Origin of the sequence: Idiomarina tyrosinivorans, from assembly GCF_003987475.1 — a bacterium.
Lineage (GTDB): Bacteria > Pseudomonadota > Gammaproteobacteria > Enterobacterales > Alteromonadaceae > Idiomarina > Idiomarina tyrosinivorans.
In genome coordinates this window covers 1-57671 of record NZ_PIQH01000004.1, presented here as the reverse complement: position 1 = coordinate 57671, position 57671 = coordinate 1, and the positions used below count along the sequence as shown (strand labels likewise).

The following is a 57671-nucleotide window of genomic DNA, read 5'->3' as shown; positions in this document are numbered from 1 at the left end:
ATGCAGACCATTGTTCGCGAAACTCAAGCAGAGGAAGTTCAAGTGATCGGTAAAGTACAAATTTTGTATCGCCCAGCACAAGAACCTAGCCTTAAACTTCCTCGCGGTTAAACTACTCCAGCGCTAAAGCCTGCGCCACTGCGCGCAGTGCTACGCTTAGCGACACCCAGTCATTATTGGCCGAGAAGAACACCTCTAACATTAAATCACGATGTTTTTCGTTACGCTCAGCACCGAGTTCCTCCAGCACTGGGTCGATGACTTGCAACGCCCCCAATAAACGCATGCGACGTTCCCGGTCACCAATTCGAGGTTGCTCACCGAGCTCCTCAAATTCGTCCGGGCGAGGATAATAAAGCCGCTCCCCTGCAGCGAAAAACCAATCTAAGGAAATTCCGTGAATCAGTAGCGCGTGAATAATAATTTGGTATGGAACGGTGCCGCGCCGACGCCAGTTTGCGTAGCGTGTTTCCTTTACTCCCATCCATTGGGTCACATCTTTAATGCGCTTTTTACCAGAAATCAGCTTTAACCGAAAAATACTCTGTTGCAAATTGATGGGTTGAATTGAACGCGTCGGCGCGCGCCGAACATAGGCATGTGTATGGTATACCGTATTGACTTTTTCCATTTTTAATACTCGTCAAATCCGTGACGAAGCAACTATAACACGGTACAAAGGAAACAAAATCGACGATAGAGCAAAAGCGACCGAAACATTTTGAAATATAAAAAAAAGCGGACAAATGTCCGCTTTTATTAAGGAGCTGGGTCAAGCCAAGTGTGTTAAATGTACTCAACATTCACCACTTCATACTCAACTTCACCATTAGGCGTAGTGACGACTGCTACATCGTCAACTTCTTTGCCGATCAACGCTCGGGCAATCGGAGAATTCACCGAAATTAAATTAGACTTAATATCAGCCTCGTCGTCACCGACAATGCGGTATTTTACTTCAGCGTCGTTGCTGGTGTTATACAGCGTCACTGTTGCGCCAAAAATCACTCGGCCGTTATTTGGCATTTTGGTCACATCAATGATTTGCGCATTCGATAATTTCGCTTCAATTTCCTGAATGCGGCCCTCACAGAACCCCTGCTGCTCACGCGCAGCATGATATTCAGCGTTCTCTTTTAAGTCGCCATGTTCACGCGCTTCTGCTATGGCCTGAATAATTCTAGGACGATCTTCTGATTTTAATTTTTTTAACTCGCTGCGGAGCATTTCTGCACCGCGTTCCGTCATCGGAATCTGGTTCATACTAATTTAACCCTTTTATGAAGTTCTTGGACCGAACTCACCCGCGCCCGGTCATCGGCCGTGTTGGCTTTAACCGTCGCAAAAGCGGCATTGAGGGTGGTCGTATAAATCACTTTGTTTAACAACGCTTCGCGGCGAATGTAAACAGAGTCTTCAATAGACTGACGACCCTCAACAGTATTGATGATATAGCTATACTCACCATTTTTGATAGCATCAACAATATTCGGTCGACCTTCTTGTAACTTATTAACCACGGTGCAATCGATATTCTCTTCACGTAGCATTTTTGCCGTGCCACGCGTTGCTTCTAATTTAAACCCTAGCGCAATTAAGCCGCGGGCTAAATCCATCAACCGAGATTTATCGCTATTTTTAACCGAAATTAACGCTTTGCCCGACTTCGCTAACGCTTCACCGGCACCGAGGTTGGCCTTCGCGTAAGCTTCCTCGAAACTTTCGCCGACCCCCATCACCTCACCTGTCGAGCGCATTTCTGGACCGCGAATAGGGTCAACGCCTTGGAACTTGGCAAATGGAATGACCACTTCTTTTACTGAGTAATAAGGTGGAATAATTTCTTTCACATAGCCTTGTTGTTCCAAGCTTTGGCCGACCATAACTCGAGCGGCAACCTTAGCCAATGGCACACCGGTAGCTTTTGACACAAAAGGTACTGTACGCGCCGCACGTGGGTTCACCTCAATCAGATAAATGTCTTCGCCTTTAACCGCAAACTGTGCGTTCATCAAACCATTAACATTTAGCTCAAACGCTAACTTTTGCATTTGTTCGCGTAACTGATTTTGAATGGTATCAGGCAGTGAATATGGCGGTAACGAACAGGCGGAATCGCCTGAATGCACACCCGCCTCTTCGATATGCTGCATGATGCCGCCGATCAGTACATTCTGACCATCACAAACAGCGTCGACGTCAACCTCAATTGCATTATCTAAGAACCGGTCTAACAGCACTGGCGCATCGTTTGACACACTCACCGCGTCGTTAAGGTAACGGCGCAAGTCGGCTTCGTCGTAAACAATTTCCATTGCCCGACCACCCAGTACATAAGAGGGGCGAACCACTAGCGGGTAACCAATACGCTTGGCCTCAGTAACCGCACTGGTAATGTTAGTCACTGTCGCATTTTCTGGTTGCTTCAAGCCTAACCGTTTAACCGCGCTTTGGAACCGCTCACGGTCTTCCGAGCGATCGATCGCATCCGGCGATGTGCCGATAATGGGGACGCCGTTCGCTTCTAACTCGCGCGCCAGTTTCAATGGCGTTTGGCCACCATACTGAACAATCACTCCCACCGGCTTCTCGAGTCGAACAATTTCAATCACGTCTTCTAAGGTGATGGGCTCAAAGTAGAGTCGGTCAGAGGTGTCGTAGTCGGTCGATACCGTTTCCGGATTACAATTGACCATGATGGTTTCGTAACCGTCTTCTCGCAAGGCTAACGCCGCGTGTACGCAACAATAGTCGAATTCGATACCTTGGCCAATACGGTTAGGGCCACCGCCAATAACCATGATTTTTTCTTTATCTGACGGTGCTGCTTCACACTCTTCGTCGTAGGTCGAATACATGTAAGCCGTGCCAGAAGCAAATTCTGCCGCACAAGTATCCACCCGTTTGTACACCGGTGTAACACCCAGCTTATGACGCTTCTTCCGCACTTCTTTCTCGCTAACCGAGAGCAGATCGGCAATCCGCTTATCCGCAAATCCACGTCGTTTAAGTGCGAACAGCGTGTCTTTGTTCAAACCGGACAGACCGATTTGGCCAAGCTCTTGTTCCGCTTCGACCAGTTCAGCAATTTGCATCAAGTACCATTCATCGATGCGGGTAAGCTCAAACACTTCGCGCACTGACATACCTAAGCGGAAAGCATCGGCGATGTACCAAATACGCTCGGCTCCCGGCTCTTTGAGCTCGCGGATAACCCGTGAGCGGGCTTCCTCTGGGTCACTCATATCAACGATAGGATCAAACCCTGTAGCCCCTAACTCTAAGCCACGTAGCGCCTTTTGCATTGATTCTTGGAAGTTACGGCCAATCGCCATAACCTCACCCACCGACTTCATCTGCGTGGTCAAGCGATCATTACAGCCGGCAAACTTTTCAAAGTTGAACCGTGGAATTTTGGTAACCACATAATCCAATGCAGGTTCGAACGATGCTGGCGTGACGCCACCCGTAATTTCATTTTCGAGTTCGTCAAGGGTGTAACCGACAGCGAGTTTAGCGGCAACTTTTGCAATCGGGAATCCGGTCGCCTTAGAAGCCAGCGCAGAAGAACGTGACACCCGTGGGTTCATTTCAATCACGACGACTCGGCCAGTATCTGGGTTGACCCCAAACTGTACGTTAGAGCCGCCGGTTTCCACGCCAATCTCCCGCAATACCGCCATCGCTGAGTCGCGCATCAATTGGTATTCTTTATCGGTCAAGGTTTGCGCCGGCGCAACAGTGATGGAGTCACCGGTATGAATTCCCATAGCATCGAAGTTCTCAATCGCACAAACGATAATACAGTTATCGTTCTTATCGCGAACCACTTCCATTTCGTATTCTTTCCAACCCAACAACGATTCATCAATCAACAATTCGTTGGTTGGCGATAGGTCCAAACCACGCTTACAAATTTCTTCAAACTCTTCGCGGTTGTAGGCGATACCACCACCGCTTCCGCCCATCGTGAAAGACGGTCGGATAATACAAGGGAAGCCTAGCCGCTCGAGCACATCGAATGCTTCATCCATGCTGTGCGCAAGTTCTGCATTAGGCGTTTCCAAGCCGATGGCTTTCATCGCTTTATCGAAACGATCGCGGTTTTCTGCCTTATCAATGGCGTCGGCGTTAGCACCAATCATTTCCACATTGAAGCGTGACAACACCCCATGGCGGTCTAAATCCAAAGCACAGTTGAGTGCGGTTTGGCCACCCATGGTCGGTAAGATCGCGTCGGGACGCTCCAGCTCGATAATTTTCTCCACCACTTCCCAATGAATGGGTTCAATGTAAGTGGCATCGGCCATTTCCGGGTCAGTCATAATGGTCGCTGGATTAGAGTTAACCAGAATCACCCGGTAGCCTTCTTCGCGCAGCGCTTTACAAGCTTGAGCTCCAGAGTAGTCAAACTCACAAGCCTGACCGATAACGATGGGTCCAGCGCCGAGAATTAGAATACTTTTTATATCAGTACGTTTTGGCATAGTGTGCTTCGTCTCTTACCTGCTGCGTGAATTACTGGCGTGCTTCAATCAATTCAATAAAATGGTCAAACAATGGCGCGGCATCATGTGGTCCCGGACTCGCCTCTGGGTGACCTTGGAAACTGAATGCTGGAATATCTTTGCGCTGAATACCTTGCAAGGTGCCGTCGAATAACGACACATGGGTCACTTCCAAAGTATCCGGTAGCGATGATTCGTCGACGGCAAAGCCGTGGTTTTGACTGGTGATCATCACTGTACCGCGGGCGATGTCTTTCACTGGATGGTTGGCACCGTGATGACCGAACTTCATCTTCATTGTGCGTGCACCACTCGCCAGTGCTAACAACTGGTGTCCTAAGCATATACCGAATATCGGAATATCTTTGTCCATCAACGTTTTGATGGCTTTAATTGCATAGTCGCAAGGCTCAGGATCACCGGGCCCATTCGATAAGAAAATCCCATCAGGTTTAAGCGCCAACACCTCTTCGGCAGAGGTTTGCGCCGGCACTAAGGTAACCCGACAGCCACGGTCCACTAACATCCGCAAAATATTACGCTTTATCCCGTAGTCGTATGCGACCACATGGTAAGGCAACTGTGATGGAGTGACAAAACCTTGCCCTAACTGCCAACTTCCTTCGGCCCACTGTTGCTGCTCTTTCACGCACACCACTTTGGCCAAGTCCATACCTTGTAACCCAGGAAATTTTTGCGCCGCTGCGAGTGTCTGTTGCTCATCAATATCACCCGCCATAATGCAGCCATTTTGGGCACCTTTTTCACGCAGAATTCGGGTGAGTTTACGGGTGTCGATATCGGCAATTCCGACAATGTTGTGTTCAATTAGATAGTCAGAGAGCGACTTCTGATTGCGAAAATTGCTGGCAATCATCGCGTTATCACGGATAACTAAACCTTTTGCACAAACTTTGTCAGATTCGACGTCTTCGTCGTTAGTGCCGGTATTGCCAATGTGGGGATAAGTTAGGGTAACAATTTGTTCAGTGTAGGAAGGGTCAGTTAATATTTCTTGATAGCCGGTCATTGCAGTGTTGAAAACCACTTCGCCGACCGCGGAGCCGAGAGCTCCAATCGCTGTTCCGCGAAAAACAGTACCATCGGCTAGTACCAGTATCGCTTGCTTAGCGGATGGACTCGCTAAAATACTCAAGGGCAACCTCCGTACATAAAAAAACGGGCGAATCAAACAATTGAGTTCCCCGTTTAACGTTCTGAAGAGCACTTTTCCAGCGTTAACACTGAATCAGGCAAATTGCGCCTATTTTAGTAAAAAAAGACAAAATCGTCTAGCGTTAATTTACTCCGCAAGCAGTCTTTGCAACGCGTGATTAAGTCCCAAGACATCACTCATTTGATAGCGCCCGGGCGTTTGGTGCGCCAGCCATTGTGCAGCCTTAATGGCACCATCGGCAAAGATCTTACGGTCGCTGACACGGTGTTCAAGTATCATTCGCTCTCCTAGGCGCGCCAGCAACACACTGTGTTCACCAACGATGTCTGCCGCTCGTGTGACCGCAAAACCGATGCTCCCGGCTTCGCGTTCACCCTCTCCCCGCGGCGTTGCTTGGTGGCGATTAAACGCTAACCCTGCTCCCCGACTTGCTGCCTCAGCTAGGGCGATTGCGGTGCCTGACGGCGCATCCTTTTTGTGCTTATGATGAGTTTCAGCAATTTCGATATCGATATCCGGCAACGTTGCGGTTGCCAATTCTGTGAGCTTCTCCAGCAACGCGATGCCAACGCTGGTGTTCCGCGCTGGCAGAACTGCGACATTGTTTGCTGTAGTATCGATTAGCCGTTGTTGGCTCTCACTGAGCCCTGTGGTGCAGAGCACGATCGGGCACCGGTGGCGACTGGCTAATGCCAAGTGATCACTCACCGCTGCAACACTGGAGAAATCAATAATGGCGTCGGTCGCCTGCCAATCAACCGCAGTTGCTGCGCAATATTGCTGATTAGGCATCTGCACCACAGCTTCGCCGATGCGTGAATCACCCTCACGAACGACAGCGGCACTCAGGCTGACCGTTGATTGTTGAGCCAGTGCAGCAATCACTGCCTGTCCCATCCTTCCCGCGGCGCCCAACACCGCTACGGCAATCGTCTTCGACATTATTCCTGCTCTTTCTCGGTGGCTGTCGGGAGTGGCTGATTCAAGCGCTCAGGGCGTTGGCACTGCGGTGCACCGGAACCTTTTAATGCCGTTTGATAAGCTGGCATTACTTCAGGTAACTGCTGTTGTAGTGCGTCAATCCGGCTTTCCGGCGATGGGTGAGTGGAGAGCAGTTCTGGTGGTGCTGCGCCGCCTTCGGCCGCCATATTTTTCCACAGCTCCACCGCTTGATGTGGGTCGAACCCTGCTTTTGCCATATAGCCTAAACCCAACTCATCGGCTTCTGATTCATGGGTTCGAGAGTATGGCAACAAGATGCCAACTTGCGCACCAACACCCAATGCCGCCATCAGCAGCCCAGCATTGCTGTTGTCCATTTTTGCATTCGCTACCGCACCACCGATCTGCAAGCCTAGCCCGACTAACATGTTACTCGACATGCGCTCGTTACTGTGGTCTGCAATCACATGACCGATCTCATGTCCTATCACTGCGGCGAGTTGGGCTGGTGTTTTGGCAACATGCAACAACCCGTTATAAACGCCGATATTAGCACCGGGCAAGGCAAATGCGTTGACCACTGGCTTATCAAATACGGTAATTTCCCAATCGGCAGTGCTGTAAGGTTCAGGGAGTTGCTTGATTAGCGTGTGGCTGACACAGCTAACGTACTGAATGATATCAGCATCGTTAACAATGGGTTCCTCTTTTTTCATTTCCTCGTACGAGGAATTACCCATTTTTGCCAGTTGGTCGTGCGAAAAGAATTGTAATTGCGAGCGCCCAGTAGGTGACGTTGAGCAGCTTGCTAAAAGCCCACTGCTCATCCCCGTAAGGACAACTATCGCGAGAGATTTACCCCACTGTTTAAGGCTTGTCTGCATAAGATCCTCCTTGCCAGTATGCAACTCCCGCGACTCACGATAACTACGCCGTAGTTAGCTGCGTAAGTCGTCAAAGAACTGCTTCACGCCATCAAAAAAGCCTTTTTCTTTTGGGCGATATCTTGCCACTTCTTCGCCCTCCCCCATTGAACGTTCTAAGTCGCTCAACAGTTCACGTTGACTATCGGACAAGTTGACTGGCGTTTCCACTACAACTTTGCAAAGTAAATCGCCCGCAGTACCTGTACGAACCGATTTGACCCCTTTTCCGCGCAAGCGGAACAGCTTACCCGTTTGCGTTTCTTTCGGTACTTTAAGCTTAACTTTACCGTCTAACGTTGGCACTTCGATTTCACCGCCGAGAGCCGCTTTGGTAAAGCTCATTGGTACTTCGCAATACAAGTTGTTGCCATCTCGCGTGAAAATTGGGTGTTCACGCACATGCACTTGCACATACAAATCGCCCGCAGGTGCTCCGTGCTCTCCGGCTTCACCTTCACCGGCCAAGCGAATACGATCACCAGTATCTACGCCCGCGGGTATTTTCACCGACAAGGTCTTTTTCTTCTCTACCCGGCCATGACCATGGCAAGAGCGACACGGATCGCTGATCACCTTACCACTACCGCGACATTGTGGGCAGGTTTGTTGTACCGCAAAGAACCCTTGGCGCATCTGAATTTGCCCCGTACCATGGCACTGACCACAGGTTTTCGGCGAGGTCCCTTTCTTCGCTCCACTGCCGTGACAATCTTCACATTCTACCAAGGTAGGAATTTCCAGCTCCACGGATTTACCGCGAACCGCATCTTCCAGTGACATTTCTAAGTTATAGCGCAGGTCTGCACCACGCGCTGCACGCGCCTGCTGGCGGCGACCACCACCAAAAATATCACCAAATACATCACCAAAGATATCGGCAAAGTCAGCACCGCCGCCGAACCCTCCGGCGCCACCTGGGCCACCGCCGCCTTGGCGAGCCTGTTGAAAGGCTTCATGACCATATTGATCATACATCTGCCGTTTCTGCGGATCGGACAGCACTTCGTACGCTGCTTTAATTTCTTTGAACTTCGACTCAAGTTCTTTATCGCCCTTAGTACGGTCTGGGTGGTACTTCATTGCCATCCGTTTATAGGCTTTCTTGATCTCGCGTTCGTTGGCGTCTTTGCTAACGCCTAGTACTTCATAGAAATTTTGACTCGCCATAGCTACCGCTCTTTGTTTACCCAACACAAATAAACGGGCGTCACCTTAGCGGCGACACCCGTCATGTGGTTCATCAAAGTGACAACTTATTTCTTGTCGTCGTCTTTGACTTCTTCGAACTCAGCATCAACGACGTCGTCGTCTGCTTTACCCGACTGGGCGTTCGCTGCGTCTTCAGCACCGGCATCAGCTTGTTTGCTTTGCGCGGCTTCCATCAGTTTTTGTGACGCTTCCATTAACGCTTGCGATTTCGCTTCGATTGCTTCTTTGTCGCCTTCTTTCGCTGCGGCTTCCAATTCTTCAATCGCTTTTTCAATCGCTTCTTTGTCAGCGCTTTCTAAGGCATCGCCGACTTCTTCAAGCTGGTTGCGCGTTGCATGAACCAAACCGTCCGCTTGGTTGCGCGCCTGCACCATTTCCTCGAATTTTTTGTCTTCTTCGGCGTGCGCTTCGGCGTCACGAACCATTTGTTCGACTTCTGACTCATCCAAGCCTGAAGACGCTTTAATGGTGATCTTCTGCTCTTTACCGGTGTCTTTATCTTTCGCTGACACGTGCAAGATACCGTCGGCGTCAATATCGAAGGTAACTTCAATTTGCGGAACACCACGCGCTGCTGGACGAATACCTTCTAGGTTAAATTGCCCTAGTGACTTGTTATCGCCAGAACGCTTACGCTCACCTTGAAGCACGTGAATGGTCACCGCTGACTGGTTATCTTCCGCGGTCGAGAAAGTTTGCGATTCTTTGGTCGGAATCGTGGTGTTCTTCTCAATCAGCTTAGTCATCACTCCGCCCATGGTTTCGATACCAAGAGACAGAGGACAAACGTCAAGTAGCAATACGTCTTTCACGTCACCTTGCAATACACCAGCTTGGACGGCTGCACCTACGGCAACAGCTTCGTCAGGGTTGACATCACGGCGCGGCTCTTTGCCGAAGAAGTCGGTCACGGCTGCTTGTACTTTCGGCATCCGCGTTTGACCACCGACCATGATGATGTCATTGACATCACTGACTGACAGGTCAGCATCCGCCAACGCTTGCTTCAATGGTTCTAAAGACTTCTGAATCAAGTCTTCAACCAATGATTCCAATTTCGCGCGGGTGACTTTGATTGCCATGTGTTTTGGACCGCTAGAGTCCGCAGTGATGTATGGCAAATTCACTTCAGTTTGTTGTGCTGAAGATAATTCAATTTTCGCTTTCTCGGCAGCCTCTTTCAGGCGCTGCATCGCAAGCGGGTCTTTGCGTAAATCGATGCCTTGGTCTTTGTTGAACTGCTCGACCAAATAGTTGATTAAGCGGTTGTCAAAGTCTTCACCACCCAAGTGGGTGTCACCGTTAGTCGCCAACACTTCAAAGGTATGCTCACCTTCGACTTCATCAATCTCAATGATAGAGATATCGAACGTACCACCACCCAAGTCGTACACAGCAATGACGTTGTCGCCTTTCTTCTTGTCCATGCCGTATGCCAATGCAGCCGCTGTTGGCTCATTGATAATACGCTTCACTTCTAGCCCCGCGATACGGCCAGCATCTTTGGTTGCTTGGCGTTGCGCGTCATTAAAGTAAGCAGGCACGGTAATAACGGCTTCGGTGACTTTCTCACCCAAGAAGTCTTCCGCAGTCTTTTTCATTTTCTTCAATACTTCAGCAGAAATCTGTGGTGGCGCTTTTTTCTCGCCATCAACCTCTACCCAAGCATCGCCATTGTCCGCTTTGACAATTTTGTATGGCATAATGCCGATATCGCGCTGAACCTCTTCGTCTTGGAAGCGACGACCGATTAAGCGCTTAATCGCAAATAGCGTTTTGTTAGGGTTTGTGACCGCTTGGCGTTTCGCCGGTGCACCCACCAAGGTTTCACCGTCGTCAGTAAATGCCACAACTGAAGGCGTTGTGCGGTCGCCTTCTGCGTTTTCGATAACGCGAGCTTTGCCGCCGTCTAAAACAGCAACACATGAGTTAGTGGTACCTAAATCAATACCGATGACTTTACCCATAATTCTCTCTCCAAACTGCCAAATTCGTAATCAGTTACTAGTTATTTGGGGGCGCCAAATAAAATTTCAACACCTTTTGTAAGGAAATTATCAAGCTTTAGTGTCGACACCCGCTTGACCACCTCGAGCCACCATGACCATTGCCGGACGCAACAAACGGCCATTTAATTGATAGCCTTTCTGCATTACCGCCATCACGGTGTTATTCGGAAACTCGTCCGACTCTTGCATCGACATTGCCTGATGCAAGTCTGGGTTGAACGTTTCACCTTGTTCGCCGACTGCTGTTACACCAAATTTCTCCAGCGTCGCGGTCAAGCTTTTATAAGTCAGTTGAATACCTTCAACGAAGTTGCTCGACGCGTTCTCTTCCTGCTCCGCAACCTGTAATGCACGTTCTAAGTTATCAACAGTGGTCAATAACTCGCCGGCAAACTTTTCCAGTGCGAACTTTTGCGCCTTTTCCACATCTTGCGCAGCCCGGCGACGAGTGTTTTCCATCTCTGCCTGAGCGCGCAACACGCTTTCTTGTTGCTCTTTCACTTTTGCTTCAGCTTTCGTCAACGCCAGCTCCAGTTCATTCAGTCGCTCTGTTTGCGGCGCCTCTGATGCTGTTGCTTCTGCCTCAGCAGCCGATTGTTGCTGACTCTGTTGCTGCTGCTCAGCTTCAGTATTCTCTGCAGCCTCTGCGTGAGTCTGCTGTTCAGAATTTTCTGACACGTTTTTGTCGGTCATAACGTTTACTCTTTGCTGCGTTTTCTTAAATGTTATGCGGTGCTGATAAGCACCTGCACTGAAGTTAGCGTTAACATGGGGGCTAGATTTTTTGATTCAAGGGAAGAATTTCAGCGGTTGATAATTTTTTCCGGCCAGCGTAGCTTAGCGGTACACGTCATATAGGATTAGGGTTATGCCAGAACAGCCAGTGAGTGCCGTTAAGGCCGTTTTTTCGAAAATTGCATTATTGGGAAAATCACACCATGAAGAAACACGGCAAACGCTAGAAAGCCTTTATCAAGCGCTGCGTGCACGCAATTATGACGTATTGATCGAACGCCAAGCCGCTGAACAACTAGCACTGGACGACGACACCCGCACTGCGTCGTTGCAAGAAATAGGCGAATGGGCAGACTTAGCCGTGGTCATTGGTGGTGACGGCAATATGCTCGGCGCCGCCCGTACACTGTGCAATTACAACGTCGGTGTAGTAGGAGTTAACCGGGGTAACTTAGGTTTTCTTACTGACATCAGTCCGCAGGACGTATTGACCCCGCTGCTGGCGATATTACATGGCGACTACTACACCGAGCAGCGCTTTTTGTTGAGTGCTGAAGTGATGAGTCAAGGCAGTCGTGCAGGCCAAGGCTGTGCCATCAATGAAGTTGTGCTGCACTCTGATAAAGTCGCACATATGGTCGAATTCGAGGTGTATGTCGACGACCAGTTTGTTTACTCGCAACGCTCTGATGGCATCATTGTTGCGACTCCAACCGGTTCAACAGCTTATTCGCTGTCTGGCGGCGGACCTATTTTGCACCCTGACCTCGATGCAATAACGCTCGTCCCGATGTTCCCGCATACCCTCAGTAGTCGCCCCATAGTACTGAATGCTAATCGCCAAATTCGCTTGCGCGCGGCGTACGATAACGATCTTTTACAAGTTAGCTGTGACGGTCATGTGCGCATGGCTGTACACCCTGGGGACGATATCTTAATTGCGAAACACCAGCGGCCGCTACGCTTAATCCATCCTGTCGATTACAGCTACTACAACGTACTCAGTAAAAAATTGGGCTGGGGTAGCCGATTGTTTTAATACTGCGCTTGCGTTTCCGCTAAAACACTGTATAAATACTGTATATACTGTACAAACAAACAGTGGCGGAGATTACTATGCTAACGCACTTACATATTCGCAATTTCGCTGTCGTTAAAGCGGTTGATATTGATTTCAATAATGGCATGACGGCAGTAACAGGGGAAACCGGTGCGGGTAAATCAATTGCCTTAGATGCCCTAAGCCTCTGCCTCGGCACTCGTGCTGACGCTGGCTGGGTGCGCCCAGGTGCAGATAAATCGGAAATTATTGCGAGTTTTGCCATCGCTAACGAGAGCCCCGCGATGCAGTGGTTGCAGCAACAAGAGCTAGACGATGAGCAGGAGTGCGTGCTGCGCCGCGTGGTCACTGCAGAAGGTCGTTCCCGCGCATGGATTAACGGTACCCCAGTACCTGCTTCGCAACTCAAGCAACTGGCGCCAATGCTGGTCCATATTCATGGCCAGCACGAACATCAAGCATTGACCCAGGAAGAAAATCAACTGCAGTTGCTTGACCGCTATGCCCGCCACCCTGATCTTCTCGCAGCGGTTGCTGATGCCTACCAAAATTGGGCGGGCATAGAAAAGGAATACCGCAAGCTTAACCAACAGCAAAGTGAACGGGATGCGCTGCGCCAGTTACTGGACTATCAAGTGGAAGAATTGGAGCAGTTTAATCTGGGTGAGGGAGAGTTTGAGGCATTAGAAGAACAACACAAGAAACTGGCGAACAGCAAAACCTTACTGGAAGACACCTTATTTGCCAGCAACGCACTTTATGACGGTGAGCACAACAATGCCTTTAGCTTAATTCAACAGGCTATCAAGCGCCTCAACGAAGCGGCAGAATTAGACCCGCAACTCAATAACACCGTGAAGTTGTTAAATGATGCTGGCGTTAGCGTGGAAGAAGCGGCACGTGAACTGGTGCAATATCAAGAGTCATTAGAGTTAGAACCTGCAGAGCTCGAAACCGTAGAACAACGCATGACTCAAGCCCTCGCGCTAGCCAAAAAACATCAAGTGGCACCACAAAAGCTGGTCGAAAAGCACCAAGCGCTTGCCGCAGAATTGGACGGTTTGGCAAACGAAAGCGAGCGTTTAGCGCAACTCATGGCACAACGTGATAGTGCTAAACAGCAATATCGCGAGGCCGCAAAGCGCCTTTCGCAAAGCCGTCGCAAAGCGGCCGATGAGTTGAGTCAGAAGATCGTAGCGAGTATGCACCAACTCAACATGACCCAAGCAAGGTTCGATATTCAGGTACAACACCATGCTGATGCCACAGCAACCAAGCGCGGCACTGATAACGTAGAGATGCAAGTATCGACCAACCCTGGGCAACCATTGCAAGCGTTAGCAAAAGTCGCATCGGGTGGTGAGCTGTCACGCATCAGTTTGGCTATTCAAGTGATAACCTCGACCCAAGAGACAACACCGACCATGATGTTTGATGAAGTCGACGTTGGTGTTTCAGGACCGACGGCAGCTATCGTTGGTAAGTTGTTACGACAATTAGGCGAAACTAACCAAGTCATTTGTGTAACCCATCTGCCGCAAGTTGCCGCTAAAGCACACAACCAACTGCAGGTAGCGAAATCCACCGATGGTAACGAAACGTTAACGCAGGTTACCGCTCTGAACCGTGATGACCGTGTTATCGAGTTAGCACGCTTGCTTGGTGGTGATAGCATTACAGACAAAACCAAAGCGAATGCAGAAGAGCTGTTAGCGAGCTAAGCCGAGGAACCTTTGCGATTTTTTGCAGTCGATGAATAGCAACGCTGGAGTTAAACGGGTGTATTGTTTATCATCAGTTTTTGTTTTTTTGACAATTCTCAAAGAGGTTTCATGAGACGTTTCGCTATTTTCGCCGCTGTTGCGATGCTCAGTGCATGTTCGGTTCTAGACAAAATGGTTTATCGCATTGATATTCCGCAAGGCAACTACTTGGAACAGCGTGACGTTGACCAATTGCGAAAAGGCATGAACAAAGAGCAGGTAAAATATGTGCTCGGCCAACCCGTCGCGGACAATGCGTTCGATAATGACCGTTGGATGTATGTTTATCAGAATAATCCGAACCGCGGCGATATTTATCGCAAAGAACTGGTGTTGAACTTTGACCAAGGTCGGCTCGTATCTATGTCAGGAGATTTCGATAAACCCGCTCAGTTCGACACGCCGTTAGAGCAGGCTGCGCCCTAATTAGCCCCGACCTGATATTCCCTATCAGGTGGTCGGTAAGGACAGATTATGCCGGACCGTGCGTCCTCGTACAGTGAAGATGCAGTAATTAAAAGCCCCGCAGATGGGCGAGAATATTGCCCACTGACCTTGGACAACGGTCTGCAAGTGCTATTAATTCGGCAACCAGATGAAACCAAAGCTGCAGCGGCTCTGGCTGTTAACGCTGGCCATTTCGATGATCCTGAGGACCGCCAAGGGCTTGCGCATTTCTTAGAGCACTTGTTGTTTCTGGGAACGGAGGCGTTCCCTGAAGTCAATGCTTACAGTGACTTCCTTGCTACTCATGGTGGCCACCATAATGCCTGGACAGGCACCGAACACAGTAACTTTTTCTTTGATGTCAGCGCCGAGCAATTCAGCCCTGCGTTAGCGCGTTTTGCTAGCCAGTTTATCGCGCCATTATTTAGCCAACAGTGGATTGAACGAGAGCGTCAGTCTATTGAGTCTGAATTCCGACTAAAAGAAAAGGACGAGTTACGGCGCTTGTACCAAGTCCATAAAGAAACCAGCAACCCTAATCACCCATTCCACAAGTTTTCGGTGGGTAATTTACTGACCTTGCGAGACCTACCAGGAGTGAGTATTCGCCAACAGTTGCTCGACTTCTTTAAGCAGCATTATCACGCGGGCAATATGCGCCTGGTTTTGGCAGGACCACAACCGTTAGCTGAATTAGCGGCGTTAGCACACCAACATTTTGCTCAAGTGCAACCCAACAAGGGCCGCAAAGAAAAGATCTCAGCACCGCTCTATCGCGCTGACCAATTGGGTGTGCAGCTGCACTTAAGGCCATTAAAACGTGCTAGACGACTAATTTTAACCTTTGCATTGCCGGCAATCGATGACGACTACCGCCGCAAAACCACGAGCTTTATTGCCCACATCCTGGGCTATGAGGGCCCAGACAGCCTCTGTTCATGGCTCAAGGCTCAGGGCTGGATTAACACCTTATCGGCTGGTGGCGGTATCAGCGGCAGTAATTTTAAAGATTTCAATATTAATATTCAGCTAACAGCAGATGGCTTGTCACATACTGACGATATCTGTGCTGCGGTATTTGCCTACATTCGTGAGCTGGCAGCACATGGTATTGAGGATTGGCGTTACCGCGAAAAACAGCAACTGTCGACCCTGAGTTTTCGCTATCAAGAGCCAGTCAAGCTGGTCGATTGGGCAGCGCAATTAGCCGTTAACATGCATCACTACGATGTTGCCGACAGTATTTTCGGCGATTACCGAATGGACGGATTGGACGCAGCAAAAGCGCAACAGTGGTTGGCACTGATGACGCCGGCAAACGCGCGTATAACCTTGGTTTCACAACAGCTACCGACATCACGCTGTACCACGTTGTACCAAGCTGAGTACCATATACAACCTCTTAGCAATGCGCAGTTGGCGCGCTACCAGCAGCCGCCAGCAGCATTTTCTGCGAAATTACCTAAAACCAACCCTTATATCGATGCTGACGTTTCGGTTTTTGAAGTAGCCACGGAACAGTCACTGCCAAGGTTACACCATCAACAGCAAGAACTGACCGTTTGGTACTTGCAAGAAAACCAGTTTCGCTCGCCGAAAGGCCACTTATACGTTGATTTTAAACTACCGTCGATGGCAACTGACCAGCGCTTGTTCGCTACCGCCCGACTGTGGTGTGAATTGGTCATGGATTCACTGGCTGAGACCTGTTATGACGCAGAAATCGCCGGACTACACAGCAACATATATCCGCATCCAAGCGGTATTTGCTGGCATATTACTGGCTTATCACGTCGGCAGTTAGCGCTCCTTGACCAGCTGTTAGCAGTGCGCAATGAGCACCTTGCCGCTCCAAGCCGCTGGGAAGATTTGCGGCAGACGCTGATTAACAACTGGACAACAGCTTATAAAAACCAGCCGATCAACTTATTATTTTCTGAGTTAAACCAACAAATACAACCGGGTTGCTTCCGCTTGTCTGACCTCGCAGAGGAGCTACAAACACTCAGTTTTGACGAATACCAACAGTGCTTGACCCAACTCTGGTCGCCACTTGAAATCAGCGCATTTATGCACGGCAATTGGTTACCCGAGCATGCCGACCAGTTGGTTCAACGGTTACAACAGGAACTACCGGCGCGACAAGCGGATGCTGAACAGCCATTGATGGTTAAACAACTCCAGCGCCCTTCGCAGCAAAAGCAAACGGTACGCTCGCAACATAAAGATGCAGCGGTGATTTTATATAACCAAGGCGCAGACAGCAGCCACCAAGAACAGGCTCACTATTTAATTGCACAGCATTTACTGGCGCCGCAAATATTTCAGCAATTGCGAACCGAACAGCAATTAGGCTACGTGGTTGGTAGCCATTACCTCTCCATGCAGCGACTACCGGGAAGCTTAATGTTTGTACAATCTCACGACGCCCCAATAGAGCAAGTACAAGCTGCAATTGAACAATTTATCCAAAACTTCGGACAATCTTTGAACCAGCTGACAGATATTCGTTGGAAAGAAATTCAGCAAACATTGGGTCGCCAACTTAGCGTTAAAGACGCCAACTTACGCAGCAAGAGCCAACGTTTTTGGGGACAAATCTCCCTAGGCGAACCACAATTTGAGCAACAGCAACAACTGCAACGGATAGTTAACCAGTGCAGCCGGACAAAATGGATACGTTGGTTTTCTGAGCGGTTTTTGCAAAAGCCCGCCGCTCTATGGCTGAATTCTTACGCTCAACTTTGACAGAGTCCCCGTATTCCGTTACTTTCTTTGCAGTTATCGCAATAATCAGAGCTATCTAAAATAGCCAGCGAAAGGAACCTCTGTGCGCCAAAAAACAACGTTTGCTAAATGGTGTAGTAGTGTCTTCACATTACTGCTCTTGGTGTGGTCGTTTTCAGCCTCAGCCATAGCTGAGCCGCCGAGATTTACTCGCTATACCGCTTCCCAAGGACTCTCCCATAATATGATTTTCGATATGGTCCGGGATAAGCGTGGTTTTTTGTGGATCGCGACCTATAACGGTCTAAGCCGTTTCGATGGCTATGAATTTAAAACATATTATTTTGATACTGAGGATCCCCACTCCATTCCTTCTAATTTAGTTAGAAATGTCTACGTAGATAGTAAAGAACGACTATGGGTAGGAACTCAAAGTGGGCTTGCGCGGTACGATGAAAAAATCGATGGTTTTCATGTTTATACTGGTATAGACAAAACAGATCTTAATGAGAAAGATAAAATTTGGTCATACACTGAATTACCCAACGGCGAGTTGATGATATCAACATCAATAGGTTCCTACATCTACGATGAGAAAAGCGATAGCTTCACTTCAAGATCAATCAGTAGCGATAAACATCAAATAACTGAAATTAGAGCCTCATTTCATGATGAGACGAATGGTTGGTATTGGTTGGGAAGTTACTTCAAAGGTATTTACGTATGGGACGGCGAGTCCGAGCAAGCATTTGATATATCGAAAGAAAATCCCATCACTGAAAAGCTAGATGTGGCAACACTTTTTGACGCTAAGCGTTTAAATGAGCAGTTATGGCTAGCTACTACTAATGGGCTTTACGTATTAGATAATAGTTATCGCATAATCAAACATTTGAGCAAAGAAGATGGTCTATCAAGTAATGCCCTTAGAAACATAGTTCAGATTTCAAAATCAGTCGTTTGGGTCGCATCAGAGAATGGACTCAATATTATTGATTTAAAAACCTTTGATATTCAAAGAGTTCATGAATCTGCAATAGATAGTAACAGCCTAGGGAATAATTATATTTATAGGCTTTATAAGGATTCTAACGATATTATTTGGTTGGGAGCAGTAAGTGGTGGCTTACATCGCTACAATCCAAGTGGAGTTATAATTACAAAATACTCTAGAGCCAAGGGTCACTCAAACCTTTTAGATGATAAAATATGGGCTCTAGAAGAAGCTGATAATGGAAAAGTATGGCTCGCGACTCAGTCAGGCGATATTCAATTATTCAATCCAGTCACAGAAGAATTTACGACATATCCCATCGAATCAGATAAATCTGTTTGGCGATTATTTGATGGCTTCGATAATAAATTGTGGTTTGCTACATCATCAAAAGTAGGTTGGCTAAACCCAGAGACCGGTGAATACCAATTTATCGATGCTGTTAACGGGGCAAAATTAAGTAAGTTCGCCTATCAAGATAACGCCTTATGGTATGCCAGTAACTCCCATGAAATAACTAGAGTCTCCTTATCTAAACAGTCGCCATCTGGCTATAAATTGACAAGATATCAGTTACCTAAATCGATGCTTGGTCTTCAATACGTTGGAGCCTATCGAACTGATATGCTCATGCTCGGAACAAACAGAGAACTCTACGTTTTTCACCCTAGTAACAGTTTTCTTGCAGGAAGCACTGAAATCAAATTCGATAAAAGTGCAAAAATTATTTCTACACACGAATACAATGGTGAGTTCTATGTCGCTACCGCACGGCAAGGACTATACTATAATGGACTATTTTTTAGTTGGGAAGAGGCGAATGAAGTAAGTTCTGTCCTTAAAGATGAAAATATTGTTGCGATGGACATCGTTGATGAAAAGCTCTGGGTAGTTACAACTGTCGGAGTTTACGACTTGAGCACACCTGAATCACCAAAGTTGATTCTTAGTTTCGACAATGAGCTTACCGAAATCGATGTAACATCTGCAATTATCTCAAAAGATCGAAGTATCTATCTATCTTCTCTAAATGGCCTTATAAAAATAAAATTATCAACACGAAAGAAAATGACAGAAACAGTGCCTGTTGTCCTGACACGCGTACTTCACTATAGTAAAAATGTTGCTTTAGATACATTTAGCAAAGACAACCCCAAAAACATAGTTAAAACTGATGTTTTAAAGGTCAATTCGGAGAATAATCAGTTTTCACTTCAATTCGCCTTACCGACTCCCATCGAGCCAAGAAGTATTAAGTACAGGTATCGTCTTAACCCTCTAGATAAAGAGTGGAATGAGACTCCCGCTTCCAGTCGATTGGCAACATATACCAATCTGAACTCCGGTAAGTATCAATTTATCGTTGAAGCATCGTCTGATAACGGTTCTTCATGGGGCGGATCTCGGAAGTTAAAGGTAATTGTCCTTCCACCATGGTGGTTAAGCCTTTGGGCATTAATAGCTTACGGTTGCCTAGCGACATTGATTGCGAGTTTTCTATTTATAAATTATAGAAACAAACAACGACAAGCCCAACGCGTAAAGACGAGTGAAGAGCGCTTAAAATTAAGTTTGTGGGGAAGCGGGGATCAATTATGGGACTGGAATATTCGTAGCGGTGAGCTATTCCGCCATAATGACTGGGAAAAATTGCGTAACTTTCCAGTCGACGGCAAACGTTGGGGGAATAGTCAACATAGCAATATTCATCCGCAAGACTTACTGTCCATGCAAAACAAATTGCAAGCTCATTTAGACGGTGATACCGAGCACTTTGAAGCCACCTACCGTGTCAAAGTGCCCAATGGCTGGCTATGGATTCTGGACCGCGGTAAAGTGGTTGCCTATGACGAAAAGGGTCATCCACTGCGGATGGCGGGTACGCTAAAAGATATTTCGGCGTTGGTTGCTGCAGAAGAGCGAGTGAAAATGCTCGCCACCTCGGTCACCAATATTTCCGACGGTATTTGCATTTACGACACCCAGTTTTTACTCAAAGAGGTCAATCCTGCGTTCGAAAAAATCACTGGGTTTAAACGTGATGAAATCCTCGATAAGCCTTTTGAGTTGCCGCTTTATCATCAAGGCTTTGTCGAACAAATTAAGCATGAACTGGGCATCGACGGCTCCTGGCACGGTGAAATTGCCGACCGCCGCGCTGATGGCTCGACTTACCAAATGGAGCTGACCATAGATACAATTCGTGATGATGCAGGTGATATTGTATTTTATGTCTGCAGCTTCTCCGATATATCCGAGCGCAAACGTAACGAGACTGAACTGCGACGACTGGCGAACACTGATACGCTTACTGGCTTGCCGAACCGTTCTTATTTCCAGATGAGCCATTCCAACTTGGTACGTAAGCGTTTACAGCACGCGCTTCTAGTATTCGACTTAGACAACTTTAAAAAGGTTAACGACTCATTAGGCCATGAGACCGGCGACCGACTGCTGTGTCAAGTGGTAGAACGGTTGCAGAATATCGGCCGTAAGCAAGATACACTGTACCGCTTAGGTGGCGATGAATTTGGCTTTTTAATTGAAGACTCCACCGACCTTAACCTCATCACCAAGGTAGCAACCGATATTAATGAACTGGTCGCTACGCCGTTTTTTATTAACGAGCAAGAGGTGGTGATCAGTAGCTCTATCGGCATTGTTGCATACCCTAACGATGGTAACACCTCACAAGAGCTGTTACAGAGTGCCGATAATGCCATGTACCATGCCAAACGACGCGGCGGAAACTGCTACCAGTTCTTTAGCGAATCGATGAACCAAAATGCGGTCAGCCGACTGCAACTCGAGAACACTATTCGCCAAGCGCTGAAAAATGATTGGCTACAAGTGCACTTCCAACCTAAGGTGGATATTGCCAGCCAGACGGTGGCTGGCGTAGAGGCGTTGGCGCGCATTCACGTGCCGGATGAAGGCATGCTGAGTCCACTGACCTTTATTCCGTTAGCGGAAGAAACCGGTTTGATTATTGAACTGGGTGAGCAAGTGTTGCGGCAATCTTGCCGTGCAATGCGGCAATGGTTAGCCGCGGGATTGCCGCCATGCCGAATGGCAGTGAATTTGTCCGCACGCCAATTTAATCAGGCAACATTGGTCGATGATATCGAACGGATCCTCAAACAGGAGCGTATTGAAGCCAAATATATTGAGTTCGAAATTACCGAGGGCATGGTCATGCAAGATCCCGAACGAGCTATTCATATCATGACTGAATTAACCGAGATGGGCATTCATCTTGCGCTCGATGACTTTGGCACAGGGTACTCATCGTTGGCTTATTTAAAGCGCTTCCCTATCCATAGCTTAAAAATCGACAAAGCCTTTGTGGACGATATTGCGGTGAGCGATGTCGACCGCAACATGGTCGCCTCGATTATCTCGATGGCACACAATATGGGGCTGAATGTTGTGGCAGAAGGGGTAGAAACCACTGAGCAGATGACTGTGTTACGCACGCTACGCTGCGAATACGCGCAAGGCTACTTATTTGCCAAGCCATTAGCATTAAACCATTGGCTTAATTTCGGCCAAGAGCAAGCGTCAAAAATATGACACAATAGAAAAAGATTCGTTAATACAAGCAGTTAAAGCGCCTGTAAAAGTTGGCATGATTTAAGCTTAGACACTCTTGAGACTATTCAACACTGTTTTAGGAGTTTTTCTATGTTCGCAACTATCGTTTTAGCATCTGCATTAAATACCGCTGTACCAAATTCAGCTCAGGTTAACTCGGCAGATCTCGTAGCTTCAACAGAAGAGGTTGTGGTTGTCAACCAAGTGGCAGTAGCAACAACTAAACGCACTGGCGGCACTACGGAAATTCCTCGCAACATCGACATCTAATAAGCCATTCAGGCAATTAAAAAAGGCTCCCTTGGGAGCCTTTTTTGTTATTGGGTTGTTATGCCCCTACGGTGACTAAATCAGGGCCTTTTGCCTTCAGCCAACGCAATCGGAATTGGCTAACCATTAATGGCCAAGCCAACGGGCCAACAATCAGTCCCATACATGCCCAGCGCTTAGCGCCCATTGCTCGCTTGAGTGCTTGCGTATACAAAAATGCACCTGAGCAAACTGATACCGATAATGTTAAAAGCATGAGGGTACTCCAATCATTTCTATTTGAGCATTTATTATACCGATTACGTGCTGCGTAATCTGTATGATATCCGTTGTGCAATTATTCACCAGCAACGGATATCGTTAACAATTACTCATAAAAGCGTTGCTGCTTCTCTGCCATAGCCAACAATAGTGGTGCTGGGGCAAACCGTTCACCCTGCTCTGCAACAAGCTTTTGCAATTCATCAACCACATTGCTAATGCCAAAGGCGTCCATAAAGCGGTAAGGTCCACCACGGAACGGCGGAAAACCGATACCAAACACCGCGCCAATATCGCCATCGCGGGCACTACGAACAATCCCTTCATCCAAGCAATAGGCTGCTTCATTGAGCATTGGTAGCACACAGCGCAACGCAATTTGCTCTTCGCTGAGGCTGCCACTTGGGTTAACCCCCAACACTTGATAAACACTTTGGTCAACCGGCTTGCCTTTAACTTTTTTGCCGTATTGGTAAAAACCTTTTTGGTTCTTCTTACCTTTACGCTCATCATCCAACAAACGCTGGAAGGCATCGGGTGCGGTAAAGCGCTCACCCAACTCGTTCACTAAAATTGGCGCAACTTTACCAGCCACATCAATACCCACCTCGTCCAACAAGGTTACCGGGCCCACTGGGAATCCCCATTTAACCAATGCTTTATCGAGTTTTTCAATCGGTTCACCCGCTAATAGTAAACGTGCCGCTTCGTTCATATAAGGCGCCAAGATGCGATTAACAAAGAAGCCGGCGCCGTCTTTTACTACAATCGGGGTCTTACCCTGCTTACGCGCCAGTGCAACCGTTGTCGCGATGGTTTCATCAGCCGTTCCAGCATGGGTAATAATTTCAGCCAAAGGCATCTTATCGACCGGGGAAAAGTAATGTAGGCCGATGACATTTTCTGGCCGAGCAGCCTTGGCCGCAATCTGGGTGATAGGTAGGGACGAGGTATTGGTCGCAAAAATGGTTTTTTCGCTGCCACACTGCTCAATATCCGCGACCATTTTCTGTTTCAGATCCAGGTCTTCGAATACCGCCTCAATCACTACATCTGCACGCGAAAAGCCGTTATATTCTGTCGTTCCACTCAGCCGTAGCATTGTCTTTTCTAACTCGTTACGACGCATATGCCCACGTTTGACCTTTTTCTGCAAACGTTCGTAACTATAGTGCAAGGCGTGACTAATACCCTCTTCATTAATATCTTTAATGCGAGCCGGTAGGCCTGCTTTCGCCGCTGTGACATAAGCAATGCCGCCCCCCATTAGACCGCCACCGAGCACACCCACATGGTGCAGAGCGCGAGGCTTAACGCCATCAGCGCCGGTTTCTTTCTTCATTTCTGTGGTCGCAAAAAACAGCTGGCGGAGCTGGAAAGATTCCGCGGTCATTGCCAGTTCGCCAAATGCATCGGCTTCGGCAGAAAGCCCAGCTTCATGCCCACTAAAGACACCTTTGCGGACCACATCAATAATTTTATCAATTGCTGGGTAATTGCCTTTGGCTTTCTTCTGCGCTTGCTCGCGCGCTTTTTTAAATAAAAACTCAAGGCCAAAACGGTTTGACTCGAGCAACCACCCTAGCCCCGACAACTTAGCTTTTGCCCGCTTCACTTTGCCGTTAAGCGCGTGTTTAATGGCAACATCGAGCAAAATTGACTGCGGCACCACTTCGCTCACTAACCCGCGTGAACGCGCTTGTTTGGCACGTAATTGCTTACCAGTAAGGATCATGGTGAGTCCTTGCTGAGTGCCGACAATGCGCGGTAATCGTTGCGTTCCTCCGGAGCCTGGCAACAAACCCAATTGCACCTCTGGCAAACCTAGCACGGTTTTGTCGCTGTCACTGGCAATGCGCGTATGGCAAGCCATCGCTAATTCCAAGCCACCGCCTAAACACGGACCGTGAATTGCCGCCACAACAGGAATCGACAACTGCTCAATACGGTCAAACATGGCTTGCCCTTGGCGCGCCAAACTTGCCGCATCAGCAGCATTTTCGCAGCGGTCAATCATCCCTATGTCAGCACCGGCAACAAACGATGACGGTTTACCACTGCTAATCACAACCCCTTGAATGTCCGACGATTGCTCAATCTCGGTCAGTAATTCACCCACTTCTTTAGCAAAGCTTTCCTTTAGCGTATTCATTGACTCGCCAGGCACATCAATGGTGATAACAGCAACGCCGTCATCGCGTACCTGCATAGAAAAAGCGCGTTGTTGTTCAGTCATTATTCCGTCTCCAAAATCATTGCTGTGCCTAATCCGCCCGCAGCACAAGCCGTTGTGAGGCCGACGCCACCACCACGGCGTTGTAACTCACGCAGGGTTTGGGTAATCATTCGAGTACCTGTAGCAGCGAATGGGTGACCATAAGCAATCGAACCACCCAACACATTAAACTTGTCCATATCGATTTCACCGATGGCGCGGTCACGACCCAGCTTTTCTTGTGCAAACTTAGTGCTAGCAAACATCTTCATGTTCGCCAGCGTTTGCGCCGCAAACGCCTCGTGCATGTCGATTAAATCAAGATCTTGTAGGGTCATTCCTGCAGCATCTAACGCTTTCGGAGTAGCGTAGGAAGGCCCCATTAACATATCTTCCCAGACATCAATAGCCGCGAATGCGTAGCTTCTGATATAGCCCATAATCGGCAACCCTTCTGCTTTGGCTCGACTCTCAGTCATCATCAATATGGCAGAAGCGCCATCGGTTAATGGCGTGCTGTTAGCGGCAGTGACCGAACCATGGCGGCGGTCAAACACCGGCTTCAACTTCGCAAGCTTATCGATATCACCGCCGGCACGAATATTATTGTCGCGGCTCAGATGGCTGGTATATGGCTCTGCATAAGCAGTCATCACTTCGTCACTTAGCCAACCATTTTCCCACGCCTGATGGGCTAAATTATGCGAGCGCAGCGTCAATTCGTCTTGGTCTCGACGGCTAATCTGATGGGTCTTGGCCATTTGCTCTGCAGTGTCTCCCATCGATAATCCCGTGCTGTACTCTGCCACCGCGGGTGGCACTGGCAGCAGATCTTTAAGTTTTAACGACGCGATAATTTTTACCCGTTGGCCTAGGCTGCGCGCTTTAGATAAGTCCACCAGCGCACGGGCGAGACGTTTACTCACACCAACTGGTAGTACTGACGACGAGTCTGCTCCCCCCGCAATGCCCACGCTAATTTGCCCAGCGGCCATTGTTTCAGCCACACTGACTGCGGATTGGAAGCTGGTGGCACACGCGCGCGAGACACTGAAGGCATCGGTAGTCACCGGTAAACTGGTGCCCAAAACTACTTCGCGAGCGATATTCGGCGCTTCAGGCATTTGCACAACTTGTCCAAAAACTAACTGTTCAACAATTTTCGGGTCTATTTCGGTACGGTTGATCAGTTCTTGAACCACCATTTTGCCCAAGTCTAACGCAGGCACACCGTGAAAATAGGTCGCTTGCTTTGCAAAAGGTGTACGCAGACCGGCAACAATCGCGATCCGTTCCCCGGTGTTTGTCTGCAGTCGTGGTGCCGACATAATGCTTCTCCTGAAATCATAATTCGGCCTGAACTGGTCAGACCACAAAAGATGTTACAAATTTTAGCGCGTTCAATCGCAGAATAAAACCGCTGTTTTCGATACAGTATAGGGGCAGAAAATGGTTCGCCAGTGAACGATTTTCCATCTCACCCTATCAGAGTAGTGAGTAACCGCCGAAAAATCAGCTCGGGAGGCGTATGGCAGCTAAACAATTTCGTGCACTACAAGACTATCTTAATCATCAGGTTCTTGGCCAAAAGACCTTTACCAAGAATTTGCTCATTGCCGTGCTCGCGGACGGTCACTTGTTAGTTGAGGGACCTCCTGGATTAGCAAAAACCCGAGCGGTCAACGCCTTGGCACAAGGCATTGAGGGTAACTTTCACCGAGTGCAATTTACCCCCGACCTGCTCCCCGCGGATCTGACGGGTACTGACATTTACCGACCCGAAACCGGTACTTTTGAGTTTCAACAAGGCCCCTTGTTTCACAACCTAATTCTTGCGGATGAGATCAACCGAGCGCCGGCGAAAGTTCAATCAGCGCTGTTGGAAGCAATGGCAGAGCGGCAAATTACCGTGGGTCAGAAAACCTATCCCCTCCCCGAGTTATTCATGGTACTCGCTACCCAGAATCCACTCGAACAAGAAGGGACATATCCACTCCCAGAGGCGCAGCTAGACCGCTTTCTAATGCACCTGTCGCTAGGTTACCCAGAAGCCGCTACCGAGCGGGAAATCTTACGCCTAACTCGCGGTGAGAGCCTATCCGGTTCGGCTAAAATGCCAGAGCCTCTAACACAGCAACAGCTTTTCCAAGCCCGTCGCGACGTGTTGGAGATGTATCTGGATGAGGCAGTCGAAGATTATATCGTGCAATTAATCATTGCCACTCGCGAACCAAGCCGCTACAACCAGGCGTTAGCATCTTGGATTGGTTATGGTGCGAGTCCACGAGCAACCATTGCTCTGGAGCGCTGTGCGCGAGCTAATGCATGGCTGCATGAACGCGACTACGTGACCCCAGATGATGTGACCGCAGTGTTTCATAACGTCTTGCGTCACCGTATTATCCTCAGTTACCAAGCCGAAGCAGACGGCATCAATATTGATCACGTACTTGATACAATTGTTGAACACGTGCCTGCACCCTAATGGCAAACTCTGAGACGATGAAAGCGCTAGACTGGCTAACGACGCTGCACAGTAACGGCGTCGAGTTAGGTATCGCGGAATTGCTGTATTACCAAAGCAAGTTGCCGGCATTTGCGAATAAGCGCAAGAAGATTCCGCGCACAGTACAAGCCGGTACCAGCTTGAGCAAAATTCGTGGTCGCGGCATGGAATTCGACGAAGTTCGACAGTATCAGCCCGGCGATGATATCCGTGCCATTGATTGGCGCGTGACGGCGCGCACCGGTCAACCGCACACCAAATTATACCGAGAAGAAAAAGAGCGTCCGGTCTTTGTCTTAACCGACTTTAGTCCTAGCCAATATTTCGGTTCTCAACTGCTCTTTAAGTCAGTACAAAGCGCGCATTTAGCCGCCGCGCTTGCTTGGCTTGCGCAAAAACGTGGTGACCGAGTTGGCGGTATTGTTGCGAACGTCCAAAGCCATCGTGAACTCAAACCGATGGCGCGCCAACGTGGTGTCTTGCATTACTTGCACAGTCTGGTCGACTTACACCAACAAGGTCTTGCTGACTGGCGCCAAGGACAATCTGGCAATCATAGCCAGGTATTAACTGAGATTTTGCAGCGTGTCGATCGGCTCGCTCGTCCTGGTAGTCAATTACTATTGATTAGCGACTTCTATGACCTCAATGAAAATACCGCAGAACGCCTACGCGTGTTAGCCAAGCATTATCCTATCGAGGCCTTCTGGATTATTGACCCGTTTGAGTTCGAGCTACCCCACGCAGTCGGACTAGACCCCCTTGCCGTCACCGATGGTAAACGTCAACGGCGAATTATTGCGGGCGACAAACAACAACAGCAGCGTTACAAAAACTACGCCGCGCAACGCCAGCAACATGTTATACAGCAACTTAATCAAGCGGGTATTCCGCTCCATCAAGTGAACAGTGGTCTTGCGTTAGAACAACAATGGCGCGAGGTGTCACGCTAATGGATAAAGTATCGTTACATGATATCGTTGTGCCGCAAGCTGCCAGTTGGTGGCCGCTCGCCCCTGCGGTTTGGGTTGTAGTAACCTTAGTGCTGGTGGTGTTGCTGGTTGCTGGCGTATTGCTGTGGCGCTATCAACAGCGTCGGAAGGCGAAAAAGGCCGCACTCAAACGTTTGCCGGCATTAGCCAATGCCGACCATCATCAATTAACCTTGCTGCTAAAGCAGGCGTGTATTGCTTATTATCCGCGGACCCGCATCGCCGCACTATCAGGCCCACAGTGGTTCCAGTTTTTATTGGAACAATTGCCGCAAAAGCAACGCCAACAATGGCAGCCTAGCGTGCAGCAGTGGCAACAGCAGTGGTTTAGTCAGACAGCGAGTTTCGAAAACTACCAGCACTTCGCCAAAGTTTGGATCCAACAAGCACTTCCCCCAACAAAGCAGCAGGAGGCCAAACATGATTGAATGGCAGTGGCCCTGGCTAGCGTTGTTAGCACCAATACCTTTTCTGTTGCGTTGGCTGCTACCGCCAAAGCAAGCAGCAATTTCCGCGCTGCGTTATCCCGACGTACAAGCGTTCGATAATGCCGCTGCCAAACCTGGCAAAAAATATTTGGCGTTGGTTATTGGTAGCCTTATTTGGTTGCTATTAGTCGCCGCGGCGACTCGTCCACAATGGTTGGGTGACCCGCTCCCAGTGAGAAATGAAGGTCGAGAATTGATGCTCGCGGTAGATTTATCAGGCAGTATGGAAATTGCCGATATGACCCTGCAAGGTGAACGCGTTGATCGGCTGACCATGGTAAAACACGTAATGAGTGATTTTATTGCACGGCGTAAAGGCGACCGTTTAGGGCTCATTCTGTTTGCCGATACCGCGTTCCTGCAAACCCCAATGACATACGACCTCAACACCGTACAGCAAATGCTTAACGAGTCGGTGCTGGGGCTCGTCGGACAACGAACAGCCATCGGCGACGCCATTGCATTGGCGGTTAAGCGCTTTAAGTTGCGCGAAAAGACCAACCGCGTGCTGATTCTGCTTACTGATGGTCAAAACACGGCTGGCAACGTTACCCCAGAACAAGCACTAGAACTTGCTAAAGCTTTCGATGTCAAAGTCTATACCATCGGCGTTGGCGCCGAAGAAGTCGTCGTCGACGGCTTTTTTGGGCAAACCACAGTAAACCCAAGCCGAGACCTCAATGAGTCGTTGCTAAAACGGATCGCTAATGAGACTGGCGGCGATTATTTTCGGGCGCGCAGTACTCAAGAGCTGGAAGCTATTTACCGATTATTGGACCAATACGAGCCCGTTAAAGGCAATACCCAACAATTACGCCCACGCAGCGAGCTCTTTTATTGGCCATTATCAGCGGCGTTGATACTGTCACTGCTGTTAGCGGGTGGGTTTTGCCTACTGCGGAGGGCGACTAAATAATGGAACAGTTTCATTTTATTCGACCTTGGTGGTTATTGGCGTTACTGCCAGCACTAATATTGGGAGTCTTGCTGTGGTACCAGAACCGCCATCAAAGTGGCTGGCAGCGCTTTATCCCCAAACATTTAGCCCAAGTTTTGGTCGACGCAGGCCGTCAAAAGGGCTCATCGTTACTTTATGCATTACTTGTAGGTTGGCTACTGGCCATTGTTGCTATTGCCGGTCCAACCTGGCAAAAGCTGCCACAACCGGTATATCAGCTGCGTTCGGGGCAAGTGATCGTTATGGATATGTCGCCGTCGGTTACGGTCGACGATATTACTCCCAACCGGCTGACCCGAATGCGTTTTAAAGCTATGGATATAGTCCGTTCTGGGCTTGATGGAGGGACTGGATTAATCGCTTATAGCGGTGATGCGTTTACCATTAGTCCACTCACAGACGACAGTAATAACTTAATGAACCTGATTCCATCGTTGTCACCTAAAATAATGCCTATTCAAGGTAGCGACCCGCTATCAGCATTAAAGCTTGCCGATGAATTATTGCATAATGCCGGTTATAGCAAAGGTGATATCTACTGGATCACCGATGGGATTGATAGCCGCGACACCCTGCCGTTAACCGATTTTATTCGCAATCACCCACATCGAGTGTCAATCCTCGCGGTTGGTACAGAAAATGGCGCGCCAATCCGTGAAGCCGATGGTTCGTTAATAAAAGACTCGCACGGGCAAGTTGTGATTGCGCAAACACATTTCGAACGGTTGGCAAATTTGGCGCACATTAGTGGGGGAGTTTTTGTCCGCTCTAGCATTGGCAATGACGATATTCATCAGCTAACCCAATTACCCCCCCTCACCCGCGAGGGGCAAAACTCGAGCACAAAATACCAAGGCGATCAGTGGCAGGATAATGGCATTTACTTGCTGTTGTTACTATTGCCGCTTGCGCTGTTACCATGGCGTCGCGGAGGCTGGCTGGGTAGCGTTATCGCGCTATTCCTATTCAGCAGCTTCACTGCGCCAAGCGCTAACGCCCAACAATGGTGGCTGAATAAACAACAGCAAGCGCAACAAGCGTTTGATCAGGGGCGCTATGGCGAAGCCGCTGAGCTGTTTGAGGATCCGATGCGAAAAGGCGCTGCTCTGTATAAAGCAGAGCAATACCAGCAAGCGTTATTGCAATTTCAGCAACGCCATTCCGCAGCGGCAGAATACAATAGTGGTAATAGCCTTTACCAATTACAGCAATTTGCGGCCGCTGTAGAAGCTTACCAAGCAGCCCTCAAATTGCGCCCTAACTGGCCTGAAGCTGAAGACAATCTAGCCTTAGCAAAACAGCAATTGCAGAAGCAACAGCAACAACAGCAACAACAGCAAGGGCCAAACAAACAACAACAGGGCCAACAAAAGCAACAACAGTCACAACAGAAAAAGTCACAAGATGGCGATAATTCAGCTGCTGCGAACGCGCAACAGCAACAGCACTCGTCCAGCCAAGCGAAACCTTCGCAGTCGCAAGACTCGCAGGGTAATTCGCCGCAAGCTCAGCAACGCCAACAGCAACAATCGCAAAAAAAGCAAACAGCGAATGACGCGCAGCAGTCTCAACAACCGTCGGGGGATGGCGAGCAACCATCAAAACAGCCGCCGCAATCGAACCCAAATGGGTTCCCGAGTGACATAAGTGACGAAAAAGCCCAACAATTGCAGCAATGGCTAAAACGGGTGCCAGATGATCCGAGTATTTTGCTACGCAATAAAATGCTGTTGGAATACCAAAAGCGTCGCCGCCAACGCATGACGCAACCGCAGGGAGATCAACAAAAATGGTAAGAGTATTCACCGCTCTGCTAGGCCTACTCATGTTACTATCGGGTGCCGCACAGGCAACCGTGACCAAAGTTACCGCTTCGGTCGACAAAAATCCCGTGGTGGTCAACGAGTCTTTTATTCTAACAGTAACCGTTAACGACGATGTGAATTCCGACCAATATAAGCCGGAACAGTGGTTTGGCGATTTCATCGTCGGAGGAACCCAGATCAGCCGCAAGACATCCATTATCAATGGCGAACAAAGCCGTCTGACAACCTTTCGTACGGTACTTATTCCACAAACAGCGGGGACTGTTACAATTCCAGCAATAACCATCCATGGCAGCCGCTCGGCACCGATAGAATTGCAAGTACTAGCGGAAGGGCAAGCCCCTGCAGGAATAGCAAATCGTGTCGCGTTCGTGACCGCAAGTGTCGACCAACAATCGGTTTATGTGCAGCAACAGCTTACCTACATCGCCAAACTGTATTTGGCTGCCGATCTCAACCGAGGTAATTTATCCGCACCGCAATTAAACAATGCAGACATCCGCCAAATTGGTCGCGACGAAGAATCAACGGAGATAGTTGATGGCCGCCGTTATCATGTTTATCAGCGTACTTATGTGATTACGCCAAGCGAGTCTGGAACGTTTGAGATTAAAGGCGCTCGTTTTAACGGCGAGGTTTACCGCAGTGGCCAAAGGTCGATGTTTTCCAGCTTTTCAAATACTGAGCCAGTGAGCGCAATTGCCGACGATACAACGCTGCAGGTTAAACCCATCCCAAACAATTGGCAGGGGCATTGGTTGCCAAGCGATTTGGTATCGCTTTCACGACAAGTATCGCCGGCCAATAAGGATATTAATGTTGGCGAACCCATTACCGTGACCTTTATGTTGACGGCTGTGGGGGTTAAACCAGAACAATTGCCTGACATTAACAGTCAGTTTCCTGATAGCGTGCAAGTCTATCCTGATAATACGGACACCGACCATTTTACCCGCAACGGTACTAACATTGCGCAAAAGACCATTACTTTGGCAGTGGTTCCCCAACAGCCTGGTAAACTGACATTGCCAGAAGTAAAAATTCCTTGGTTTAATACGAAAACCCAGCAACGCAATTACGCCGTAGTCCCTGCGCAAACCCTCAATATCGTTGGCGACGCCAACGCCGGTAGCAAATACACGCCGCCGACAAGCACTCCAAGCACTGATAAGACCAATGCCGCAAATCCCGCAGCAGCGATGCCTGTGACCATTGATAAACCGCAAATCATAGAAACCACCAAACTTCCTGCATGGCTGTGGTTGGTGATTGTTATCGCGGCGGCGTCTTTACTGCTCAACCTTTACTTGCTCTGGCGAGGTGTTCGCAGCAAAGCGTCAACGCCACAACAAGCAACAACCGCTAGTGCTCAACCTAGCAACGCTTGGAAATCGCTGCAAAGGGCCTGTAAAGAAAATAACGCCGAGGCTGCAGAGCGTGCACTTCGGCAATGGGTTAAACAGCACTACGGTCAGGCCGCGGGTAGCTTGTTGGCAATAGCTCAACAATTTCATGACCCAAGACTTGAGCAACAAATCCAGCAGCTCTCGGCCGCCTTATACAGTGTCAATAAGCCGCGCTGGAACGGCGGTAAAGCGTTGTATCAACAATTACGCCAGCACCTATCGGAAAGCGGCAAACGAAAACACCAAGCCCACTCCGACTTACCCGAACTATACGGTGAAAAATCTTTGTAAGTTTTTCCAGTAGCGTGGGTCTATAACTATCGTATGGACCAAACAGCCGCTTTTAACGCCCTAGTAAGAGCCTACCATAGCGATTTATATCGCTATGCGTATTGGCTCAGCCACGACGCCGCTATTGCCGAAGACTGTGTGCAAGAGACGTTTGTGCGCGCCTGGAGAAATTGGCAGCAACTCCGCGACCAAAGCAAAGTCAAGGCATGGTTGCTAACGATTTTGCGCCGTGAACACGCACGTATCTATCAGCGTCAACCGCAGGCGGAACACCTTGATGTTGATGAGATGACGTTTCCAGCGCCAGAGCCCCACGATGATACTCAAGTTCAACAGCTACGCAGCCTAATTGCACAGCTTCCACTAGAGTACCGCGAGCCATTGCTGATGCAGCTAGTGGTTGGGTTATCAGGTGAGCAAATTGGCGAGGTGTTAGGTTTAGAGAAAAATGCCGTGATGGTGCGCTTACATCGAGCAAGAGAGAAGTTAAAGCAAATGGCAAATGTACAGTTTCCAGCATCGCAACAGGAGTCGTCATGAATGATTTAGCCAAACGTCGAGCACAACGTTCACAATGGCAAGCCGATGACGAACGCCAATTGCAACAAGCGCTTCATATCGAGGTGCCAGAGCAGTTAGCTGACCGTATTATGGTCAAAGTTGCCGTGTCGCAGAAGCGCAGTCAATTTCCCGCTTGGATGGGCATTGCTGCGGCGCTATTAATGACTGTCGGCAGCTATTTTGGTTTGCAATACCAAGGCCCAGGGGTACCACTGACCGCGCACGAAGCGATGAATCATCTATTCCATGAAAAGGCTGCGCTGCAGGCCAGCGTCATTCCCTTATCAGGAGCCCAATTAAGCGAACGCTCGGACAATCTCGGTGCAGATTGGGTAAAACAGCTCGGTAGCGTAGTGTTCGCGGAAGATTGTCGCGTATTCATGCGCAAATCGGTACACCTCATCATTGCTACTCCAGAGGGTAAAATCACCTTGCTTTACAGCTTTGGGAATCCGTTAGACGACAACGCCGAGCAGCATTTTCAACAGCAAGGTTTTTACGGCAGAATCTATCGCACGCCGTCGGCACAGTGGGCGCTGATAGCCGCAAACCCCAGCGCGTTAAAACACCACAGTCGCGAAATCAATCAGCTGTTAGCGAGCCGTTAAAGGCCATCCCAAACGCACAAAAAAGCCCGCAATAAAAGCGGGCTTTTGCTTACCTCTGGCGCTTAGCTTATTGCTTAACTGCCTTTAAGCTACGACTGATATCAGCCTCAGCTTTTAGCTGCTCAATCAGTGCTGCCAAGGTCACTTGTGCCTTACGATTTTGTAAGCGCGGAGCAATGGAGTCCAGTGCAGAATCTTCTACTTGACCTTTCTGCCAATCCGTCAATTGCACCACCGCAGCATCACCATTATTTAGCTTGATAGCTTGGGTTTGCTGTGGCGCTAACGTAAACAAGGTTTGTACCACTTGCCGCGGCGCTTGTTGATGAGTCCGCATGATGCTCTCTAATGGCTTCACTTCTGCTGCAGGAACATCGCCTGACGCCAATACATCTGCCCATTTTTGTGCTTGTGCTAAGGCCATGTCTTGCGCCTTTTGCTGGACTAATGTTTGACGAATTTGCGCGCTAACCGTGGCAAAGTCTTTTACCCGCTTAGGCTGGTGATCCGTTACACGAACCACGAGCGCTTTATCATCAGCGGTGGTAATGACATCACTGTTTAACTGCTCGTCAATCAGCTCTGGCGCAAAGATTTTATTCATCACTGCTTGGTCAGACAATACCGTCGGCGCTGAATCACGAGTGAACCAATCGGTGTTTTTTACTTCTACACCAATGGCTTCAGCCGCCGGCTCAAGCGTATCAGGTTGTTCGAAACTGATTTCCGCCAATTGCTGCTGCTTGTTGAAGAACAGCTCGTCGGCTTTATCTTCTTTCAACTGTTGAACAATATCATCACGCACTTCTTCAAGCGGTTTGATGTTGCTTTCGCGAACGTCAGTAAGTTTGATGATGTGATAACCAAATGACGTTTCAACAATACCTGACACATCGCCACTATTATTCAGCGCAAATACCGCTGAATCAAAGTCTTTATCCATCACTCCAGGCTCAATCCAACCAAGATCACCACCCTGCTCTGCAGAGAAAGTATCGGTTGAATATTGCTTGGCAACGGCGGCGAAATCTTCACCTTGTTGTAATGCTTGTTGCGCCTGCTCGATTTTTTGCCGCGCGGCGTCTTTATCGTCGCCATACTCGACTAAAATGTGCGATACACGGCGTTCTTCAGCACTGCCATACTGCGCTTTATTGGCCTCGTAAAATGCTTTCACTTCATCATCACTGACGTTAACTTGGTTCATTAAGTCAGCTTTTGAAAGCTCTACGAAAGCCACTTTCATTTGCTCTGGAGCGTAAAACTGCTCGCTATTTTCATCGTAGTAGGTCTGCAATTCTTCGTCAGTGACTTCGACTTGCGACGTGTACAACGCGCTTTGCGCGACAATATAGCGACCACTGCGAGTTTCGTTCTGTAAACTGTAGTACGCTGCTTGTTCTGGTTTCAGCGAAAATTCGGTGGCTGCAACGCCCTGCATAACCTGTTGCTGAAGCATTTGTTCACGTACCAAGCTGGCAAAACTTTCAGGCGTAAAACCCACGTTGCGCAACGCCATCAGGTACATATCGTTATTGAATGAACCTGCGGTTTTGAACTGGGGCATTGAACGAATGGCTTGTTTTACTTGTTGGTCAGAAACGCGCAATCCTAATTCGTCAGCGAACTGTTGCAATAACGCTTTTTCAATCAAGTTTTCTAACACGTTCTGGCGCATTTGGTTCATATAACCAGAATCAGAGATAATAGCCTCGTACATGTCGCCAAACTGCTGCTTTAAGCGGTCTCGCTCATTTTGATAGGCGCGGTCAAAATCTTGTTGGAGAATTTTTTCACCGTTTACCTTAGCAACCACAACTTCCGAGTTACCGGTAATGTAGCTACCAACCCCCGCCAATGCGAAGGTCAAAATAATCAGTACTAAGATGGCTTTAACGATCACACTTTGTGACCCTTCTCGTATCTTCTCCATCATAACGAGGCTTTCCTCACTCTACTCGTAAAAGAAGTCGGTATTATATCTAGTTGGCAGAAAATCGCACCCATTCAACAAAAAAATAACCCGAGGTCGATGCCTCGGGTTAGTGTTGTTATTTTACCTAAACAGTGTGCTTAGGTGGCGGAGTGGACGGGACTCGAACCCGCGACCCCCGGCGTGACAGGCCGGTATTCTAACCAGCTGAACTACCACTCCTAAATTAACAAAGGCGCTATCGCGCCCTTATTAGTTTACTGCGTCTTTCAGTGCTTTACCTGCTTTGAAAGAAGGTACTTTTGCCGCAGCGATTTGGATTGTTTGACCAGTTTGTGGGTTACGACCAGTACGCGCAGAACGTTCACGAACGCTAAACGTACCGAAACCAACTAATGCCACTTGATCGCCACTTTTCAGTGCGCCAGTCACTGCATCAATCATCGAGTCCAGAGCACGACCAGCAGCAGCCTTTGAAATGTCCGCACCTGCCGCAATTTTGTCAATAAGCTGAGACTTGTTCACAGTATCATCCCCTTTAGATTGTTATTATCAAGTTTCCGTGGTTCCATTCGGAATTAAATGGGCCAGCGGTGGTTATAACAAGCTTGATCGTAATGTTCAAGCATCGTTGTTTAAGGACTTTTCCTTAACAAGTTGTTGCCCCATACACCACAGAGGCACCATCACTTTCATTCTTAGGCTACCACAGTCTGTGACGTTGAAAACCCTTTTTTCGCATTTTTTTAACGAAAGAATGCGGCTTTGCGACGAGTAACAGGCGCAAAAGCCGCATTCTGTGGTTTTCACTACGACAAAAGTATTAATTTTTTGCGCTTGGATCGCTTTCTAACGCAACTTTTAACACTTCATCAATCCATTGCACTGGCTGGATGGTTAAATCCTTTTTCACATTGTCAGCGATCTCTTTAAGGTCGCGTTCATTGTCTTTCGGAATTAACACATGCTTAATGCCACCGCGGTGCGCCGCAAGTAGCTTTTCTTTCAGCCCACCAATGGCCAGTACTTCGCCGCGCAGAGTGATCTCACCGGTCATCGCCACATCTGAACGCACAGGTGTATTGGTTAATGACGACACCATAGCGGTTACCATAGCAATACCTGCGCTGGGCCCGTCTTTCGGCGTGGCGCCCTCTGGTACGTGGATGTGGATATCGCGCTTTTCATGGAAGTCATCCGCAATACCTAGCTTATCGGCACGGCTGCGTACCACCGTCAATGCGGTTTGAATAGACTCTTGCATGACATCGCCAAGCGAGCCGGTACTAGTGACCTTGCCCTTACCCGCGACGTTGGTTGCCTCGATCGTTAGCAAATCGCCACCCACTTCGGTCCACGCCAAACCGGTAACTTGGCCGATTTGGTTTTTCTCTTCCGCTTTACCGTAGTCGAAACGCTGTACGCCAAGGAAGTCGCCAAGGTTATCGCCATTCACCTGCACTTGCTTGATGGATTTATCGAGCAAAATAGTTTTCACCGCTTTACGGCATAGGCGCGATAGTTCCCGCTCTAAGTTACGCACACCGGCTTCTCGCGTGTAGTAGCGAATAATACCGATAATAGCGCTGTCTTCGATGGCCAATTCGCCTTTCTTCAAACCATTCCGTTCAATTTGCTTCGGTAATAAATGGCGCTTCGCAATATTCAACTTTTCATCTTCGGTGTAACCCGACAGCCGAATCACTTCCATCCGATCCAATAGCGGCCCTGGAATATTCATGCTGTTAGAGGTCGCTACGAACATGACATCCGATAAGTCGTAGTCGACTTCCATGTAATGGTCATTAAAGTGGCTGTTTTGCTCAGGGTCCAACACCTCCAGTAATGCAGAAGCTGGGTCACCGCGCATATCAGAAGAAATTTTGTCAATTTCATCCAATAAGAACAGTGGGTTCTTCACCCCAACTTTCGACATTTTCTGGATCAACTTACCGGGCATTGAGCCAATGTACGTTCTGCGGTGACCACGAATTTCCGCTTCGTCGCGAACGCCACCCAACGCCATGCGAACATATTTACGCCCCGTTGCTTTCGCTATAGATTGACCCAACGAGGTTTTACCTACCCCAGGAGGGCCCACTAAGCAAAGAATGGCGCCACGCACTTTGGTGGTACGTTGCTGTACCGCAAGGTATTCAATAATGCGCTCTTTGACTTTCTCTAAACCATAATGGTCAGCATCGAGGATCTTCTCAGCGCCGGCGAGATCTTTCTTGATCCGCGAACGCTTTTTCCACGGCACGGCGACCATCCAATCGATGTAACCGCGAACCACTGTCGCTTCGGCAGACATAGGCGACATCATTTTTAGTTTGTTCAGTTCAGCTTCAACTTTCTTGCGAGCTTCCGCTGGCATTTGTGCTTCATCAATTTTTTTCTGCAGCGCTTCGAATTCATCGACGCCATCTTCGCCCTCGCCGAGTTCCTTTTGAATCGCTTTCATTTGCTCGTTCAAGTAGTACTCGCGCTGGCTTTTCTCCATCTGCTTTTTAACGCGGCTACGAATGCGTTTCTCCACTTGCAGAATGTCTATCTCACCTTCCATCAGCGCCATCAGATATTCGATCCGTTCACGCACATCGGTGATTTCCAATACATGCTGCTTATCAGCCAGTTTTAATGGCATATGCGCGGCCATAGTATCGGCTAAGCGATCGCAGTCTTCGATGCCCGATAAAGAGGTCAGTACTTCCGGCGGGATTTTCTTGTTCAGTTTAACGTAGCCTTCAAACTGGTTCATTGCTGAACGCACCATCACTTCCTCTTCTTTTTCTGGAAGCTCTTCTGATGCTAAGTAATGGACCGTTGCCTGAAAGTACTCGTCGCCCTCGTTGAATTCGTCAATCTGCGCACGTTGCAACCCTTCCACCAGCACTTTCACCGTACCGTCTGGCAGCTTCAACAGTTGCAAAATGGTCGCCACAGCACCAATGTCGTAGATATCGTCGCGTTCAGGGTCATCAACAGAAGCATCCTTCTGTGCGGTTAAAAACACTTGTTTTTCCGCTTCCATCGCTGCTTCTAGACAACGAATAGACTTTTCTCGTCCGACAAATAAAGGGATCACCATGTGCGGATAAACCACCACATCCCGTAACGGCAGAACTGGAATACTCACGCGTTCTGTACGTTCTTCGCTCATATGTTTCTCCTGACCCAAGTTTATTCTTTTAATATGCGGTCATTGTCGTAAAGTTCAATCAAAAACATAAAAAAAGGGCCAAACAGGCCCTTTTTGCACATTTTTCGCACAAACGTCACTCTCCCGACGCTTGTTTTTCGGTATTTTTATCCTGCGAATTTTCATACACCAGCAGTGGTTCCGATTCACCACGAATGACGGCATCATCGACAACCACTTTCGATACCCCTTCGATAGAAGGCAGATCGTACATAGTGCCTAGCAACACAGCTTCTACGATTGAACGTAAACCCCGAGCACCGGTTTTACGCTGCATGGCTTTCTGCGCAATGGCGCGCAACGCGTCTTCACGGAACTCCAATTCAACATCTTCCATTTCGAATAACGCTGCATATTGCTTAGTTAACGCGTTCTTCGGTTCGCGTAGAATCTGTACTAAGGCGTCCTCATCCAGCTCATCTAACGTCGCAACCACCGGCAGACGACCGATGAATTCTGGAATCAAGCCATAGCGCACCAAATCTTCTGGCTCGACTTGACGAATCACATCGCTGGACTGTTGCTGATTTTTACTCTTCACTTCAGCGCCAAAGCCAATACCGGTTCCGGTTGCCAAGCGCTGCTCGATCACTTTCTCTAAACCCGCGAATGCGCCGCCGCAAATGAACAGGATTTTCGAAGTGTCGACTTGTAAAAACTCTTGCTGCGGATGCTTCCGCCCACCTTGTGGTGGAACCGAGGCGATGGTGCCTTCAATCAGTTTCAATAACGCTTGCTGAACCCCTTCACCACTCACATCCCGAGTGATTGATGGGTTGTCCGATTTGCGTGAGATTTTATCGATCTCATCAATATAGACGATACCGCGCTGCGCTTTTTCAACGTCGTAGTCGCACTTTTGCAACAGTTTCTGGATGATGTTTTCAACATCCTCGCCAACGTAACCCGCTTCGGTTAACGTAGTGGCATCCGCCATAGTGAACGGCACATCCAGATATCGTGCCATGGTCTCAGCCAGGAAGGTTTTACCCGACCCAGTAGGACCAATGAGCAAAATGTTACTTTTACCGAGTTCGACATCATCTTTGCCTTGCTTCTGGGCATTGCGCAGACGTTTATAGTGATTATATACCGCTACTGCCAACACCTTTTTCGCACGGTCTTGACCAATAACGTAATCATCTAAATGGCGACGAATTTCTTGCGGAACCGGTAACGCATCTTCACCCGCTTTTGGAGCGATATCCTGAATTTCTTCTTCCAGAATATCGTTACAGAGCTCAACGCATTCGTCACAAATGAATACCGACGGGCCGGCAATCAGTTTTTTCACTTCATGCTGACTTTTACCACAAAAGGTGCAGTACAACGGTTTATCACCTTCACCTTGGGTTTTATCTGTCATGACTTTCTCCTCGCCTACCGTAGCGCTTAGGCTTCTTCACCGCGTTGTGACAGAATACCGTCAACCAAACCATACTCGACTGCTTCTTCAGCGGCTAAGAAATGGTCTCGGTCAGTGTCTTTCGCCACTTTCTCATAATCTTGGCCAGTGTTCTCAGCTAACATACGGTTCAAGCGCTCTTTCAGATCCAAGATTTGCTTCGCGTGGATCTCGAAGTCAGACGCTTGCCCTTGGAAGCCGCCGAGTGGTTGGTGAATCATCACTCGCGAATTCGGTAAGCAATAACGTTTACCCTTCGCGCCACCCGCTAATAGGAACGCACCCATGCTTGCCGCTTGCCCCATGCACACGGTACTGACGTCCGGTTTGATAAAGCGCATGGTGTCGTAAATTGCCATACCTGCAGTGACCACACCGCCAGGGGAGTTGATATACAAGTAGATGTCTTTGTCAGGATTATCCGACTCTAAAAATAATAACTGCGCGACGATCAAGTTCGCCATGTGGTCTTCAACCTGACCACAGCAGAAAATCACGCGCTCTTTTAGAAGGCGCGAATAAATGTCGTATGAACGTTCGCCCTTAGATGTCTGCTCGACAACCATCGGAACTAATTGTGCGATCGGGTCGTGATTCATCTCACTCATTTATGACTAACTCCTGAAATAAAAATGGCTCGCATGCGAACATACGAGCCATTAAACCAAGTCGCGAGCGACCCCGTCAACGATTATTACTGTTGTTGCGGGTTCATGATGTCGTCAAAAGAAGCTTTTTTCTCTTTCACTTTTGCTTCTTTCAAAATCAAATCAACCGCTTGCTCTTCAAGCGCTACGTTACGCACTTGCTGCATGGTTTCTTCGTTTGACTTGTAGTAGTCGATCACTTCTTGCGGATCTTCATAAGCTGAAGCCGCAGTTGCAATGATCTCATCGACTTTTTGATCATCTGCTTTCAATTCATTGCTACGAATCACTTCGCCCAACAACAAACCGACTTTAACGCGCTCTTTTGCTTGATCTTCGAACAACTCAGCAGGAAGCTCTGGCATACCTTGCTGGTTGCCACCAAAACGCTGCATAGCCTGACGACGAAGTTGATCAATTTCTTGCTCAACCATCGCTTTCGGTAATTCAACGTCGTTAGTTTCTACCAAGCCTTTCAGCACTTGTTCTTTAACTTTGCTCTTAACCGCGTTTTTCAGTTCGCGTTCCATATTTTTGCGAACTTCTGCTTTCAACGCGTCAACACCGCCGTCTTTCACACCGAACATGGCCACGAACTCCTCGTCCATTTCTGGCAACTTGCGCTCTTCAACCTTGTTCGCCGTAATCACGAACTGTGCCGCTTTACCTTTCAAGTTTTCCGCGTGATAGTCTTCTGGGAAGGTGACTTCAATGGTCTTCTCTTCGCCCGTTTTGATACCAATCACTTGGTCTTCAAAACCTGGAATCATACGGCCTTCACCCAGCTCTAAAGCGAAGTCGTTGGCTTTTCCGCCTTCGAATTCTTCACCGTCGATAGAGCCAACGAAGTTCATCGTTACGCGATCGCCTTTCTTCGACTTACGCTTAACTTCTTTCCAGTCTGCGTGCTGTTTGCGCAACGTTTCAAGCATGTTGTCGACATCTTTGTCGGTCACTTCCACGGCGGGCTTCTCAACAGTCACTTTGCTCAAGTCTTTCAACGTGACGTCTGGGTACACTTCGAAAGTCGCAGTAAACGTTAAATCTTTACCTGCTTCGTTAACTTCAGGCTCAATGCTTGGCGCGCCAGCAGGGTTTAACTTTTCCTGCATTACCGCTTCAAAGTACTTGCTTTGCATCAATCCAGACGCTGCGCGAGAACGTGCTTCGCGGCCGAAAAGCTTCTGCAGTACATGCGGAGGCACTTTGCCTTTGCGGAAGCCATTCACGCGACGGTTACGATACTCGTCTTTCAGTAAACGTTTGACTTCGCTATCAATTGTGTCTGCTGGAACAGTGATCGTCATACGACGTTCCAGACCTTGTGTAGTCTCTACAGAAACCTGCATTGCTTAGTTACCTCGGTTTCGATCAATCTCAGTCGCGCCATCGTAGGCCGCGACGACGTTTAGCCTAAAAAATGACGACGCATTATAGCGAGGCGGTCGCTGAGAGTCGAGAGACAGCCCAAACTTTTTCCGCCAGCGCCGATTTGCTCAGCATTTTTCCGCATTCAGACGGCGCTTTATGGCACAATAATCGACTGTAAGAGAGGGGCAAAGGAATCACTATGACTGCAGTGGCTACCGCGAAAATTGAGTTGGCTTGTCGACGCTGGCTGGAAGATTGGGTTATCGGCCACAATTTGTGCCCGTTTGCCAAGCAACCGCTAGTGGCGGGACGTGTGAGTTTTAGCGTCGTTAGCACAGAAAGTAATGACTGGCTGAGCCAATTCATCGATTGGCTGCTATTTTTAGCCGAACACCCCGCCATCGAAACCGCGCTTTACATTGCCCCAGAGCTCGACGATTTCGAACAGTATTTAGGCGTGGTGGAGCAATTCGAACAAGTCTTAGACCTCGGTGGCTGGCGTGGCCAATTTCAGCTTGCAACCTTTCACCCGGAGTATCTCTTCGCCGATACCGAGGAAGATGATCCAAGCCACTTCACTAATCGCTCGCCCTATCCGATGTTTCATCTATTGCGGGAACAATCACTGACTGAGGCATTAGCAACCTATCGGCACCCAGAGCGGATCCCGGAACGTAACATCGAAAAGATGCAACAACTGGGCGCCGAGCACTGTGCCCGCGCCCTTAAAAACTATAAAACCGACTAACCGCCAAGTTTTCGGAGTGCATCAAGGATCGCCGGGAGTTGGTCGGGCGGACCTCCGGCCATATTCTCGCTATCGGCCACTTCCGCTTCAACTGCATCCAAACGCCACTGTTCCAATACCTGAATTTTTTCGGCATCGGTCAGATTGGCGTCTTTTAATACGGCATCGGGGTTAGCATATACATCCGCAGGATTCTTCAGTGCTTTTGATAAGCTCATGCGTGCCTCCTTAACCACTAAAACTATTGGTTAATGTAGCAGAAAACCGCCAATTCTTGCAGTAAAGCGGGTAAACTGATGTGTAATGGTCGGCGAGACTGGATTCGAACCAGCGACCCCTTGGACCCAAACCAAGTGCGCTACCAAACTGCGCTACTCGCCGAAACTAGGAATGACTTCTGAAGAAAAGATGGGGTGGATGATGGGACTTGAACCCACGACAACCGGAATCACAATCCGGGGCTCTACCAACTGAGCTACACCCACCACTGATAGACTTTTACTTGTAAGGCGCGTTTAACTGGCGCACCCGGCAGGATTCGAACCTGCGACCGACGGCTTAGAAGGCCGTTGCTCTATCCAGCTGAGCTACGGGCGCAATCGAACCTCAACAGCGTACTCAGGAAGTGGTCGGCGAGACTGGATTCGAACCAGCGACCCCTTGGACCCAAACCAAGTGCGCTACCAAACTGCGCTACTCGCCGACATCCCTGAAAGCCGTGTCGTTGGCGGATTCAAACAATATGCTGCCGCCTGACAACGGGGGCGAATATTACCGTTTGCCTTGGTGATCGTCAAACCTTTTTTTTGCAAAAAGGCGTGTTTGCTCATTTTTGCGACAAACTGGGCTAAATTCCATCATCCAGTGACAAACACCCACAAAAAAAGCTAGACTGTTAGCCCTGTTAACGCGATCCTTATTCGTGTTTTTCACTTCCACCGATGAAGTCAGGATTGATACCCAAAATGTCAGCACAATTGATTGATGGCAAAGCACTCTCTCAGGCCATTCGTGACCAAGTAAAACAACGTGTGCAAGCACGTGTCGACGCAGGTAAAAGAGCCCCCGGGCTTGCTGTTGTACTGGTCGGTTCCGATTCCGCTTCGCAAATATATGTCGGTAACAAGCGCAAAGCCTGCGAAGAAGTCGGCTTTACTTCTCGCTCTTACGACTTACCGGCAAATACCACCCAACAAACGCTTGAACAGCTAATCGATGAATTGAATAACGACGCCAGCGTCGATGGTATTTTAGTCCAATTGCCGTTACCCGAGGGTTTAGATGCGACCGCAATTTTGGAACGCATCCGCCCCGATAAAGATGTCGATGGCTTCCATCCATATAATGTGGGCCGTTTAGCGCAGCGCATTCCTGCCCTGCGCCCGTGCACTCCTAAAGGCATTATTTCGTTGTTTGAGTCTATTCCGTTAGACCTCCACGGATTGCATGCCGTGGTGGTTGGCGCATCCAATATTGTCGGTCGGCCGATGAGTTTAGAACTGTTATTAGCGGGCGCCACTACCACCGTATGTCATCGTTTTACCGAAAACCTTCGGCATCATGTTGAGCAAGCCGACGTGTTGGTGGTTGCCGTCGGTAAATCCGAATTTATTCCAGGCGAATGGATTAAACCCGGAGCGGTCGTTGTCGACGTTGGGATGAATCGCTTGGACAGTGGCAAATTGACTGGTGATGTCGCCTTTAAGGCTGCTGCAGAACGGGCAAGTTATATTACCCCTGTACCAGGTGGGGTTGGCCCGATGACGGTGGCGAGTCTGATCGAAAACACCTTGGAAGCGTGCGAAAAGTACCACGATCAAGATTGATTCCGAAAGCCACTCATTAACACTTGCTGGGCGCTGAATGGTAGCGCCCACAGTGGTTGCGAAAACAACTTCGCACGTAGCCGACAAAAGCGCTGAGCATCGCTGTCGCTAAACCAGCTTTGGGTTTTCACTAGTAGCTCTGCAGCCAGCGGAATCTCCAATGGCATACACCACACCCCGGTTATTGCTATTGTGTGCGCCTGTTCCCAGTACTCGCGTTCTGCACCGGCATAGCGCCGCGCCCGCGCCTGCAGATGGTCGACGGCCAACTCTTTCACCCAGCGCCTCTCGCCCGGCAGCCAGCGCCGCTCGGCATATCGCTTAAAATGTTTGGCGGTCGGTAATAACCGCTCGAGTTTGCCGGCTTTAGCAAGATGTAAGCGTTGCTGTAGCAACGCTTTACTCATGTCGACCAACGAATCCGGATCATCGAGTTGCGGTTTTAACCCTGCCATGACTGCCGCAAAGGTGGTTTTCATGACCCCCGTTCTTGCATGATTCAACGAGCCTGCACGCAATGCATATTGCGCCGCCATAGCCACCGTTTGTTGTTGCCAGAAAATCAGCAATAGCTGGACCACCGCCGCGCAACCGAGCGTCATAATGGGCAATACAATAAGCGTTTCTACCATGCCTTGGCCGTTAACCTTATTACGGTCGTTCATAACGCGGGCACCATGGCGACAGCGATTTCTACCGAGCCGTCACTGTTGACGCTGTAGTTAATACCCTTTAGCAATAGTGCTCGGTTGCTGAGTGGAATGGTGCTTAGCAGCAGCACGGTGTCGGTTGCAGCAACGAAACGCCACGATGTCTGAAACGGCCACGAGCGGATTCGCCAGAAACCGCCATTGACTAATTCATGGGTTGTGCCCGCAAACTGCGAATAGGCCAAGCGGTAGCGTTGCTGGGCACTGATCAGTTGCAGCAAATTCGCGCGCCAAAGTGCAACGTTATCCAACTTTTGTAGCTGCTGGTGCGCGGCGAATACCGCTACCATGAGTGCCGTAAGTAGCGTAATAGCCAACAATGCATCCAGCATTAACCACCCTTGCTGCCGATGCATTCTGGATTAGCCTTGAAAGGTTGCGGTAAAAGTATTTCCAGAAAAACTCGTTGAGAATGCCGTTTCTGTATATTCTTTAACTAACCTCGCTCCTTCCGAAGCAGAAGGTATACTCTCTAAAGAGATTGTATATCTTGTTAAATCAGCTACATCCACCCCAATGGTCACATTTCCTCCCCACGGATTTTTTTCTACCCCATCCGCCAAGCTTACCGGGATCGCACCAATACTGGACAACTCCGTCATGTTAATGCCGGTATAAATGCCGGTGTTCGGGCGCCATAACTGCGCCCCGGATTGTAGCGTGGTAATCAATTGGCGCGCTTCCGACACCCGCGAGTTGGCCATTGCCCAATCGCGTAGCACCAGCGTTCCCACTGTCGCGACGGCGATAATACTGAGCACCGCGAGCACCTCGATAAAGGTAAAGCCGTTTTGCTGACGTTTCATTGCACCCTCCTTTGCGGGTTATAACGTTTGAAAAATCTCGTACATCACCGCCATTCCGGCCTGCAGCATCAATAGCAAGCCACCAATAATCCAGCCGTATAACAGCGTAAAGCAAACAATTCGAAACCGTCGTTGCTGCCGCTCAATATCCGCAAAACCACGTAGTGCACTGCGCCATAACACCTCGCTGGTGCGCTGCGCAGTGCCTCGACCGAGCTGCGCGAGGCGAAAGCGTTGCGCGTGGTTTAACAGTTCTGGCGCGAACACTTGATGCAGAGCAGTGACGCCCCTTTGCAGCTTGTCATCCATCACCGTTAAGTGGTAACCGTGGTAATTTGGCAAATGCTGGCGCAGCAACAGTCCGCTCTCGCGCAAACTGCAGCCATAACGCAGTAGTAACGCCAAAAGCTGAATCAGCTCTACCCCAACCTGCTGGCGATAACCCCGCCCTATTCCCAACTTTTCCAAGCGCTGACGTGACTCACCGAACCATTGCGGTCGCAATAGCCACCAAGCAAACAACGCCATCAGGGTGGCGGTTAATAACCCAGGACCGAATTGAAATAGCCCGTGACCAATGGCACTGGCCCAATCCACCACCCAAGCTTCTGCGGGCTGGGTTAATCCCTTTTGTAGTGCCGGTAAGATACGCTCGCTAAAGCCACTCATCGCTACCGCTACGGCGAAGGCAATCATCAGTGGGTAGGCTGCTTGGCGCCAGAATAGCCGGCGCCACTGCTGACGCTGCTGGTACAGGCTGCCGTAGTCGGCTAACAAAGCCTTTAAACAACCGTGCTGTTCGCCAATCGCCAGTAAGCAACGTAAATCATTGGCTAACCAAGATTCGGCTGCAGTTGCTAATGTCTGCCCCTGGCGGATAGCAACCAGCAGATGATGGGAGAATTGTTGTTCACGTTTAGCCCCCACCTCGCTGGCGATGGCAGCCATAATTTCTAATCCATGGCGCACACCCAAGCCATCCTCCAACCAGTTAGCGAAGTCCTCTAGCCATTGCCATTGGGCGCTTCGGCTCCCCATTCGATGGAGATTCAAGAAAGTCATTAGCGTTTAACTGCGATACTGAAAACGTTCAATCACTGCCTCCGCCACTTGCACTTGCCCGGCCTCTTGTTCAAGTCGATCAGCGAGAGAGCACCAGCCTTGTTGTTGCAAGTATTGGCGCCACTGTTGCCACTGCTGCTGCAAAATACATTGACGTCCGACGTTATCCAAAATGGTATATTCGACGATGGGGTGCGGATTGCCGCAGACAAAGTTCAGGCGTTGGGCAAATAACCCAGTGAGGACACCAGAGCCGGCTAGCTCGGCACTTGTAAGACCCAGTTGCAAAAGGCGTTGGACCGCACCAATAGTGTCGGCTGCATGCAACGTTGCGGTCACTAAATGCCCACTAAGCGCAGCTTGTAGCGCCGCTTTTGCGGTGCGATGACCGCGAATTTCACTAATAGACAGGACATCGGGATCTTCGCGTAAGGTTTCGGCAATTGCGTCCGCCAGCCCCTCGTCTGACTGGCTGTTGCTAAGCTGCCGCTGTTCAATAGCTGGTAATACAATCTCCACCGGATCCTCCAAAGAGATCACCTTGCCCTGCTCTGCCAAACATTGATTGAATGCCGCCAGCGTCGTGGTTTTGCCGTGTCCGGTAGGGCCAATAAATAACACCAAACCCTGCTGGCAGCGGCGCACCCATTGCAATGCCTGCAATACATCAGCGACCAAGCCCAACTGGTGGAGTTGGCGCTGTAAGGTAGTTTGTTGATACTGCAGACGTAGCGTCACAGTAAAACCGTCATAGGTGGGGGCTTGCTGTAACCGTAAGCGAATATCGGTTTGGTGATCTAGGCTAATCGTTAAACTAGCACTAACACTGTCGTGTTCATTAAATACTTGTCGGTAATCATCGCTATAACTGTTTAATGCCGCTGCCAATGCCTCAACCAGAGCGGCTCGGGAGCGCTTGATCGCGGCACTCAACTGGCCGTTAACGCGAAATCTGACTAATGCTCGCAAACGGGTAAAACGAATATGAATATCACTGGCATGTTGCGATGCGGCCTCCGCGACAATATCTTGTAGCGACTGTTGAGCGCGGCTAAGCCCCGTTTTACCAGTCTCTGGTGTCGGTGTCTGTTGGCGCCGTTCAGCATCAGTAATGGTGGCTCGAATATCCACTAATGGCGCAAAACAGTAGGTCACATTATGTAACCCTAAATTACTCATCAAAGCGCACATATTGTTCAGTTCGAGTGGCTTCTGCTGCGCCAAGCCCTCGGTAGTAATCACAATACCGCGGTCGGTTGCAATCATGGCACAGCTATCTCCAGCTTCGCGCCATTGCCGCTCAGTAACGACCGCGTAGTGCAATAATAACGGTGGAATTTCGATTGACTGCAGCTCATCACTGGCTAACCACTCAATCTTTTGTGACATATCGCCATCCCCAGCGTGATAGTTGATAACGCAAGCCTTGGCGGCTAATCAGCCACCACTGCTGCTGAACAAACTCTACGTGATATCCTTCAGGTAATTGCGTGCCAGCAACAACCCGCAGGAGCTGTTGACCGTAGCTGAGCAACAGTATCGGTTGCTGCCGCTGCAGTTGTCCCTTTACACGGAACGGAATCGGCTTTTTAACGAACACCTGAGATTGCGGTGAGAGATCGCTTAATTGCCGCTTTAACTGCGCTAACTGCTGTTGTTGCTGACGTAGCTCCAGTTCTGCAGAGGCCAGCCATTGCTGTTGTTTAACCGCCAATAACTGCTGTTCCAGCTTTACTATAGGCGCTGCTTGTTCGGCCTGTGCCGGCTCACTGAGTGGTTGTTTGGTGACCACACTTTGTGCCTGTAACAGCGGCATCAACAACAACAAGCATTGCTGCAATAGCAGCGCCATAATCGCCATCCGAGCTGCCTTTAGCGACTATTTGGAGAGGCCGAGTGGCGCTCTAGTTGACCTTGCCACAATCCATCACGGCGAACCAATTGAGCACTTTTCAAGCCAAACCCCGAGGTCTTCAGCTGCTGCTCAAGCCCTGCCAACTGGGAGGTCATCAATTGCGAGAAATTTAGCCGATTTTCTACAATGCTTAACAACGACTGCTGCATTGACGTTAGTGCCAGAACCGCGGCGTTTGCGGCTGTTGGCGGTTTTAGCCACTCCACACGCCAGCGCTGTTGCTGTACCGAGAACGTTACCCCACGTTGGGCTAACTGGCGTCTCAAATAAGGCGCTGGATAGTTTGGTGGCAGAGGGTAGGCAAACTGTCCGCTGACAATCCAGTGGCCCTGCCATATCGCCTCGGTTGGCCACAGATTAAAGCGCCGCTGCACCAACATAATTAATTTTTGTAACCGCATCAGCGCCGATACAGCGTTCGGTTGCGCCGTAGCAGTAACCTGCAACGTCGGCAGAACTTTGGCTAGCGCGTTACTTGGCGTGTCTGTGAGCCAATATATCGCGCTTGCTAGCACCGCAAAAATCAACAGCATCAGTAGCCATAAAGCACTGAGTTGGCGACGCCGCCGCCAACACTCTAACTGACCGATTTGATTAATCGCACGCAATGGTCTGGGCGCCGGCAACTCGCACTCAAGCGCTTTTGCAGGCGGTGCCAATAGCCAATTCGCAGCGCAATCGCTGGTACACCAAATCAGTTGTTGAACGTTGCTGTGCCACACCTCAATCGCCGCCTCCACATCAGTAAAAACTTGCAGTTGATGAGGCCGCTGCCATACTGCGCACCACAATTGATCATCATGTTGGTAAAGCACCAGTGCAGAGGGCAGCTTATGCCATTGCCGTAAGCACTCACTGACCCAGTCCGCGAGCGGTTGATTGGCCAACATTAACCAATAAGCGTCGCCAAAACGGACAATATCTAAGTAGCCGTAGCCTAAGCTTTGCGCGCGCTGTTTAACCCAGCGCAGACGTAATTGTGATTTATCGATACACTCGCGAAATATATGCGCTGTTATTACGTCATTCATAGCCATTGTTGCGCTCCAACGCCCTTACTCGCGTGTGGTGTTAATAATAATAAGGTTTCTGACTGCGCCGTTTGATGACGACGATTGCCGCCAAACATCCAGCTTAATAGTCCTTTGCTAGCAGTATCTTGTTCGCGGCTATTGTGAAAGCCACTTAACAGCAGCGTCTCGCCCTGTTTTACCGCCGCACGGAGAAAGAATGACTTACGGCTGGTGCGAGGGGTTTGAATGGTATTATCCCCAGACTGCACTTGCTCAAGACCCAACAAATCACTGAGTTGGGTCGATAACTGCAACACAACATGGTGTTGGTAAACCTTTGGCAACACGTAGAGCTCGAAACCAGTCACCACCACCCCAGGTTCAAGCAATACATCGCTGCCAGCATCTGGCGTACGACGGACTCCTGACGAGGCCAAATAAGAAGTTTCATTCTCGATCGATAGATGCGCCACTTGGTTACTCAAACTTAATAGCTGCGGATGATGAGTAACTTTAACCACCCCTTGTTGGCGCAAGGCTTTTACCAGTAGCTGAGAGCCATCAAAGCGCCCACCTTGGCGTTGCCACAGCGCTTGCGTCATAACCCCAGAAAAGTCTTGCCCGGTCTGCAATTGGCCGATTTGCAGACGCTGTCGCATACCGTCAAAGCCGGCAACTAACTGCCAATCAACCGACTGCTGGGCATCGTCGTTAAAGGTAATATCAATGACTTGCACATCAATTGCCACTTGCTTGGTCAAGCGCTGATTTTGCTCGGCCAAATAACGCCGCACACGCTCAACATTCAGTGGCCGATCTTTCACTACCACAGAAGTGGCCGATTCATTAACCACCACTTCTCCTTTATCCGATAACAGTAACTCAATGGAATGCGCTAGCTCTTGCCACAGTGATGACCTTTCCGCGCTCAAGGTAGAATACTGGGAACTAGTATTTTGCCCGCCCAGGGCACTTAACGCTGATTGCTTTTCGCCCATCTGAAAACCGTGATCGCCTATCAAATAAGCAACGTCAAACTCTTCTACTTGCAAACGGCCAACAATCAGTTGGTGCGCGCGAATATCAAAAAATAAACCGGTCAGTTGCGCCAGTGTTTTTAGCACCTCGCCGACGCTGGCCGCTTGCCGCAAACTAATCGGCTGTTGCCCATCGATATCGTCTTCGATACGCCACTCTACTGCTAAGCCGTGCAGAATTTCGGCTAATGCTCGGGTCAGTGGTAAGCCACGGAAATCTACGGTAATTGTTGCACCATACCAAGCCGGCATGGTTTCCGTGCTGGCTTGCAATGGCGGAACATAAAACGACGACTCGTCAATAATGGTTGGTTGCGGTGCGGACCATTGGCGCCGTGGATATTGGCGCATCGATTTTTGTTGGGCCTGTTGGGCAACCGTGATGGCCTGCCAAGTGTGCTCGGTATCTACACAAGCACCAATCAGAATAATGGGCATCACCAGTAACCAGCGCATCATTGTTCTCGATACCGAATAACCGCACTTCGGTTAGCGTAAAATACCGCTTGCAACTTATAGGCGCTGAGAATTTTGCCTAACACCTGACGCCAAGAAACCGCTTCAACGGTGAATTCGGTCGGCCATTGGTGATGCGGAGACGCCTGCCAGTCGACGGTGTCGACATTAAATTCAGCGGTCAACAAGCGCTCGATTTGTGGCTGCAAGGGGCCTTTGTGCAATGCAAATTTTGGCGACACCACTGTCACCGCGTTTTGGCGAGGAAGAAACTGTGCTGTAGCTAAGGTTAAGCAGGGAGGAAGCCCCGTTACTGAGGCAGTAACGGGGAAAGAGAGAGAACATACACAGCCAATTACAAAGACAATTCGCCAATTGCGAGTTACCAATCGTTTGTGCATGAGACCTCCGTGTCACACTGATTGTGCCGTCCTGGCACGCAGCTAACTCTAGCGACGGAGGTCTGCGGCAACAACCGCAGTTTTACTGACTTTTTTGTACGAGATTAGCGCTATTTAGCTTTCGGCTTTTCTACCTGCCAACGGCCATCACGATAGTACGCTTTCCACCCAGTTTGCTTTTTATTTACTTCGGTAACCACGTACTGTTCTTTATTTTTACGCGAGAACCGAACAATAGCGTCGTTACCCTCATCATCTTGCTGAGGCGCTTCTGCCAAGTAATAGAATTTTTTCGGAATGCGGTCTTTAAAGCGCGCCAACTCTTTTACCGTTACCGCTCGGGTCTCGCGCGATTTCGGGAAAGTATTAGCCGACAAGAAAATGCCCGACGCACCATCGCGCAACACGAAATAAGCGTCGGATTCCTCACAGGGCAACTCTGGTAACGGCACCGGATCTTCCTTGGGCGGCGCTGGCTGGCCATTGCGCAGGAGTTTGCGAGTGTTTTTACAGTCATTGTTGGTACAGCCGAAGTATTTTCCGAATCGGCCATTTTTTAACTGCATTTCACTGCCACATTTATCGCATTCGATGGTTGGCCCATCATAGCCTTTCAGTTTGAACTGCCCTTGCTCGACAATCTGCCCATCACAAACGGGGTTATTGCCGCACACATGCAACTTCCGCTTTTCGTCGATCAAATAACTGTCCATGGCAGTACCACACTTCGGACAGCGTTTTTTCGCGCGCAGCGCTTCGGTTTCACGCTCTTCCTCATCATCCACTTTTACCGCTTCTTCGCCGGGAGTGAGATTGATGGTTTGCGTGCAACGCTCTTTGGGCGGCAAGTTATAACCTGAACAGCCTAAGAATACCCCCGTCGAAGCCGTGCGGATGCCCATCTTGCGGCCACAGTTCGGGCAGTCAATGTCGGTGAGCACCATCGCATTATTGCGCATACCGCCCTGCTCAGGCTCCAATTCAGCTTGCTCTAAACGCTGCCGAAAATCTTCATAAAAAGCGTCTAAGGTCTGCTGCCAATTGCGCTTGCCTTGGGCAATGTCATCCAACGCCTGTTCCATTTCGGCGGTGAAGTTGTAATTCATTAATTCGGTAAAATTTTCTACCAAACGGTCATTGACAATCTCACCCATTTTTTCGGCGTAAAAGCGACGATTATCGACCCGAACGTAGCCGCGATCCTGAATGGTGGAAATGATCGAAGCATAGGTCGACGGTCGGCCAATGCCGCGTTTCTCTAATTCTTTAACCAGCGATGCTTCGCCATACCGCGCCGGCGGTTTGGTGAAATGCTGTTGCGGATCGAGTTGCTGCAAATTCAATGAATCGCCTTTTTTGACATCCGGCAAGGTTTGCTCTTGATCCTTCTTACTGCTTGCTGGCGGTTGCACCTTGGTCCAACCTGGGAAGCGCATCACACGACCTTTAGCCCGCAGTTCATAGTCACCTGCAGTCACAGTAAGCGTGGTTGAATCGTAGCGTGCAGGCGTCATCTGGCAGGCGACAAACTGGCGCCAAATCAGTTCATATAAGCGTTGGGCATCGCGCTCCATGTCGCCAAGCTGCGTTGCTTTGACCTCGACGTTTGACGGACGAATGGCTTCGTGGGCTTCTTGCGCATTGCTCTTTGCACCGTAACGAATGGGATTGTCTGGCAGGTAGTCTTTACCAAACTCACTGCCGATAAAACCGCGAACCGCGTTTACCGCCTCTTGGCTGAGGTTGGTTGAGTCGGTACGCATATAGGTAATGTGGCCCGCCTCGTACAAGCGCTGCGCCATCATCATCGTCTTTTTCACCCCGAAACCTAAACGGGTGGAAGCCGCTTGTTGCAGTGTCGAGGTGATAAACGGTGCTGAGGGTTTACTGGAGGTTGGTTTGTCTTCTCGCGCCGCAACCGTAAATTGCGCTTGTTTAAGGCGCTCGACCGCTTCCGTCGCTTGCGCTTGGTTTACCGCCTTAAAGGTTTTGCCAAGATGCTTTTGCAATTGTAGCCGCAACGCTTCTTGCGCTTGTGTTTCGGTGTCGGCAAAAATGTCCCAGTATTCCTCTGGCACAAAAGCCTTAATTTCACGTTCTCGTTCAACAATAAGACGCACCGCAACCGATTGTACGCGGCCAGCAGAGAGCCCGCGGGCAATTTTCTTCCACAACAGCGGCGACACCATAAAACCAACCACGCGGTCTAGGAAGCGACGCGTTTGCTGTGCATATACGCGGTCCAAATTGAGTTCAGCCGGATGGGAGAATGCCTCTTGGATAGCATTTTTGGTGATCTCATTAAAAACCACCCGTTGAAAACGTTCGTTGTCACCGCCAATAAGCTCTTTTAAGTGCCAAGCAATGGCTTCCCCTTCGCGGTCCAAATCCGTTGCTAGAATAACGCTGTCAGCTTGTTTAGCGAGCTTCTTTAGCTCGTTTACCACCTTCTCTTTGCCCGGTAACACTTCATAGTGGGCGTCCCACCCATGCTCCGGATCAACGCCCATGCGGGCTATTAACTTTTTGTAATCGCGTTGTTTTTGATAAGCCGCCTTTTTCTCCGGCGACATTTTTCTAACTTCCGCCGCCGACTTCGACTTTACCGTGGTCGTACTTTTAGTCGGTAGGTCACGCACGTGACCGACGCTCGACTTCACGACAAAGTCCTTGCCAAGGTACTTATTTATCGTCTTTGCTTTTGCGGGAGACTCGACAATAACGAGCGATTTAGCCATAAGACAACGATTCTCTTTGTTGGAACGTGAGGGTGCAAGCTAGTGCCAAACACCAATAACTGCGCTTTATATAAGTGCTGGAGCCGCAACTGACAAGGTTTTTTTTCTCGTCTTTGCCTTTTTTTAGATATATCGGTTATTTTGCAGCGAAACAACCAATGTTCGAAAATTTGATAAAAATTCGCCCAATATTCATAAACAATCAATTTCCGTGAATTTTATATAACCCCTTAAAAATAAAGGCTTACAAGCCAGTGTTGGTGCCGTATAATAGGCGGAAGATTCTAAACGTCGTGGTCACTGCTGACACGAGTAAAAGGAGCAATCGCGTGAGTATGAAGCATTTTGAAGTAAATTTTGATGGCCTTGTTGGCCCGACCCATAACTATGCCGGATTATCCTTTGGTAATGTGGCTTCGTTAGCGAATGCTAAATCCTCTTCAAGCCCGCGAGACGCTGCTTTGCAAGGGTTAGCAAAGATGAAAGCGTTGCATGACATGGGCATGCAACAAGGCGTTTTAGCACCACAAGAACGGCCAAATATTTATGCACTGCGACAAATTGGTTTTACCGGAACCGATGCCGAAGTATTAGCCAAAGCGGCGCAGCAAGCGCCCGCAATTTTTCAAGCCGTTTGCTCAGCCTCAAGCATGTGGACTGCGAACGCGGCAACAGTATCGCCCAGCGCCGATACCGCTAATGGCAAGGTACATTTTACCCCAGCCAACCTTACCAATAAGTTTCACCGTTCGTTAGAGCCAGTAACCAGTGGCCGTATTTTGAAGGCCATGTTTAGTAATGAGCGGTATTTCCAGCATCATCGCCACTTGCCAGACAACGAACATTTTGGCGATGAAGGTGCAGCAAACCACACGCGCTTATGCCAAGACTACGGCTTAGCTGGCGTTGAAGTGTTCGTATACGGACGCCATGCATTCGATAGCAGCAAACCCGCTCCGACGAAATACCCGGCACGGCAAACCTACGAAGCGTCTGAAGCAATCGCTCGCTTACACGGCCTAAGCGAAGATAATACCGTGTTTATGCAGCAAAACCCCGATGTGATTGACCAAGGTGTGTTCCATAACGATGTTATAGCAGTGGGCAACCGCAATACGCTGTTTTATCACCAAGAAGCTTTTGCCAACACAGAAGCGAAGTTTGCTGAAATTCAGACCAAATTCGGCGACGATCCAGTACATTTCATCGAGGTCAAAAGCGCTGAAGTGAGCGTTCAGGATGCCGTGAACACTTACCTATTTAACACCCAGTTGATCAACTTGCCATCAGGCGAAATGGTGATCATCGCACCGACCGAGTGTCAAGAAAATGAACGTGTTGCCAGCTACCTAGCAGAGCTCGTGACTCGCGACACCCCGATTCGCCAAGTGCACTATTTCGATGTAAAACAAAGCATGCGCAACGGCGGAGGACCAGCCTGTCTGCGTCTACGGGTCGCCTTAAACGACGAAGAATTAGCCGCAGCAAACCAACACTGCCTGATGAACGATGCCCTCTACGGCAAACTCACAGACTGGGTAAAACGCCACTACCGCGATACCCTCGCAGTAGACGACCTGCGTGATCCAGCACTATTGGAAGAATCACGCACAGCACTAGACGAACTGACGCAAATCCTGCGCCTCGGCTCAGTCTACGAATTCCAACGCTAAGCATCGCGGCAGTAAACCTCGGCTCGCGGCAGGCTTGGGATTGGTTGCTCTCTACCACGGCGATGAGCTTGGGCGCGTCGGCATCGTGAGGGGCTGGAGGGCGCTTGGTGTGTAGGCGCTTGTTAGTGTCATTGCACGGCACCCCGCCGGTTCACGAAGCTGGGGAAAAAGCCGCTCGAGCTCATCCATGAGGCGCTTAGTCTCCGGCCGTCCATGGCCGGAGATACTTTTTCCCCAGCTTCGCGCCCCAACGTT

The 57671-nt window shown here is 49.3% G+C and carries 47 protein-coding genes and 5 tRNA genes (1 of these 52 running past the window's edge); 18 read left to right on the top strand and 34 right to left on the bottom strand.

The genetic code is table 11. The features are described 5' to 3' along the window. Nucleotides 1-111, top strand: partial view of a ribosome assembly RNA-binding protein YhbY gene (gene yhbY, locus CWI84_RS05005; RefSeq protein ID WP_126841484.1) — the 3' portion only. The gene continues 186 nt to the left of window position 1, outside the view; only the last 111 of its 297 coding nucleotides appear in the window; its start codon lies beyond the left edge, outside the window; the stop codon is at nucleotides 109-111. 1 nt (nucleotide 112) lies between these two features. Here the strand turns inward: yhbY and CWI84_RS05000 are convergent, their stop codons facing one another. From CWI84_RS05000 to grpE, 9 genes are all read right to left on the bottom strand, one after another. Beyond that, on the bottom strand, nucleotides 113-631 hold the full coding sequence (locus tag CWI84_RS05000) for a helix-turn-helix domain-containing protein (RefSeq protein WP_126841483.1): 519 nt from the start codon (nucleotides 629-631) through the stop codon (nucleotides 113-115). 155 nt (nucleotides 632-786) lie between these two features. After that, nucleotides 787-1263, bottom strand: coding sequence for a transcription elongation factor GreA (gene greA / locus CWI84_RS04995; RefSeq protein ID WP_126841482.1), 477 nt, complete (start codon nucleotides 1261-1263; stop codon nucleotides 787-789). After that, nucleotides 1260-4487, bottom strand: coding sequence for a carbamoyl-phosphate synthase large subunit (gene carB, locus CWI84_RS04990; RefSeq protein WP_126841481.1), 3228 nt, complete (start codon nucleotides 4485-4487; stop codon nucleotides 1260-1262). Before carB ends, greA begins: the two co-directional genes overlap by 4 nt. A 31-nt stretch (nucleotides 4488-4518) precedes the next feature. Next, complete coding sequence (carA, locus tag CWI84_RS04985; RefSeq protein ID WP_126841480.1) at nucleotides 4519-5664, bottom strand: glutamine-hydrolyzing carbamoyl-phosphate synthase small subunit; 1146 nt, start codon at nucleotides 5662-5664, stop codon at nucleotides 4519-4521. A 147-nt stretch (nucleotides 5665-5811) separates the two neighbouring features. Beyond that, the gene (gene dapB, locus CWI84_RS04980) at nucleotides 5812-6627 is read right to left on the bottom strand and encodes a 4-hydroxy-tetrahydrodipicolinate reductase (RefSeq protein WP_241968735.1); all 816 of its coding nucleotides are present in this window, start codon (nucleotides 6625-6627) and stop codon (nucleotides 5812-5814) included. Next, entirely contained in the window at nucleotides 6627-7511 is an 885-nt protein-coding gene (locus CWI84_RS04975) for a M48 family metallopeptidase (RefSeq protein WP_126841479.1), read from the bottom strand. Before CWI84_RS04975 ends, dapB begins: the two co-directional genes overlap by 1 nt. A 54-nt stretch (nucleotides 7512-7565) precedes the next feature. Further along, a complete protein-coding gene (gene dnaJ / locus CWI84_RS04970) occupies nucleotides 7566-8720 on the bottom strand; it encodes a molecular chaperone DnaJ (protein WP_126841478.1) in 1155 nt (384 codons plus the stop codon). 86 nt (nucleotides 8721-8806) lie between these two features. Further along, nucleotides 8807-10729 (bottom strand): molecular chaperone DnaK, encoded by a 1923-nt coding sequence (dnaK, locus tag CWI84_RS04965; RefSeq protein ID WP_126841477.1) that lies wholly within the window; start codon nucleotides 10727-10729, stop codon nucleotides 8807-8809. A 90-nt stretch (nucleotides 10730-10819) separates the two neighbouring features. Continuing rightward, nucleotides 10820-11464 (bottom strand): nucleotide exchange factor GrpE, encoded by a 645-nt coding sequence (gene grpE, locus CWI84_RS04960; protein ID WP_126841476.1) that lies wholly within the window; start codon nucleotides 11462-11464, stop codon nucleotides 10820-10822. A gap of 175 nt (nucleotides 11465-11639) precedes the next feature. Here grpE and nadK point away from each other — a divergent pair, with 175 nt between their 5' ends. The 6 genes from nadK to CWI84_RS04930 all read left to right on the top strand — a co-directional run bounded on the left by nadK (nucleotide 11640) and on the right by CWI84_RS04930 (nucleotide 22361). Next, the gene (gene nadK, locus CWI84_RS04955) at nucleotides 11640-12545 is read left to right on the top strand and encodes an NAD(+) kinase (protein WP_126841475.1); all 906 of its coding nucleotides are present in this window, start codon (nucleotides 11640-11642) and stop codon (nucleotides 12543-12545) included. A 77-nt stretch (nucleotides 12546-12622) separates the two neighbouring features. Then, nucleotides 12623-14287: a DNA repair protein RecN gene (gene recN, locus CWI84_RS04950; RefSeq protein WP_126841474.1), complete on the top strand. Its 1665-nt coding sequence runs from the start codon at nucleotides 12623-12625 to the stop codon at nucleotides 14285-14287. 111 nt (nucleotides 14288-14398) lie between these two features. Next, complete coding sequence (locus tag CWI84_RS04945) at nucleotides 14399-14755, top strand: outer membrane protein assembly factor BamE (RefSeq protein ID WP_126841473.1); 357 nt, start codon at nucleotides 14399-14401, stop codon at nucleotides 14753-14755. A gap of 48 nt (nucleotides 14756-14803) precedes the next feature. Further along, nucleotides 14804-17524 (top strand): insulinase family protein, encoded by a 2721-nt coding sequence (locus tag CWI84_RS04940; RefSeq protein WP_126841472.1) that lies wholly within the window; start codon nucleotides 14804-14806, stop codon nucleotides 17522-17524. Between the two features lie 82 nt (nucleotides 17525-17606). Further along, nucleotides 17607-22070, top strand: a complete 4464-nt coding sequence (locus CWI84_RS04935) for an EAL domain-containing protein (protein ID WP_126841471.1) — start codon at nucleotides 17607-17609, stop codon at nucleotides 22068-22070. A 111-nt stretch (nucleotides 22071-22181) separates the two neighbouring features. Continuing rightward, on the top strand, nucleotides 22182-22361 hold the full coding sequence (locus CWI84_RS04930) for a hypothetical protein (RefSeq protein WP_126841470.1): 180 nt from the start codon (nucleotides 22182-22184) through the stop codon (nucleotides 22359-22361). A 58-nt stretch (nucleotides 22362-22419) separates the two neighbouring features. On the opposite strand, the gene CWI84_RS04925 is transcribed toward CWI84_RS04930, so the two are convergent. The 3 genes from CWI84_RS04925 to fadI all read right to left on the bottom strand — a co-directional run bounded on the left by CWI84_RS04925 (nucleotide 22420) and on the right by fadI (nucleotide 26168). Next, a complete protein-coding gene (locus tag CWI84_RS04925; protein ID WP_126841469.1) occupies nucleotides 22420-22617 on the bottom strand; it encodes a hypothetical protein in 198 nt (65 codons plus the stop codon). Between the two features lie 111 nt (nucleotides 22618-22728). Continuing rightward, a complete protein-coding gene (fadJ, locus tag CWI84_RS04920; RefSeq protein WP_126841468.1) occupies nucleotides 22729-24858 on the bottom strand; it encodes a fatty acid oxidation complex subunit alpha FadJ in 2130 nt (709 codons plus the stop codon). Then, nucleotides 24858-26168, bottom strand: a complete 1311-nt coding sequence (fadI, locus tag CWI84_RS04915) for an acetyl-CoA C-acyltransferase FadI (RefSeq protein WP_126841699.1) — start codon at nucleotides 26166-26168, stop codon at nucleotides 24858-24860. Before fadI ends, fadJ begins: the two co-directional genes overlap by 1 nt. Before the next feature lie 197 nt (nucleotides 26169-26365). Between fadI and CWI84_RS04910 the strand changes: the two genes are divergently transcribed. Genes CWI84_RS04910 through CWI84_RS04875 form a run of 8 tightly spaced genes read left to right on the top strand, consistent with a single transcriptional unit; the run spans nucleotide 26366 to nucleotide 34473 of the window. Beyond that, entirely contained in the window at nucleotides 26366-27322 is a 957-nt protein-coding gene (locus tag CWI84_RS04910; protein ID WP_126841467.1) for an AAA family ATPase, read from the top strand. Next, nucleotides 27322-28296 carry a DUF58 domain-containing protein gene (locus tag CWI84_RS04905; protein WP_241968734.1) on the top strand — a complete coding sequence of 325 codons (975 nt, stop codon included), beginning with the start codon at nucleotides 27322-27324 and terminating at the stop codon, nucleotides 28294-28296. The genes CWI84_RS04910 and CWI84_RS04905 overlap by 1 nt, the downstream gene beginning before the upstream one ends. Then, nucleotides 28296-28763, top strand: coding sequence for a DUF4381 domain-containing protein (locus tag CWI84_RS04900; protein WP_157980999.1), 468 nt, complete (start codon nucleotides 28296-28298; stop codon nucleotides 28761-28763). Before CWI84_RS04905 ends, CWI84_RS04900 begins: the two co-directional genes overlap by 1 nt. Continuing rightward, nucleotides 28756-29739, top strand: a complete 984-nt coding sequence (locus tag CWI84_RS04895) for a vWA domain-containing protein (RefSeq protein ID WP_126841465.1) — start codon at nucleotides 28756-28758, stop codon at nucleotides 29737-29739. Before CWI84_RS04900 ends, CWI84_RS04895 begins: the two co-directional genes overlap by 8 nt. Next, nucleotides 29739-31577: a vWA domain-containing protein gene (locus tag CWI84_RS04890; RefSeq protein ID WP_126841464.1), complete on the top strand. Its 1839-nt coding sequence runs from the start codon at nucleotides 29739-29741 to the stop codon at nucleotides 31575-31577. Before CWI84_RS04895 ends, CWI84_RS04890 begins: the two co-directional genes overlap by 1 nt. Then, entirely contained in the window at nucleotides 31571-33304 is a 1734-nt protein-coding gene (locus CWI84_RS04885; RefSeq protein WP_126841463.1) for a BatD family protein, read from the top strand. Before CWI84_RS04890 ends, CWI84_RS04885 begins: the two co-directional genes overlap by 7 nt. Nucleotides 33305-33337: 33 nt before the next feature. Further along, nucleotides 33338-33844, top strand: a complete 507-nt coding sequence (locus tag CWI84_RS04880; protein ID WP_126841462.1) for a sigma-70 family RNA polymerase sigma factor — start codon at nucleotides 33338-33340, stop codon at nucleotides 33842-33844. Beyond that, on the top strand, nucleotides 33841-34473 hold the full coding sequence (locus tag CWI84_RS04875; RefSeq protein ID WP_126841461.1) for a DUF3379 family protein: 633 nt from the start codon (nucleotides 33841-33843) through the stop codon (nucleotides 34471-34473). The genes CWI84_RS04880 and CWI84_RS04875 overlap by 4 nt, the downstream gene beginning before the upstream one ends. A 67-nt stretch (nucleotides 34474-34540) precedes the next feature. Here the strand turns inward: CWI84_RS04875 and ppiD are convergent, their stop codons facing one another. From ppiD to tig, 7 genes are all read right to left on the bottom strand, one after another. Further along, the gene (gene ppiD, locus CWI84_RS04870) at nucleotides 34541-36409 is read right to left on the bottom strand and encodes a peptidylprolyl isomerase (RefSeq protein WP_126841460.1); all 1869 of its coding nucleotides are present in this window, start codon (nucleotides 36407-36409) and stop codon (nucleotides 34541-34543) included. A gap of 142 nt (nucleotides 36410-36551) precedes the next feature. After that, nucleotides 36552-36628, bottom strand: a tRNA-Asp gene (locus CWI84_RS04865). 30 nt (nucleotides 36629-36658) lie between these two features. Then, nucleotides 36659-36931 (bottom strand): nucleoid-associated protein HU-beta, encoded by a 273-nt coding sequence (hupB, locus tag CWI84_RS04860; RefSeq protein WP_126841459.1) that lies wholly within the window; start codon nucleotides 36929-36931, stop codon nucleotides 36659-36661. A 298-nt stretch (nucleotides 36932-37229) separates the two neighbouring features. Continuing rightward, nucleotides 37230-39569 carry an endopeptidase La gene (lon, locus tag CWI84_RS04855; protein WP_126841458.1) on the bottom strand — a complete coding sequence of 780 codons (2340 nt, stop codon included), beginning with the start codon at nucleotides 39567-39569 and terminating at the stop codon, nucleotides 37230-37232. A gap of 115 nt (nucleotides 39570-39684) precedes the next feature. Beyond that, entirely contained in the window at nucleotides 39685-40974 is a 1290-nt protein-coding gene (gene clpX / locus CWI84_RS04850; RefSeq protein WP_126841457.1) for an ATP-dependent protease ATP-binding subunit ClpX, read from the bottom strand. A 26-nt stretch (nucleotides 40975-41000) separates the two neighbouring features. After that, the gene (clpP, locus tag CWI84_RS04845; RefSeq protein ID WP_126841456.1) at nucleotides 41001-41621 is read right to left on the bottom strand and encodes an ATP-dependent Clp endopeptidase proteolytic subunit ClpP; all 621 of its coding nucleotides are present in this window, start codon (nucleotides 41619-41621) and stop codon (nucleotides 41001-41003) included. An 86-nt stretch (nucleotides 41622-41707) separates the two neighbouring features. Continuing rightward, nucleotides 41708-43009, bottom strand: coding sequence for a trigger factor (gene tig / locus CWI84_RS04840; RefSeq protein ID WP_126841455.1), 1302 nt, complete (start codon nucleotides 43007-43009; stop codon nucleotides 41708-41710). 221 nt (nucleotides 43010-43230) lie between these two features. Here tig and CWI84_RS04835 point away from each other — a divergent pair, with 221 nt between their 5' ends. Next, entirely contained in the window at nucleotides 43231-43779 is a 549-nt protein-coding gene (locus CWI84_RS04835; protein ID WP_126841454.1) for a DUF1415 domain-containing protein, read from the top strand. On the opposite strand, the gene CWI84_RS04830 is transcribed toward CWI84_RS04835, so the two are convergent. The 5 genes from CWI84_RS04830 to CWI84_RS04810 all read right to left on the bottom strand — a co-directional run bounded on the left by CWI84_RS04830 (nucleotide 43776) and on the right by CWI84_RS04810 (nucleotide 44482). After that, nucleotides 43776-43997: a hypothetical protein gene (locus CWI84_RS04830; protein ID WP_126841453.1), complete on the bottom strand. Its 222-nt coding sequence runs from the start codon at nucleotides 43995-43997 to the stop codon at nucleotides 43776-43778. The two genes, CWI84_RS04835 and CWI84_RS04830, sit on opposite strands and share 4 nt — an antisense overlap. A gap of 86 nt (nucleotides 43998-44083) precedes the next feature. After that, nucleotides 44084-44160 (bottom strand) — tRNA-Pro (locus CWI84_RS04825). Between the two features lie 28 nt (nucleotides 44161-44188). After that, nucleotides 44189-44264, bottom strand: a tRNA-His gene (locus tag CWI84_RS04820). 35 nt (nucleotides 44265-44299) lie between these two features. Next, nucleotides 44300-44376 (bottom strand) — tRNA-Arg (locus tag CWI84_RS04815). A gap of 29 nt (nucleotides 44377-44405) precedes the next feature. Next, nucleotides 44406-44482: transfer RNA gene (locus CWI84_RS04810), tRNA-Pro, on the bottom strand. Between the two features lie 262 nt (nucleotides 44483-44744). On the opposite strand from CWI84_RS04810, the gene folD reads away from it, so the two are divergent. After that, on the top strand, nucleotides 44745-45605 hold the full coding sequence (gene folD, locus CWI84_RS04805; protein WP_126841452.1) for a bifunctional methylenetetrahydrofolate dehydrogenase/methenyltetrahydrofolate cyclohydrolase FolD: 861 nt from the start codon (nucleotides 44745-44747) through the stop codon (nucleotides 45603-45605). On the opposite strand, the gene CWI84_RS04800 is transcribed toward folD, so the two are convergent. The 10 genes from CWI84_RS04800 to topA form a co-directional block, all read right to left on the bottom strand. Then, on the bottom strand, nucleotides 45596-46270 hold the full coding sequence (locus CWI84_RS04800; RefSeq protein WP_126841451.1) for a TadE family protein: 675 nt from the start codon (nucleotides 46268-46270) through the stop codon (nucleotides 45596-45598). The genes folD and CWI84_RS04800 overlap by 10 nt on opposite strands. Then, a complete protein-coding gene (locus CWI84_RS04795; RefSeq protein ID WP_126841450.1) occupies nucleotides 46267-46671 on the bottom strand; it encodes a hypothetical protein in 405 nt (134 codons plus the stop codon). The genes CWI84_RS04800 and CWI84_RS04795 overlap by 4 nt, the downstream gene beginning before the upstream one ends. A gap of 6 nt (nucleotides 46672-46677) precedes the next feature. Continuing rightward, complete coding sequence (locus CWI84_RS04790; protein WP_126841449.1) at nucleotides 46678-47121, bottom strand: prepilin-type N-terminal cleavage/methylation domain-containing protein; 444 nt, start codon at nucleotides 47119-47121, stop codon at nucleotides 46678-46680. A gap of 18 nt (nucleotides 47122-47139) precedes the next feature. After that, complete coding sequence (locus CWI84_RS04785) at nucleotides 47140-48159, bottom strand: type II secretion system F family protein (protein ID WP_157980998.1); 1020 nt, start codon at nucleotides 48157-48159, stop codon at nucleotides 47140-47142. Between the two features lie 30 nt (nucleotides 48160-48189). Continuing rightward, nucleotides 48190-49572, bottom strand: a complete 1383-nt coding sequence (locus tag CWI84_RS04780) for an ATPase, T2SS/T4P/T4SS family (protein ID WP_126841447.1) — start codon at nucleotides 49570-49572, stop codon at nucleotides 48190-48192. Beyond that, entirely contained in the window at nucleotides 49556-50044 is a 489-nt protein-coding gene (locus CWI84_RS04775) for a hypothetical protein (protein WP_126841446.1), read from the bottom strand. The genes CWI84_RS04780 and CWI84_RS04775 overlap by 17 nt, the downstream gene beginning before the upstream one ends. 11 nt (nucleotides 50045-50055) lie before the next feature. Then, complete coding sequence (locus CWI84_RS04770; protein WP_126841445.1) at nucleotides 50056-51129, bottom strand: hypothetical protein; 1074 nt, start codon at nucleotides 51127-51129, stop codon at nucleotides 50056-50058. Beyond that, nucleotides 51126-52607, bottom strand: a complete 1482-nt coding sequence (locus CWI84_RS04765; protein WP_126841444.1) for a hypothetical protein — start codon at nucleotides 52605-52607, stop codon at nucleotides 51126-51128. Before CWI84_RS04765 ends, CWI84_RS04770 begins: the two co-directional genes overlap by 4 nt. Beyond that, nucleotides 52604-52846, bottom strand: a complete 243-nt coding sequence (locus CWI84_RS04760; RefSeq protein ID WP_126841443.1) for a hypothetical protein — start codon at nucleotides 52844-52846, stop codon at nucleotides 52604-52606. Before CWI84_RS04760 ends, CWI84_RS04765 begins: the two co-directional genes overlap by 4 nt. Nucleotides 52847-53115: 269 nt before the next feature. Beyond that, entirely contained in the window at nucleotides 53116-55743 is a 2628-nt protein-coding gene (gene topA / locus CWI84_RS04755; protein ID WP_126841442.1) for a type I DNA topoisomerase, read from the bottom strand. A 335-nt stretch (nucleotides 55744-56078) separates the two neighbouring features. On the opposite strand from topA, the gene astB reads away from it, so the two are divergent. After that, complete coding sequence (astB, locus tag CWI84_RS04750; protein ID WP_126841697.1) at nucleotides 56079-57416, top strand: N-succinylarginine dihydrolase; 1338 nt, start codon at nucleotides 56079-56081, stop codon at nucleotides 57414-57416. Nucleotides 57417-57671: the final 255 nt, after the last annotated feature.

What these genes read in the sequence shown, in the direction of transcription:
- CWI84_RS05000 (WP_126841483.1), bottom strand. Translation starts at nt 631, where the DNA reads ATGGAAAAAGTCAATACGGTATACCATACACATGCCTATGTTCGGCGC.
- greA (WP_126841482.1), bottom strand. Translation starts at nt 1,263, where the DNA reads ATGAACCAGATTCCGATGACGGAACGCGGTGCAGAAATGCTCCGCAGC.
- carB (WP_126841481.1), bottom strand. Translation starts at nt 4,487, where the DNA reads ATGCCAAAACGTACTGATATAAAAAGTATTCTAATTCTCGGCGCTGGA.
- dapB (WP_241968735.1), bottom strand. Translation starts at nt 6,627, where the DNA reads ATGTCGAAGACGATTGCCGTAGCGGTGTTGGGCGCCGCGGGAAGGATG.
- CWI84_RS04975 (WP_126841479.1), bottom strand. Translation starts at nt 7,511, where the DNA reads ATGCAGACAAGCCTTAAACAGTGGGGTAAATCTCTCGCGATAGTTGTC.
- dnaJ (WP_126841478.1), bottom strand. Translation starts at nt 8,720, where the DNA reads ATGGCGAGTCAAAATTTCTATGAAGTACTAGGCGTTAGCAAAGACGCC.
- dnaK (WP_126841477.1), bottom strand. Translation starts at nt 10,729, where the DNA reads ATGGGTAAAGTCATCGGTATTGATTTAGGTACCACTAACTCATGTGTT.
- grpE (WP_126841476.1), bottom strand. Translation starts at nt 11,464, where the DNA reads ATGACCGACAAAAACGTGTCAGAAAATTCTGAACAGCAGACTCACGCA.
- nadK (WP_126841475.1), top strand. Translation starts at nt 11,640, where the DNA reads ATGCCAGAACAGCCAGTGAGTGCCGTTAAGGCCGTTTTTTCGAAAATT.
- recN (WP_126841474.1), top strand. Translation starts at nt 12,623, where the DNA reads ATGCTAACGCACTTACATATTCGCAATTTCGCTGTCGTTAAAGCGGTT.
- CWI84_RS04945 (WP_126841473.1), top strand. Translation starts at nt 14,399, where the DNA reads ATGAGACGTTTCGCTATTTTCGCCGCTGTTGCGATGCTCAGTGCATGT.
- CWI84_RS04940 (WP_126841472.1), top strand. Translation starts at nt 14,804, where the DNA reads ATGCCGGACCGTGCGTCCTCGTACAGTGAAGATGCAGTAATTAAAAGC.
- CWI84_RS04930 (WP_126841470.1), top strand. Translation starts at nt 22,182, where the DNA reads ATGTTCGCAACTATCGTTTTAGCATCTGCATTAAATACCGCTGTACCA.
- CWI84_RS04925 (WP_126841469.1), bottom strand. Translation starts at nt 22,617, where the DNA reads ATGCTTTTAACATTATCGGTATCAGTTTGCTCAGGTGCATTTTTGTAT.
- fadJ (WP_126841468.1), bottom strand. Translation starts at nt 24,858, where the DNA reads ATGACTGAACAACAACGCGCTTTTTCTATGCAGGTACGCGATGACGGC.
- CWI84_RS04910 (WP_126841467.1), top strand. Translation starts at nt 26,366, where the DNA reads ATGGCAGCTAAACAATTTCGTGCACTACAAGACTATCTTAATCATCAG.
- CWI84_RS04905 (WP_241968734.1), top strand. Translation starts at nt 27,322, where the DNA reads ATGGCAAACTCTGAGACGATGAAAGCGCTAGACTGGCTAACGACGCTG.
- CWI84_RS04900 (WP_157980999.1), top strand. Translation starts at nt 28,296, where the DNA reads ATGGATAAAGTATCGTTACATGATATCGTTGTGCCGCAAGCTGCCAGT.
- CWI84_RS04895 (WP_126841465.1), top strand. Translation starts at nt 28,756, where the DNA reads ATGATTGAATGGCAGTGGCCCTGGCTAGCGTTGTTAGCACCAATACCT.
- CWI84_RS04890 (WP_126841464.1), top strand. Translation starts at nt 29,739, where the DNA reads ATGGAACAGTTTCATTTTATTCGACCTTGGTGGTTATTGGCGTTACTG.
- CWI84_RS04885 (WP_126841463.1), top strand. Translation starts at nt 31,571, where the DNA reads ATGGTAAGAGTATTCACCGCTCTGCTAGGCCTACTCATGTTACTATCG.
- CWI84_RS04880 (WP_126841462.1), top strand. Translation starts at nt 33,338, where the DNA reads ATGGACCAAACAGCCGCTTTTAACGCCCTAGTAAGAGCCTACCATAGC.
- CWI84_RS04875 (WP_126841461.1), top strand. Translation starts at nt 33,841, where the DNA reads ATGAATGATTTAGCCAAACGTCGAGCACAACGTTCACAATGGCAAGCC.
- ppiD (WP_126841460.1), bottom strand. Translation starts at nt 36,409, where the DNA reads ATGATGGAGAAGATACGAGAAGGGTCACAAAGTGTGATCGTTAAAGCC.
- lon (WP_126841458.1), bottom strand. Translation starts at nt 39,569, where the DNA reads ATGAGCGAAGAACGTACAGAACGCGTGAGTATTCCAGTTCTGCCGTTA.
- clpX (WP_126841457.1), bottom strand. Translation starts at nt 40,974, where the DNA reads ATGACAGATAAAACCCAAGGTGAAGGTGATAAACCGTTGTACTGCACC.
- clpP (WP_126841456.1), bottom strand. Translation starts at nt 41,621, where the DNA reads ATGAGTGAGATGAATCACGACCCGATCGCACAATTAGTTCCGATGGTT.
- tig (WP_126841455.1), bottom strand. Translation starts at nt 43,009, where the DNA reads ATGCAGGTTTCTGTAGAGACTACACAAGGTCTGGAACGTCGTATGACG.
- CWI84_RS04835 (WP_126841454.1), top strand. Translation starts at nt 43,231, where the DNA reads ATGACTGCAGTGGCTACCGCGAAAATTGAGTTGGCTTGTCGACGCTGG.
- CWI84_RS04830 (WP_126841453.1), bottom strand. Translation starts at nt 43,997, where the DNA reads ATGAGCTTATCAAAAGCACTGAAGAATCCTGCGGATGTATATGCTAAC.
- folD (WP_126841452.1), top strand. Translation starts at nt 44,745, where the DNA reads ATGTCAGCACAATTGATTGATGGCAAAGCACTCTCTCAGGCCATTCGT.
- CWI84_RS04800 (WP_126841451.1), bottom strand. Translation starts at nt 46,270, where the DNA reads ATGAACGACCGTAATAAGGTTAACGGCCAAGGCATGGTAGAAACGCTT.
- CWI84_RS04795 (WP_126841450.1), bottom strand. Translation starts at nt 46,671, where the DNA reads ATGCATCGGCAGCAAGGGTGGTTAATGCTGGATGCATTGTTGGCTATT.
- CWI84_RS04790 (WP_126841449.1), bottom strand. Translation starts at nt 47,121, where the DNA reads ATGAAACGTCAGCAAAACGGCTTTACCTTTATCGAGGTGCTCGCGGTG.
- CWI84_RS04785 (WP_157980998.1), bottom strand. Translation starts at nt 48,159, where the DNA reads ATGGGGAGCCGAAGCGCCCAATGGCAATGGCTAGAGGACTTCGCTAAC.
- CWI84_RS04780 (WP_126841447.1), bottom strand. Translation starts at nt 49,572, where the DNA reads ATGTCACAAAAGATTGAGTGGTTAGCCAGTGATGAGCTGCAGTCAATC.
- CWI84_RS04775 (WP_126841446.1), bottom strand. Translation starts at nt 50,044, where the DNA reads ATGGCGATTATGGCGCTGCTATTGCAGCAATGCTTGTTGTTGTTGATG.
- CWI84_RS04770 (WP_126841445.1), bottom strand. Translation starts at nt 51,129, where the DNA reads ATGAATGACGTAATAACAGCGCATATATTTCGCGAGTGTATCGATAAA.
- CWI84_RS04765 (WP_126841444.1), bottom strand. Translation starts at nt 52,607, where the DNA reads ATGATGCGCTGGTTACTGGTGATGCCCATTATTCTGATTGGTGCTTGT.
- topA (WP_126841442.1), bottom strand. Translation starts at nt 55,743, where the DNA reads ATGGCTAAATCGCTCGTTATTGTCGAGTCTCCCGCAAAAGCAAAGACG.
- astB (WP_126841697.1), top strand. Translation starts at nt 56,079, where the DNA reads ATGAAGCATTTTGAAGTAAATTTTGATGGCCTTGTTGGCCCGACCCAT.